General features: G+C 61.0%; 52 protein-coding genes (1 of these 52 running past the window's edge). 38 read left to right on the top strand and 14 right to left on the bottom strand.

The genetic code is table 11. From position 1 onward, the window contains the following. From JO015_03215 to JO015_03145, 15 genes are all read left to right on the top strand, one after another. Nucleotides 1-580: the 3' portion of a sugar ABC transporter permease gene (locus JO015_03215; protein MBV9998103.1), read on the top strand. 380 nt of this gene lie to the left of the window's left edge; 580 of the gene's 960 nt are visible here — the last part of the coding sequence; its start codon lies beyond the left edge, outside the window; the stop codon is at nt 578-580. Nucleotide 581: 1 nt separating this feature from the next. Then, nucleotides 582-1,424 (top strand): carbohydrate ABC transporter permease, encoded by an 843-nt coding sequence (locus tag JO015_03210; GenBank protein MBV9998102.1) that lies wholly within the window; start codon nt 582-584, stop codon nt 1,422-1,424. A gap of 30 nt (nt 1,425-1,454) precedes the next feature. Next, entirely contained in the window at nt 1,455-2,606 is a 1,152-nt protein-coding gene (locus JO015_03205) for an ABC transporter ATP-binding protein (protein MBV9998101.1), read from the top strand. Further along, nucleotides 2,599-3,684, top strand: a complete 1,086-nt coding sequence (locus JO015_03200) for an ABC transporter ATP-binding protein (protein ID MBV9998100.1) — start codon at nt 2,599-2,601, stop codon at nt 3,682-3,684. The genes JO015_03205 and JO015_03200 overlap by 8 nt, the downstream gene beginning before the upstream one ends. 78 nt (nt 3,685-3,762) lie before the next feature. Continuing rightward, complete coding sequence (locus JO015_03195; protein MBV9998099.1) at nt 3,763-4,899, top strand: alcohol dehydrogenase catalytic domain-containing protein; 1,137 nt, start codon at nt 3,763-3,765, stop codon at nt 4,897-4,899. 82 nt (nt 4,900-4,981) lie between these two features. Further along, nucleotides 4,982-5,476 (top strand): ribose 5-phosphate isomerase B, encoded by a 495-nt coding sequence (gene rpiB / locus JO015_03190; protein ID MBV9998098.1) that lies wholly within the window; start codon nt 4,982-4,984, stop codon nt 5,474-5,476. Beyond that, a complete protein-coding gene (locus JO015_03185) occupies nt 5,473-6,498 on the top strand; it encodes a dihydroxyacetone kinase subunit DhaK (protein MBV9998097.1) in 1,026 nt (341 codons plus the stop codon). Before rpiB ends, JO015_03185 begins: the two co-directional genes overlap by 4 nt. A gap of 21 nt (nt 6,499-6,519) precedes the next feature. Next, the gene (gene dhaL, locus JO015_03180) at nt 6,520-7,161 is read left to right on the top strand and encodes a dihydroxyacetone kinase subunit L (GenBank protein ID MBV9998096.1); all 642 of its coding nucleotides are present in this window, start codon (nt 6,520-6,522) and stop codon (nt 7,159-7,161) included. A 96-nt stretch (nt 7,162-7,257) separates the two neighbouring features. Continuing rightward, complete coding sequence (locus tag JO015_03175; protein ID MBV9998095.1) at nt 7,258-7,911, top strand: CBS domain-containing protein; 654 nt, start codon at nt 7,258-7,260, stop codon at nt 7,909-7,911. 55 nt (nt 7,912-7,966) lie between these two features. After that, complete coding sequence (locus JO015_03170) at nt 7,967-8,506, top strand: DUF4142 domain-containing protein (protein MBV9998094.1); 540 nt, start codon at nt 7,967-7,969, stop codon at nt 8,504-8,506. A 288-nt stretch (nt 8,507-8,794) separates the two neighbouring features. Beyond that, complete coding sequence (locus tag JO015_03165; protein MBV9998093.1) at nt 8,795-9,493, top strand: GntR family transcriptional regulator; 699 nt, start codon at nt 8,795-8,797, stop codon at nt 9,491-9,493. A gap of 353 nt (nt 9,494-9,846) precedes the next feature. Next, on the top strand, nt 9,847-11,811 hold the full coding sequence (locus JO015_03160) for a fructose-bisphosphatase class III (GenBank protein MBV9998092.1): 1,965 nt from the start codon (nt 9,847-9,849) through the stop codon (nt 11,809-11,811). Between the two features lie 445 nt (nt 11,812-12,256). Further along, nucleotides 12,257-13,432 carry an aminopeptidase P family protein gene (locus JO015_03155; protein ID MBV9998091.1) on the top strand — a complete coding sequence of 392 codons (1,176 nt, stop codon included), beginning with the start codon at nt 12,257-12,259 and terminating at the stop codon, nt 13,430-13,432. Nucleotides 13,433-13,580: 148 nt separating this feature from the next. Beyond that, nucleotides 13,581-13,946: a hypothetical protein gene (locus tag JO015_03150; protein MBV9998090.1), complete on the top strand. Its 366-nt coding sequence runs from the start codon at nt 13,581-13,583 to the stop codon at nt 13,944-13,946. A 221-nt stretch (nt 13,947-14,167) separates the two neighbouring features. Next, a complete protein-coding gene (locus JO015_03145; GenBank protein ID MBV9998089.1) occupies nt 14,168-15,052 on the top strand; it encodes a glycoside hydrolase family 16 protein in 885 nt (294 codons plus the stop codon). Between the two features lie 739 nt (nt 15,053-15,791). Here JO015_03145 and JO015_03140 read toward each other — a convergent pair. Beyond that, nucleotides 15,792-15,935 (bottom strand): lmo0937 family membrane protein, encoded by a 144-nt coding sequence (locus tag JO015_03140; GenBank protein ID MBV9998088.1) that lies wholly within the window; start codon nt 15,933-15,935, stop codon nt 15,792-15,794. 1,022 nt (nt 15,936-16,957) lie between these two features. After that, on the bottom strand, nt 16,958-17,224 hold the full coding sequence (locus JO015_03135) for a GlsB/YeaQ/YmgE family stress response membrane protein (protein MBV9998087.1): 267 nt from the start codon (nt 17,222-17,224) through the stop codon (nt 16,958-16,960). A 667-nt stretch (nt 17,225-17,891) separates the two neighbouring features. Here JO015_03135 and JO015_03130 point away from each other — a divergent pair. Both JO015_03130 and JO015_03125 read left to right on the top strand, forming a co-directional pair. Next, nucleotides 17,892-18,902 carry a LacI family DNA-binding transcriptional regulator gene (locus JO015_03130; protein MBV9998086.1) on the top strand — a complete coding sequence of 337 codons (1,011 nt, stop codon included), beginning with the start codon at nt 17,892-17,894 and terminating at the stop codon, nt 18,900-18,902. A gap of 317 nt (nt 18,903-19,219) precedes the next feature. Next, nucleotides 19,220-19,546 (top strand): hypothetical protein, encoded by a 327-nt coding sequence (locus tag JO015_03125; protein ID MBV9998085.1) that lies wholly within the window; start codon nt 19,220-19,222, stop codon nt 19,544-19,546. Nucleotides 19,547-19,982: 436 nt separating this feature from the next. Here JO015_03125 and JO015_03120 read toward each other — a convergent pair whose 3' ends face one another. Next, nucleotides 19,983-20,888: a cation transporter gene (locus tag JO015_03120; GenBank protein ID MBV9998084.1), complete on the bottom strand. Its 906-nt coding sequence runs from the start codon at nt 20,886-20,888 to the stop codon at nt 19,983-19,985. A 251-nt stretch (nt 20,889-21,139) separates the two neighbouring features. Between JO015_03120 and chrA the strand changes: the two genes are divergently transcribed. Together chrA and JO015_03110 are read left to right on the top strand one after the other, a co-directional pair. Beyond that, nucleotides 21,140-22,501 carry a chromate efflux transporter gene (gene chrA / locus JO015_03115; GenBank protein ID MBV9998083.1) on the top strand — a complete coding sequence of 454 codons (1,362 nt, stop codon included), beginning with the start codon at nt 21,140-21,142 and terminating at the stop codon, nt 22,499-22,501. A 235-nt stretch (nt 22,502-22,736) separates the two neighbouring features. Then, complete coding sequence (locus tag JO015_03110; GenBank protein ID MBV9998082.1) at nt 22,737-23,354, top strand: FkbM family methyltransferase; 618 nt, start codon at nt 22,737-22,739, stop codon at nt 23,352-23,354. A gap of 48 nt (nt 23,355-23,402) precedes the next feature. On the opposite strand, the gene JO015_03105 is transcribed toward JO015_03110, so the two are convergent. Beyond that, nucleotides 23,403-24,677 (bottom strand): sigma-70 family RNA polymerase sigma factor, encoded by a 1,275-nt coding sequence (locus JO015_03105; GenBank protein MBV9998081.1) that lies wholly within the window; start codon nt 24,675-24,677, stop codon nt 23,403-23,405. A gap of 52 nt (nt 24,678-24,729) precedes the next feature. Continuing rightward, nucleotides 24,730-25,134: a hypothetical protein gene (locus JO015_03100; GenBank protein MBV9998080.1), complete on the bottom strand. Its 405-nt coding sequence runs from the start codon at nt 25,132-25,134 to the stop codon at nt 24,730-24,732. A 174-nt stretch (nt 25,135-25,308) separates the two neighbouring features. Between JO015_03100 and JO015_03095 the strand changes: the two genes are divergently transcribed. Both JO015_03095 and JO015_03090 read left to right on the top strand, forming a co-directional pair. Next, nucleotides 25,309-25,830 (top strand): DUF1697 domain-containing protein, encoded by a 522-nt coding sequence (locus JO015_03095; GenBank protein ID MBV9998079.1) that lies wholly within the window; start codon nt 25,309-25,311, stop codon nt 25,828-25,830. Nucleotides 25,831-26,047: 217 nt separating this feature from the next. Further along, complete coding sequence (locus JO015_03090; GenBank protein ID MBV9998078.1) at nt 26,048-27,058, top strand: LacI family DNA-binding transcriptional regulator; 1,011 nt, start codon at nt 26,048-26,050, stop codon at nt 27,056-27,058. A 338-nt stretch (nt 27,059-27,396) separates the two neighbouring features. Here the strand turns inward: JO015_03090 and pta are convergent, their stop codons facing one another. Next, entirely contained in the window at nt 27,397-29,460 is a 2,064-nt protein-coding gene (gene pta, locus JO015_03085) for a phosphate acetyltransferase (GenBank protein MBV9998077.1), read from the bottom strand. Nucleotides 29,461-29,503: 43 nt separating this feature from the next. Further along, complete coding sequence (locus tag JO015_03080) at nt 29,504-30,700, bottom strand: acetate kinase (protein ID MBV9998076.1); 1,197 nt, start codon at nt 30,698-30,700, stop codon at nt 29,504-29,506. Between the two features lie 544 nt (nt 30,701-31,244). Here JO015_03080 and JO015_03075 point away from each other — a divergent pair. The 5 genes from JO015_03075 (at nt 31,245) to JO015_03055 (ending at nt 36,511) form a co-directional block, all read left to right on the top strand. Continuing rightward, nucleotides 31,245-31,748 (top strand): DUF420 domain-containing protein, encoded by a 504-nt coding sequence (locus tag JO015_03075; protein ID MBV9998075.1) that lies wholly within the window; start codon nt 31,245-31,247, stop codon nt 31,746-31,748. 30 nt (nt 31,749-31,778) lie between these two features. Next, nucleotides 31,779-32,474: a hypothetical protein gene (locus JO015_03070; GenBank protein ID MBV9998074.1), complete on the top strand. Its 696-nt coding sequence runs from the start codon at nt 31,779-31,781 to the stop codon at nt 32,472-32,474. Then, entirely contained in the window at nt 32,471-33,634 is a 1,164-nt protein-coding gene (locus tag JO015_03065) for a cytochrome c biogenesis protein ResB (protein ID MBV9998073.1), read from the top strand. The genes JO015_03070 and JO015_03065 overlap by 4 nt, the downstream gene beginning before the upstream one ends. Then, on the top strand, nt 33,631-35,523 hold the full coding sequence (gene ccsA, locus JO015_03060; protein ID MBV9998072.1) for a cytochrome c biogenesis protein CcsA: 1,893 nt from the start codon (nt 33,631-33,633) through the stop codon (nt 35,521-35,523). Before JO015_03065 ends, ccsA begins: the two co-directional genes overlap by 4 nt. An 88-nt stretch (nt 35,524-35,611) precedes the next feature. After that, a complete protein-coding gene (locus JO015_03055) occupies nt 35,612-36,511 on the top strand; it encodes a ribokinase (protein ID MBV9998071.1) in 900 nt (299 codons plus the stop codon). A gap of 187 nt (nt 36,512-36,698) precedes the next feature. Here JO015_03055 and JO015_03050 read toward each other — a convergent pair whose 3' ends face one another. Continuing rightward, the gene (locus tag JO015_03050; protein ID MBV9998070.1) at nt 36,699-37,310 is read right to left on the bottom strand and encodes a hypothetical protein; all 612 of its coding nucleotides are present in this window, start codon (nt 37,308-37,310) and stop codon (nt 36,699-36,701) included. 175 nt (nt 37,311-37,485) lie between these two features. Between JO015_03050 and JO015_03045 the strand changes: the two genes are divergently transcribed. Further along, nucleotides 37,486-38,562: a low specificity L-threonine aldolase gene (locus JO015_03045; GenBank protein ID MBV9998069.1), complete on the top strand. Its 1,077-nt coding sequence runs from the start codon at nt 37,486-37,488 to the stop codon at nt 38,560-38,562. 426 nt (nt 38,563-38,988) lie between these two features. Here JO015_03045 and JO015_03040 read toward each other — a convergent pair whose 3' ends face one another. The 4 genes from JO015_03040 to trpC form a co-directional block, all read right to left on the bottom strand. Further along, nucleotides 38,989-39,546: a hypothetical protein gene (locus JO015_03040; GenBank protein ID MBV9998068.1), complete on the bottom strand. Its 558-nt coding sequence runs from the start codon at nt 39,544-39,546 to the stop codon at nt 38,989-38,991. A 159-nt stretch (nt 39,547-39,705) separates the two neighbouring features. After that, complete coding sequence (locus JO015_03035) at nt 39,706-40,101, bottom strand: response regulator (GenBank protein ID MBV9998067.1); 396 nt, start codon at nt 40,099-40,101, stop codon at nt 39,706-39,708. A 756-nt stretch (nt 40,102-40,857) separates the two neighbouring features. Further along, nucleotides 40,858-41,895, bottom strand: coding sequence for an RluA family pseudouridine synthase (locus JO015_03030; GenBank protein ID MBV9998066.1), 1,038 nt, complete (start codon nt 41,893-41,895; stop codon nt 40,858-40,860). Next, nucleotides 41,892-42,680 (bottom strand): indole-3-glycerol phosphate synthase TrpC, encoded by a 789-nt coding sequence (trpC, locus tag JO015_03025; protein ID MBV9998065.1) that lies wholly within the window; start codon nt 42,678-42,680, stop codon nt 41,892-41,894. Before trpC ends, JO015_03030 begins: the two co-directional genes overlap by 4 nt. Nucleotides 42,681-43,032: 352 nt before the next feature. Here trpC and JO015_03020 point away from each other — a divergent pair, with 352 nt between their 5' ends. Beyond that, nucleotides 43,033-43,983, top strand: coding sequence for a cyclase family protein (locus JO015_03020; GenBank protein MBV9998064.1), 951 nt, complete (start codon nt 43,033-43,035; stop codon nt 43,981-43,983). Between the two features lie 125 nt (nt 43,984-44,108). Here JO015_03020 and JO015_03015 read toward each other — a convergent pair whose 3' ends face one another. Beyond that, entirely contained in the window at nt 44,109-45,158 is a 1,050-nt protein-coding gene (locus tag JO015_03015; protein MBV9998063.1) for a LacI family DNA-binding transcriptional regulator, read from the bottom strand. A gap of 297 nt (nt 45,159-45,455) precedes the next feature. Here JO015_03015 and JO015_03010 point away from each other — a divergent pair, with 297 nt between their 5' ends. The 10 genes from JO015_03010 (at nt 45,456) to JO015_02965 (ending at nt 56,193) form a co-directional block, all read left to right on the top strand. Continuing rightward, complete coding sequence (locus tag JO015_03010) at nt 45,456-46,391, top strand: helix-turn-helix transcriptional regulator (GenBank protein ID MBV9998062.1); 936 nt, start codon at nt 45,456-45,458, stop codon at nt 46,389-46,391. A gap of 124 nt (nt 46,392-46,515) precedes the next feature. Continuing rightward, entirely contained in the window at nt 46,516-48,060 is a 1,545-nt protein-coding gene (locus JO015_03005; GenBank protein ID MBV9998061.1) for a sugar ABC transporter ATP-binding protein, read from the top strand. Continuing rightward, entirely contained in the window at nt 48,057-49,019 is a 963-nt protein-coding gene (locus JO015_03000) for an ABC transporter permease (protein ID MBV9998060.1), read from the top strand. The genes JO015_03005 and JO015_03000 overlap by 4 nt, the downstream gene beginning before the upstream one ends. Continuing rightward, a complete protein-coding gene (locus JO015_02995) occupies nt 49,016-50,149 on the top strand; it encodes an ABC transporter permease (GenBank protein MBV9998059.1) in 1,134 nt (377 codons plus the stop codon). The genes JO015_03000 and JO015_02995 overlap by 4 nt, the downstream gene beginning before the upstream one ends. Nucleotides 50,150-50,304: 155 nt before the next feature. Then, nucleotides 50,305-51,486 carry an ABC transporter substrate-binding protein gene (locus tag JO015_02990; protein MBV9998058.1) on the top strand — a complete coding sequence of 394 codons (1,182 nt, stop codon included), beginning with the start codon at nt 50,305-50,307 and terminating at the stop codon, nt 51,484-51,486. Between the two features lie 58 nt (nt 51,487-51,544). Next, nucleotides 51,545-52,828, top strand: coding sequence for a histidinol dehydrogenase (gene hisD / locus JO015_02985; protein MBV9998057.1), 1,284 nt, complete (start codon nt 51,545-51,547; stop codon nt 52,826-52,828). Between the two features lie 71 nt (nt 52,829-52,899). After that, nucleotides 52,900-53,502 carry a hypothetical protein gene (locus JO015_02980; protein MBV9998056.1) on the top strand — a complete coding sequence of 201 codons (603 nt, stop codon included), beginning with the start codon at nt 52,900-52,902 and terminating at the stop codon, nt 53,500-53,502. 24 nt (nt 53,503-53,526) lie between these two features. Next, a complete protein-coding gene (locus JO015_02975) occupies nt 53,527-54,414 on the top strand; it encodes an N-acyl homoserine lactonase family protein (GenBank protein ID MBV9998055.1) in 888 nt (295 codons plus the stop codon). A gap of 13 nt (nt 54,415-54,427) precedes the next feature. Continuing rightward, nucleotides 54,428-55,390, top strand: a complete 963-nt coding sequence (locus JO015_02970) for a 3-hydroxyacyl-CoA dehydrogenase (protein MBV9998054.1) — start codon at nt 54,428-54,430, stop codon at nt 55,388-55,390. A gap of 20 nt (nt 55,391-55,410) precedes the next feature. After that, on the top strand, nt 55,411-56,193 hold the full coding sequence (locus JO015_02965) for an SDR family oxidoreductase (GenBank protein MBV9998053.1): 783 nt from the start codon (nt 55,411-55,413) through the stop codon (nt 56,191-56,193). A 370-nt stretch (nt 56,194-56,563) separates the two neighbouring features. Here JO015_02965 and JO015_02960 read toward each other — a convergent pair whose 3' ends face one another. Further along, nucleotides 56,564-57,124 carry a methylated-DNA--[protein]-cysteine S-methyltransferase gene (locus tag JO015_02960; GenBank protein ID MBV9998052.1) on the bottom strand — a complete coding sequence of 187 codons (561 nt, stop codon included), beginning with the start codon at nt 57,122-57,124 and terminating at the stop codon, nt 56,564-56,566. Nucleotides 57,125-57,671 lie beyond the last annotated feature (547 nt).

Raw genomic sequence — 57,671 nt, 5'->3', positions numbered from 1 at the left:
ACGCCTCGTGCTCATCTTTCCGTTGATGATCGCACCGGTCATCGGGGCATTGGTCTGGCAACTGATGACCAACCCGTCCGTCGGCATTTTGCGTTTCCCGTTGGGCTGGATCGGGTTGCGAGATTTCAGGTGGAGCGCTGACCCGAATTTCGCCCTGTTTTCGGTGATTTTAATCGATGTCTGGATTTACACGCCCTTTGTGGTGATCCTGGTGCTGGCGGGCTTACGCTCGTTGCCCAAGTCACCGTACGAAGCGGCCCTGATCGATGGAGGCTCGGCCTGGTTTGTGTTCCGCAACCTGACCTTGCCGATGCTCTCGCCGGTGATGCTGATTGCGCTGGTGTTCCGCCTGATGACCTCGCTGCAGGAGTTCGCCATCATCTTCGCTTCAACCAAAGGAGGGCCGGGCGACCGGACGCTGAGTGTGTCGATCGGAGCCTACAACCAAGCCTTTCCCTTTTATAACTTGTCGGGCAGCATCCCGATGCTGCTGTTTTTATGGGCGCTGATTTACGCGGTCTGCTTCGTGCTGATCGGCTTTTGGCGTAAAGCGCAGAAAATCTCTTCAGGGGCCGTGTAATATGAACGAGAAAGGAGGCAACAACGCCGTGCTCGCTTCAATAGGCACCGCGCTCAAATACCTGTTGCTGATCCTCTACGCACTGTTCGCACTTTTTCCGCTCATCTGGATGGTGATCCTGGCCTTTAAGCCGGACAACGAGATGTTTACCACCACCTTCTTTTTCCATCCGACGTTGAGCAACTTCCACGCGGTGCTTAGCCAAGCGGATTTTTTAGCTACCTTGTGGAACAACCTGGTGATCAGCTGCCTGGCGGTGGCGTTGTCACTGCTGGTGGGGGTGCCGGCGGCTTACGCGCTGGGGCGCTTCGACTTTAAAGGCAAGGAGGACATCGCCTTCACGTTCCTGTCGTTCAAATTTGCGCCCGAGATCCTGGTCATCATACCGCTGTACTTGATCTACCAGCGCTTACACCTCATCGACAGTTACCTGGGCATGATCTGGGTCTACCAGTTGATCAGCCTGCCATTGTTGATCTGGATCTTGCGCGGGTTCTTCGAGGACCTCTCGCACGACATGGAATCCGCAGCGCAACTGGACGGCTACAGCTGGTGGCAGGTGTTCTTAAAAATGCTGCTGCCGTTGATCAAACCCGGCTTGGTAGCCGCCGCGCTGTTGTGTTTTATCTTCTGTTGGAACGCCTTCACTTTTGCGCTCCTGCTCGGCGGCGGGAAGACCCAGACCTCGACGGTATCGATGACCCGATTTCTGGCCTCCGATACGGTCCATTACGGCTGGGTGGCGACTGCGGCCCTCATCTGCGCATTGCCGGAAGTGATCCTGGCGTTGCTGATCCAAAAGCACTTGGTGCGTGGGTTGTCGTTCGGCGCAGTCAAAGGTTAGAAGCCAAGGGGGAGCACAGGTAGAAAGCTTATGGCGGATGTGGAACTGCAGGCGTTGACGAAGTGGTACGGCAAACGACGCGGGGTTGAAGACTTGTCATTGCGCATCGCCGACAAGGAATTTGTGGCGATGTTCGGGCCGGCCGGCGCCGGCAAGACGACGACGTTGAACCTGATCGCGGGTATCGTGACGCCGCAGCGGGGCAGCGTCAAAATCGCCGGGCGCGACATCGGGGGCCTGGAGCCTGCGGATCGGAACGTGGCCATGGTGTTTGAAAGTTACGCGCTCTACCCGCAGTTGAACGTCTTTGACAACATGGCATTCCCGTTGCGCAGCCCGAAGTTCAAGCTGCCCGAGGAGGAAGTCAAAGCGCGGGTGACGCAGTACGCGAAGATGATGAAGATCGACCACCTGCTGCAGCGGCAGATCACGGCGTTGAGCAACGGGCAGCGGCAGCGCACCGCTCTGGGCCGGGCGCTGGTGCGCAAGCCGCACATTTTTCTGCTGGACGAACCGCTGAGCCATCTGGATGCGAAGTTGCGGCATTCGATGCGGGCCGAACTCAAGGAGATGCGCAGCCAGCTCGGGACCACGACGTTGTACGTGACGCACGACTACCTGGAAGCAATGAGCCTGGGCGACCGCATCGTGGTAATCGACCAGGGGCGCATCCAGCAGGTAGGACCGCCGGATGAGGTCTATTTCCGGCCGGCCAGCACCCTGGTGGCGAGATTGTTCGGCGACCCGGAAGTCAACCTGCTGGATGGTACCTTGCGTGCCGGCGGCGGCGGCACGCAGCTGGAAGCCGAGATTCTGGGGGGTGCGGCGGCACTGCTGCTGCCGGCCAGCACGGCACGGGTCCTGCAACAACGCAGCAGCGGCAACCGGAAGGTACGGCTGGGCTTCCGGCCGGCCGATGTACGGGTCGTGACCGACGGCGAAGCGCGCGCCCTGGGTGGCACGGTCTACAGCTTCGAACCGCTCGGCGCCAAATCGGTGCTGACGGTGGAGACGTTTGAAGGCAGCCGGATTCGCGCCTTGATCGACGGGCATTTGAAGTTTGAGCTGGACCAGCCGATTCGCGTGGCCATCGACCCTCGAGCCTTGATGGTTTTCGACGGCGACAGCCAGGCGTTTGTCGCGCGTTCGGAAGAGCCCCAAGGGGAGGTAGCCCGTGGCTAAATTAACTTTAAAGAATGTGGTCAAGCAGTACAACCCGAACACGCCGCGGGCCGTGGACGACTTGAACCTGGCGTGCGGTGACGGCGAATTCATTGCCCTGCTGGGGCCCTCGGGATGCGGCAAGTCGACCACCTTGCGAATGCTGGCGGGCCTGGAAACAGTTACCGAGGGGCAAATGATGATCGGGGACCGGGTGATCAACGCGGTTCACCCGAAGGATCGCGGCATCGGCCTGGCTTTTGAGAACTATGCGCTTTACCCGCCGTTGACGGTACGGGAGAACCTGGCGTTCAACTTGAAGGCGCACGGAGTCACTCCGGAGGAGATCGACCGGCGCGTGACCGAGATTGCCCGCTACCTGCAGATCGAAGAGCTGCTGGCGCTTAAACCGGCGGCGTTGAGCAGCGGCCAGAAGCAACGAGTCAACATCGCCCGGGCACTGGTGCGCCGGCCGGCTTTGCTGCTGTTGGACGAACCGTTGAGCCACCTGGACGCAGCCTTGCGGGTGCAGATGCGCACCGAGATCAAGCGCCTGCACAAAGAACAAGGGTTTACGACCATCATTGTGACCCACGACCAGTTGGAAGCGATGGCGCTGGCCGATCGTATTGCGGTGTTGAATGACGGCAAGCTGCAACAGTTCGACACGCCGTTGACGGTGTTTAATCACCCGGCCAACGAATTTGTGGCGGGATTTCTGGGTGAACCGCCGATGAACATTTTTGCGGTCCAGGTTGAGGACGGTCGCCTGGTGGTGCCCGGGACCGAGTTTGCCTTGCCGGTTGCCGGCGTGGTGAGCCGCACGCTGGGCACGCGGACGAAGGTGAAACTCGGGGTGCGGCCGTGGGGTATTCGCCTCAGCGACACCGCGCTGCCCGCCAGCGTGGCGGGCACGGTAACGGTCGTCGAAAACCTGGGGGACGAAACGCGGGTAGGGGTACGCTACGGTGAGTTGCTCCTGATGGCCAGCATGCCGGTCACGAATCGTTACCGGCCCGGCAGCAAAGTGCATCTGGCGTTCCGCGATGAAGATCTCAACCTTTTTGATGCCGAGTCGGGCGAGCGTTTGATTGCCTGACTCCTGACAACGTTTATCGCCCCTTGCTGCCTCACGAGAGACCAGACTAACTTTTTACCAACCGAGGATCGATCACCCATGAGTGCGTCCACTGATACCCTTCCCCAAACGGCACCCCGTTCCACCACCCCACCCGCGCAATTGCCGGAAACCATGCGGGCCGTCGTCGCCTATGCCCCCGGCGACTACCGGCTCGAGACGGTGCCGGTGCCGCGGGCCGGCGCCGATGACATCATCGTCAAGGTCGAAGCCTGCGGCATCTGCGCGGGAGACATCAAGAGCTACGTGGGGGCCGAATCCTTCTGGGGCGGCGGCGGCCAGCCCGCTTACATCAAAGCCCCCATGATCCCGGGTCACGAATTCGTGGGCTGGGTGGTTGAGGTTGGTGAGAACGTGGCCCGAAAGGGCGAGGTCAAAGTTGGGGACCGGCTCATTTCCGAGCAGATCGTGCCGTGTTGGGATTGTCGTTTTTGCAAGCGGGGCGAGTACTGGATGTGCGAGCGCCACGACGTCTACGGTTTTCAGAACAACGTTAACGGCGGGTTTGCCGAGTACATGCGCTACCCCAAGGAGGGCATCAATCATCAGGTGCCGCAGGATTTGCCGTTGGAGAAAGCCATTTTGATCGAGCCTTACGCCTGCTCGGCCTGGTGCGTCAAACGGGCCGACATCGGCTGGGACGATACCGTCGTGCTGGCCGGGGCGGGAACGCTCGGCCTGGGAATGGTAGGGGCCGCCAGGCTGCGGAACCCGAAGAAGTTGGTGGTCATGGACACCAAACCCGAGCGGCTGGAGTTAGCCAAAAAATTCGGGGCCGACGTCGTGCTCAATCCGTTGAAAGACGACGTCGTCCAGATCGTCAAAGACATGACCGGCGGCTACGGCTGCGACATCTACATCGAAGCCACGGGTCACCCTAACGCGGTGGTGCAGGGATTGCAGATGATCCGCAAACTGGGCCGCTTCGTGGAGTTCAGCGTCTTTTCGCACGACGTGACGGTCGACTGGAGCATCATTTCAGATCGCAAACAGTTGGACATCCTGGGGGTGCACCTCGGACCGTACTGCTACCCGTTCGTCATCGACGGCATCGCCAACGGCAAACTGCCGACCGAAGGCGTTGTTACCCACCAGTTGCCGCTCGAGGAATACGAGAAAGGCTTGGAGATGATGAAGAAGGGCGAAAAATCGCTCAAGATTCTGCTGATTCCCTAACCGGGTTAAACGGGATCGGCGCCAAATGCACCCGATCCGGCCAAGCGCATGCTGCCGGCGGCGTCGGTCCCTTACATCATATATGAGCACTCCTGAAAAATCGATCGCGGTCGGCGCGGACGACGCCGCGTTGGAACTTAAGGCGAAGATCACCGAACACCTCAGATCAAAGGGTATCGCGGTGACGGACTACGGCGAAAAGAGTTTTGCCTCTTACCCGGACGTGGCTTTGGAGGTGGCGCAAGCGGTGGCAGCCGGCAAACATGAACGTGGCATCCTCATGTGCGGCACCGGCATCGGCATGGCCATCACCGCCAACAAGGTGCCTGGTGTGCGTGCGGCCGTCTGCCACGACGTCTACTCGGCCGAGCGCTCGCGAAAAAGCAATGATTGCCAAGTCATGGCCCTTGGCGCCCGTGTGGTCGGCGAGGAGCTGGCCAAATCGCTCGTCGACGCCTGGCTCGCCTCCGAATTCCAGGGCGGCCGGTCGACCCCCAAAGTCGAGCGCATGAAACAAATCGACGAGCAGTTCCACACGCAGCCGGCGGCGGCCTCATCCTCCTCCCCCTCCAAATGAGCTCTTATTCGACCCAGCGCATCATCAACGACCCCAACCGGGTGGTTGAAGACATGCTCCAGGGCTTTTTCAAAGCGCATCAGGGCTTGGTAGTCCCGATCCCGGACAACCCGCGGGTGGTCAAGTACGCCCGGGCGCCCATTCAGGGCAAGGTGGGCGTGGTGACCGGCGGCGGTTCGGGCCACAAACCGGCCTTCATCGGCTACGTGGGCAAGAACCTGTGCGACGCGGTGGCCGTCGGCGAGATTTTCAGTTCGCCCTCGGCCCAGGTGTTTTACGACGCTTTCAAGGCCGCGGATGGCGGGGCGGGCATCGCCTGCCTATACGGCAACTACGCCGGCGACAACATGAACGTCAAAATGGCCAAGCAACTGGCGGCCATGGACGGCATTGAGATAAAGACGGTGGTGGCTAACGACGACGTGGCAAGCGCGCCCAAGGATGAGCCGCAGAAGCGGCGCGGGGTGGCCGGCGAGGTGCTCATGTGGAAGGTGGGAGGCGCCAAAGCCGCCCAGGGTGGGTCCCTGGACGAGGTGATCGCAGCGGCCCAGAAAGCCATCAATCAGACCCGCAGCATCGGGGTGGGCTTAAGCCCCTGTACAATCCCGGCGGTCGGCAAGCCGAACTTTTCGATCAAGCCGGGCACGATGGAGGTCGGCATCGGCCACCACGGCGAGCCGGGGGTGAAGGTTTCGGAACTTAGGACCGCCAACGAGATCGCCGAGATGTGCCTCAATGACTTCATCCTGCCTGACCTGCCGTTCGGCTCGGGTGACGAGGTGGTGGTGCTGATCTCGGGCCTGGGGGCCACGCCGGTGATGGAACTCTACATTGCCTACAGCCGCGCCCACGATCTTTTGGAGCAAGCCGGGATCAAGGTGCACCGCGCTTACGTGGGTAACTATTTCACCTCGCTGGAGATGATGGGCATCACCTTCACGGTGCTCAAGCTCGACGACGAACTTAAAGGCCTCATCGACCTGGAGGCCGAAAGCGCCGGGTTAACCCAACTGGCCCGCTGAGCCGTTTCCGTGCCTCCGATTATGGCGAACACCTACCCCAATACTGAAGGGCGCCCGCTGGTGCTGGCGTTAATTGAAACGATCGAGACGAACAAGGCGCACTTAAGTGAGATCGACGGCAAGATCGGCGATGGCGATCACGGCATCAACATGGCCAAAGGCTTCGGCCTGGTCCGGGAGCGACTCGGGGACAAAGCCGTGACGGTCAGCGAAGGGCTGGGGCTGATCGGCCGGACGTTGATGACCGAGATCGGGGGCTCGATGGGGCCCATCTACGGGACGCTTTTCGTGCAGATGAGCCTTAAATCCAAAGGCAAACCCGAGATCGACGCCCGGACCTTCGGCGAGATGCTTCAGGCGGCCCGGGCGGGGCTGGAAGAGTTGGGGGGCGCCAAGGTAGGGGACAAGACCATCATGGACACGCTGATCCCGGCGCAGGAAGCGTGCCAGCAGGCGGTGGATAAAGGCGCTTCGCTGCCGGAAGCCTTGAACCGGATGGCTGAGGCCGCCGAACAAGGCAAGGAATCGACGCGGGATCTGGTGGCCCGGATCGGGCGTTCGGCCCGCTTGGGCGAGCGTTCGCGCGGGGTGCTCGACGCGGGCGCCACCTCCGGCGCGCTGATCCTGCAGACGTTCAGCCGGGTTCTCTCGGGCGCCTCCTGATTTCTCACAGGGGGAAACGGCCGGTCCGCTTGGACGGCGCGGGCCGGCTCGTTCCCGAAACGGAATGAAATGGAATGCAGTGGAAAGCTTTAAGCTATGAAACTTAATCAGATCATGACCGCAGATGTGCAGGTGGTCTCCCCGGACGCCTCTATCATTGACGCCGCCGAGAAAATGCGTTCGCTCGACGTCGGCGTTCTGCCCGTGACGGAACGCGAGCGTCTCGTCGGCATCATAACCGACCGCGACATCACGATTCGCGCCGTCGCCGAAGGCCGTGACCCGAAACGTACGCGGGTTCGGGACTGTATGACCTCGGGAGCGGTGTTCTGTTTTGAGGATCAGGACAGCGACGACGCCGTGCTCCTGATGGAGCAACAACAGGTCCGGCGTATTCCTGTACTGAACCGTGACCGTCAAGTGGTGGGTGTGGTTGCGCTCGCAGACATCGCCACCCGGCTCGGACAAGAAATGGCCGGAAGCGCCGCCGTGGCCATCTCGTCCTCCGGCGCGCCGGCATCCGGAACCCAAACTTTCTCCGGCGCCGAACCGTCTCGAACCGAACCCCCGATCGCGCGGAACGCAAATCCGGCCGGGGTGTCGACGGCGCGCCAGGTACCCAATGTCCCGGTGCACGCGGAGGGAGAAAGGGGGGAGAACGCAACGGGCGAACTGGGCACCGCCGGCGCCGGCACGGTTCGAAGCGACATCCCCATCGCACGCAACTCGAACCCGAAGGGCGTCGACTGATTGCCATCCGTGTCAACGGCCCGCGACCCTGCGCAGGTTTTTTGCCGGACTGTTTATGGACCGCTGTTTAAAGTTAATCACGGTGTGCTGCTTTGCCGTCGCGGTTCCTGCCCTCTGGGCGCAGAAGGTGGTCACCGAAGATTCTCCCACACCGGAGGGCGCCTTCATCCTTGGCGCTGCCAAAGGAGGATTGGCCGAGATTAAACTGGGGAAGCTGGCCGCCGAACGCGCGGCGGATCCCAAGGTAAAAGAGTTCGGGAACCGGATGGTCGAAGATCATCAGAAAGCGAACGACGACCTCAGGCAGGTTGCCAACGACAAAAAGGTCAAGTGGCCGGACGACCTGACGGAGGAACAGGTTGCGACCTTTAATAAGCTTTCGCAACTTTCCGGCCCGGACTTCGATCGCGAATACGTTCAGGCGATGGTCGAGGATCATCAGCAGGACGTCAGTGAATTCCAGCAGGAGGAAGGACGCGTGCGGGATCCCGAGTTGAAAGGGTTCGTGAGCCGGACCCTGCCCATCCTTCAGCATCACCTGCAGATGGCTCAAGAGCTCCAGCGCCAGGAGCATCAAGGGTCCGGAGGATCCTGATCCCGGCCATAGTTTTTCAAGGCCTTTAAGGCCGAAGGCAATGCCCTGAACCCCGGCCATCTAACCGGATGGCTGTGGGGTTTACCCCCTTCGTTCCCTCCCGCCGGGAGGCCTTTCCCCGGGCTTCACCCGGCCTCTAAATAACTGGCTTTGAACAAGTAAAGGCGCTAATTGCACCTTTACGGGATCTCACAATGCTGGAATCTTATCCGCTGGCCAAACATCACGATGACAGCGCACACGGCAGAGGCATTCTTCGTTCCGGCTAAGCTCGACCGAACGAACGGAGTGCCCCTGCATGTTCAGATTGAGCGCCTCATTGAGGATCTGATTCGCCAGCCCCCTTATTCGGCCGGGGCGTTATTGCCCGATGAATTGACCCTTGCAAGCCGTCTCGGGGTCAGCCGCGGGACCGTCCGTAACAGCATTTTGAATCTGGTCCATTTAGGCCTGCTGGAACGCCGCAAAGGGGTAGGGACCAGGGTCGTTCAATCCGGGCTCGTCGCCTGGGCCAGCCTGACGGGGGAAATGAGGCGAAAAGGGATTTCCGTCCAGTCATTTTTACTGGAGGTCTCCGATAAAGTTGCCAAGGGAAAGGTTGCGGATGCCTTGCAAGTGCTTCCGGGAACAACCGTTAAATGCCTGGACCAGGTCCGTGGCTGGGATGACCGGCCGACCCTGCAATCCCGGTCGTGGTTCCACCCCCGGCTTAGCCTTTCCGGCAACGAGGATTTCCGGCGGCCGCTTTACGGTTTATTGAAAGAGGAGGCCGGCGTGGCCGTCGACCACGCCCGTGAAGAATTTCTGGCGGTGGCTGCCGACGCGCGGACGGCGCGCCGCCTCAAGATTAAGAAGGGTACGCCCCTGTTGCTCCGGCTCCGGACCTCATTCGATTCCGACGGCCGTCCCGTTGATTACGCCGAAATCCATTATCATACCGGAGATATCTCCCTGACGTTAACCTCACGCTGGGAACCGGTCGGGTAACCGGGCACGGCGGGACGCCGCCGAATCTCGAACCTTACTCGCCACCCGGCACCCGCCGAGCAAATACGTCTAGACAATCAGGACCCGAGATTCTACCGTTTAAGGGTCAGTTCCCCTCCTTGATTGCGGCGCAGAGATATTCAGGAAGTAACGGCTCCGCGGCCCTCCTCGCCTGACTCAAAACGATCAACTTCTCTTCCGTGATGAATAACCGGTATGTCTGCTATCTTTTCATCGGTTCCCCGGGAGCAGGTAAAGGAGCCCGGGGCAAAATCCTCGGCACGATCCCGCGGTTTATTTCCATCGTGCGTGCGGCAACGTGTTCCGCGCACTGACCAAGGAAAGGGGACGGCATGGAACTGACCGACGGTGAGGATGTGATTCGCGAGCGCGAATTGGTGAGCCTGCACCCATTGTCTCGCGAGGTGCCCAACGTGGACGCGGCCGTGGCTGAGATCGCGCGTTACTCGGCCGAATTGACCTTGCCTCAGGGCACCATTCACGTCATCAGCGACGTTCACGGCGAGGATCAGAAGCTGCGCCACGTCATCAACAATGCTTCGGGCACGCTGCGGCCCCTGGTCGAGCGGCTTTTCGAGGAACACATGACCCCGGAACGTTTCCGTGAATTTCTGGCGCTGATCTTTTACCCGGCTGAAGTCGTGGGCCGGCTCGAGCGCACCCTGCAGAGCGTCGAGGAACGCAAAGCGTACGCGCAACGCACGCTGTACGAGTTGTTTACCGTAGTACGGGTACTGGCGGCCCGGCGCAGCCTCCGGCACGCCACGCGCGTCTTTCCGGCTGAGTACCGGGAACTCTTTACCGAAATCCTGCATGCGCCTTCGACCGACCGCCATCGCGATTACGTCGACGCCATCGTCGACGCGCTGGCGAGTCACGACCGTCTGTTGCACCTGATTCACCTTACCGGCCGGGTGATCCGTAACCTGGCCATCGACGAGTTAGTCATCGCCGGGGATTGCTGGGACCGCGGGCCCCGGGGCGATCGGGTCGTCGATTACCTCATGCAGCAGCCTAAAGTTGCCCTGGTGTGGGGCAACCACGACGCGTCCTGGATCGGCGCGTGTCTGGGGCATGAAGCGCTTATCTGTCAGGTGTTGCGTATCTCCCTGCGTTACCGGCGATTGTTGCAGCTGGAGGAAGGTTACGGCATCCCGTTGGCGGCACTGGATCGCCTCGCCCGTACGATCTACGGGGATGACCCGGCGACGAGTTTCGCCGTCAAGGGTATCGGGTTGCGCGAAGCCATCACTGTGGCGCGAATGCAGAAGGCGGCCGCGGTGATGCAGTTCAAGCTTGAGGGCCAGATGATCGCGCGGCACCCCGAGTGGGGAATGGAGCACCGGCGGTTGTTGCACCGGATCGATCACGCCGCCGGCACCGTCGAGCTGGACGGGACCGCTTACCCGCTCAAGGACGCGTACCTGCCGACGGTCGACCCGGCAGACCCTTACGCGTTAAGCCCCGAGGAACAGGAATGCATGAACCGGCTGCGCGGGTCGTTTCTGGCGAGCGATAAGCTCTGGGAGCAGATCCGCTGGATGGCGGCGCACGGTCACATGCACCTGGTGCGCGAAGGTCACCTGATCTTCCACGGCTGCGTGCCGGTCGATGAACAGGGCGAATTTTTGCCGATGACGGTTGCCGGATGCCCCTACCGTGGGAAAGCGCTTTTCGAATCCATCGAGCGCGAGATTTACCGCGTGATGGAGCACGGGCCGGATACCCCGGAAAGTTTGGACCTGTTCTGGTACCTGTGGAGCGGGCCGCAGTCGCCGCTGTTCGGCAAGGATCGCATCACGACGTTCGAACGCGATTTCGTGGCCGATGCAAACACCTATCACGAAACCAAGAACCCGTATTTCCGCCTGATTCACGAAGTCTGGTTTTGCGAGAAAGTGCTGGCCGAGTTCGGCGTTGATCCCGAGGCGGGCATGATCGTCAACGGCCACGTGCCGGTGAGGCTCGAAAAGGGCGAGTCGCCCCTGAAAAAGAGCGGCAAGGCGGTGACCATCGACGGGGCGTTTTCCGAGGCCTACGGTGATCACGGGTTTACCCTGGTGCTGGAGCCGTTGCGGACCTTCATCGCCACGCACCACCATTTCGAATCGGTGCAGGCTGCTCTCGAGCAGGGGGCGGATATCGTTCCGAGCCGTACGGTGGTGCGGGAATGGGACTGGCCGCGGCGCGTGGCCCACGGCCAGCGCGGCCGGCAGCTTCGTCTGGCCATCAATCAACTTGAACGCCTCGTCGAAGCCTACCGTAACCACGAACTGCCCCAGCGGTTCCCCGGGTAAGTGGAACTCAGTCACACGGCGGGCACGGTGGCCACAGCGGGTCTGGCGGGCACAACGTAAGAGTTCACACGGCGACCACGGCGAGCCACGGCGACCACGGCGGATCCACAGATTAAAAGAATCATCCGCAGAGCACGCAGAAGGACGCAGAAAAGAGAAAACATCCACAAATTACACAGATTACACAGACTAAGGGTCACACGGCGGGAAGGCTGGGTTCCAAGCTTGGCACTCGCACCTACCCCCAAGATGCCGCGCCGAGCCCCGAACGCTAAACCCTTTCCTCTTCCCGCCGTGGTCGCCGTGTTCCGCCGCGGCGCCGTGTGATTCTTCTCCGCTGCGGCCGCCGCGTGACCGTGTGACCTTCATCTGTGTAATCTGTGGATGCTTTCTCTTTTCTGCGTGGTCTGCGTGTTCTGCGGACGATTCTGTTTTATCTGTGGACATGAACAAAGCTCAACATGATGCGGTAAAGGCTGCGCCCTTTGACACGGCGCGACTCGACGCCTTGCTCGACGACGAGGGTGTCGACGTTCTCGTGGTGACCTCCAAGCACAACGTGCAATACCTGCTGGGTGGCTATCGCTTCTTTTTCTTCGAGCACATGGATGCCATGGGGGTAAGCCGCTATCTGCCGGTCGTGGTCTATCAGAAGGGCCGCCCTGACAACACGGCCTATATCGGCTCCGAGCTCGAGGATTACGAGAAGGAGCTCGGCAAATTCTGGCCTCGGGTGATCGAGACAGCCGTCAGCACCAGTACCGGCGCGGCTCAAAGCGCGATCGAGTACATCAAGGGTTTGCCCGGACCGGTTCGCAAGGTTGGCGTCGAGGCGCCATTCCTCCCCTGGGATGCGGCCCAGGCGCTCCGGGACGGGCTCAGCCAGTGCCGGATCGTCGACGCCGGGTTCCCGTTGGAACGGCTGCGCGCGTGCAAGACACAAGCCGAGCTCACGCAATTGCGCGAGGCGTCCGAACGCGTCGTGGCCTCGATGCTCGCGGCGTTTGACGGGTGCGCGCCTGGCCAGACGAAAACTGAGGTCGTCGACCGGTTACGGCGAGAGGAAGTCGGGCGGGGGCTGACCTTCGATTACTGCCTGATCACGGCCGGCACCAACCTCAACCGCGCGCCCTCCGGCCAGCGTCTCGAGGCCGGCGACATCATTTCACTTGATTCCGGGGGGAGCTATCAGGGTTACCTGGGGGATTTGTGCCGGATGGGCATTCTGGGCGAGCCTGACGCCGAACTGGCGGACCTTCTTGGTGCGGTTGACGAGATTCAACAGCGGGCACGCCGCCCGATTCGCCGGGGTGCGACGGGATCCGAGATCTTCGCGGCCGTCCACGAGTTGGTTGACGCCTCGCCTCACCGAGCCTACCTGGATTTCATGGCGCACGGCATTGGCCTGATCAGTCATGAAGCGCCGCGCTTGATCGACAATGAGTCTTACAACGGCTACGACGGGGCCCGGCCGTTGGAGACCGGCATGGTCATCTCCATCGAGACCACGATGAAGCATCCCGGACGCGGGTTCATCAAGCTCGAGGATACCGTCGCGGTTACCGACACGGGTTGTGAGGGGTTCGGCGATCAGGGGCGGGGCTGGAACCGGGCGGGGTAAAACGTCTGCGGACGGCGAGGCCGAGGCGGGGTCGTTTGACCTCCTTTCGGATTTCGCCCGCCGATGACGAAAAAAACTCGCACCAAACCTTGAGGACCGACCGCTGCGAATGGTCCATGACTGGTGCACCCCGAAACCGGAGGCTCTGATGGCTGTTTCCTGTTTTTACAAACCAACCCGGCCCGAGCGCGAAGGCGAACGCTGCGGCAGCGAACCGACGCCCCTGGTACCGCTGGTGCTTTGCATTCTTGCCGTGGCTGTGGCGACGGCGTTGGTGCAGGTGAGTTGGGCGAGCCCCCTTCTCGGGGGAACGGTTCTGTTGGTGGCGGTGGCCGCTTTTCGGAACGGGATCGAAGACGCCCGACAAGAGGTGGCCGCCACGGAGGCCCAAAGCGCGCAGGCAACGCCCCCGGAACCATCGCGGCCGGCGAAGGAATCGCTCGAACCGCCGTTTCAAAAACCGGCCCGCGCCGCCCACCGGTTCAGAGGTGATAACGTGTGGGGCCTGAACTGAATCAAGGAAGGCCCGCCGGCCACCCGACCGGCGGGCACCGCTGGTTGGAGAGGCCATTCTCGAAGGGCACCCATTGTGCCGCGCCGGCGTCAGGGCATCAACGAGGCGGTTTCCGCAGCGTACGCCTGGGAAAATCCTGGTGTCGCCTCGGTTGCGTTCCACCTGCCCGGCTCGTGACCCGTGCATCGAGCAGGTGACGAAAGCACGCTAAAGATGCCCGAATGAAGTCGCTAAGATCCATGCTCCTGACTCTCCTCCTGGCCGGTCCGGTTGCGTTGGCCGTCCTGGCTGACCCGGTTCCTTCCTCCGGCGCCGGCGCTACACCGGCCGGCCCGCGTCCGGTGGTCGCGGGGCTGGACGACTACCGGCTTACTTTCAACGAAGAGTTTGACAAACCTTTGAGCATCGCGGGCGGAACCGGCTGGGACGGACGCGGCATCACCCGCTGGATCTGTCATACCCCCTACTCGGGCGATTTCGGCGATGCGTGGTTCAGCGGGCCGGCGGACGGCAAGGGACCGGACGGCAAGTTGCTGAGCCCTTTCTCGGTCGCGGGCGGAATCCTGACGATTACCGCCTGGCAGGATCCCTCCCGGCAAAACCACTGGCGCAGCGGCCTCCTTTCCAGCGTCGACACCGAAGGCCGGGGATTCTCACAGGCCATGGGTTACTGGGAATGCCGGATGAAATGCCCCAGCGGTCCGGGCGTGTGGCCGGCGTTTTGGTTGAGCAGCGTGGGCGGGATCAAAAAAGGTCCCTCCGCCGAGATCGACATCCTGGAAGCCTACGGGGTGGACATGACCGTCGCCCACCAGAACGTCCATCTTTGGAACACCGCCCACGGATTGGGCGAGGGCCATTCAACCAAAACGGCTGATTTAAGCGCCGACTGGCACGTCTTTTCCTGCCTGATCGACGATGCCCGTATTCATTTCTACATCGACGCGAACGAGGTCTGGAACACGCCGGTCTTCCCGGAGGCGAAGCTCCCCTTGTACGTCATGGTCGATTTGGCCTTGGGCGGTGGCTGGCCGATCGATAAAACGCCCAGCCCTTCCAGGCTCCTGGTCGATTACGTCCGCGTTTACGCCCCGCGCACCCCGTAACCCGGAATTTTCACCGACGGTGGGGTTGTGACCGGTAGTGCCATTTACACCGGTTTTGAAGTTGGTGGAGCTGCTCGTTGCACGAGTGAGACGGCCGGGCGTGGCCTTCGTCCCGCAGGGACGGCTGATCCTATACCATTCAGGCAGCTATCTCGGTAGAATGCCGGCTGGAGGGGGGTGTCGCCGCCGGAGGATGCTCCGCACTTGGTTGAATCGGTTTTAGGCCCAACGGGCCGGCAGAACATAGCCCAGGGTTTACCCCTGAGCTTTACCCGCATTTTTTGAGGGCAGCGCGGGGACAGCCATGATCGTCTTACGGCCCGAAGGGCCAAGAGAACATAGCCCAGGGTTTACCCTGGGTAACCGTAAAATCATGATCCAGCCCTGAAGGGGCGGCAGAAGGCGTGGCTCGCGGGTTCTTCCGCCCCTTCAGGGCTCGATCGGGGAGGGGTGCGTTCCCAGGGTAAACCCTGGGCTATGTTCTGCCGGCCCGTTGGGCCTAGACCGTTTATACGGTCTGATAGGTGTAAATCTGGCAGGCACCTCAACCCCTGGGGAACGCCCGCACAGGCACAGGGCCTTCAGTCCCTGTGAGGCCATTTAAGAGCGATCGCGTCCCGTCGGGACGCCTGAAACGCTGCCCCGGAGGGTGCCGACTCCCAAACGGCCGGCCAAACGCGGCACGACCCTCGGCGACGAACACCCGAACGGCTCTCCCCACCGTTGACGCCCGCTTGCGTCAAGGCGCGCGGCCTTGAACCAGCCGCACCACCAGCACGATCACCGCGATGACTAACAAGAGGTGAATCAGGGCGCCGCCCACGTGACCGATCAACCCCAGCGCCCACAGCACTACCAACACAACAATGATTGTCCAAAGCATTGCCCATCATCCTACCGCAAGCGCCTGGCCCTGGGGAAGGCAAGACTTGAGCGTCATTCCGACCCGGGGAGCACGTTCAGGGGTGCGCCCGATGTTCGAAAGTGGAAGAGTGCGCCCTGAGCAGGGCTGCCGGCAGAAGCCCCGGGCGGGTAAACCCACTGGCGGGGAAGGCGCTCACCAATTGCTGAACCGAACCTCTTGCCGGGTTCGTCGGCTTCGAACGGCCCCTTCTTGAGAAGTATTCATCCCCTCATACCATTTAGACGATTATCCCGGTAACATCTCGACCGGATTTCAGCCCCGAAGGGGCGCTGGAACATAGCCCAGGGTTTACCCCGCATCCATTTAGTTAAGGGCCGCTGGATGGGGGCGCTTTGGTCCCGAAGGGACGGCTGAGGTTAGCCAGGGACTTCAGTCCCTGGACGGGGCATTTAAGAGCGATCGCGTCCTGTAGGGACGCCTGAAACGCTGCCCCGCAGGGTGCCGGCTCCCAAGCGGCCGGCCAAACCCGGCCCGACCCTCGGCGACGAACACCCGAACGGCGCCCAACCTTTGGCGCCCGCCTGTGGCCCGGCGCCCGCCTTCAGGCGTCCCGAGGGGACGCAACCCCGGGGGGAACGCCTTCACAGGGACCGAAGTCCTTGGCTAACCTCAGCCGTCCCTTCGGGACCAAAGCGCCCCCATCCAGCGGCCCTTAACTAAATGGATGCGGGGTAAACCCTGGGCTATGTTCCTTTGGCCCTTCAGGCCATCAAACCGTCTACCGGCCCGTTTGGCTTAGCCGGTGTATACGGTCCAATAGGTGTAACGCTGGCAGGGTACCCGGGAAGGAAGGCAAAATTTTACCTCCATGGCCGTCGAAATGGTATCAGTCCGCCACAAACACGGCCGCCGCGCCCAGATGGGGTTAGCCAGACGCTCCGGCCGAACGCATGCCCCGGGCTTGAGCAGCTCGCAAGGAACCGCACCCCCAGGGCCGCTGTCGACCCTGTGGTTAGTCACGCGTTTACGTTTGATCCGCATCAACTCCTGCGTCCGCGGATGGCATGATAAATCACCAGAAGAATGATCGCCCCGATCAGCGATGGAATGAATCCGACCGGCCGCAAGCTGTTGGGGTCTCCGTAGGTCCAACCCAGAGCCCTGCCGATGTAGAAGGCGATAAAAGAACCGGCTATACCAATCAGGGCGGTGACCAGGCAACCGCCTGGTTCCCGGCCCGGGACAATGAGTTTGGCCAACGCCCCGACAATCAAGCCGATAATGAGGGTTCCTAAAAGGCTGATCATCCCAAGCACCATAAAAAACTCACGGAAAATGCAAGGCTGAATCTTACCCGGAGGGCACGGACGGGACCGCTTTCAGCTCCGAGGAGATGCCGGTTGATGGCGGCCTGCCCCAGGAAGAGGCGGGAAACGCTCAGGTCAAAAACGGGCGGGCTCCTGGGGGGCGCGTCCAGAAGCCCGCGATCGCCTTAACCCTTCCGGGCGGATGACCCGCTCGAATAACCGCGTGCGGTTAAGCGCCGGACACCTGCCGCCCGAGACCTGACACCCGCCAGGCCCGGGACTGTCGGAAGGCCGCTCTCTATGTTATGAGGCCAACCGCAGGGTACCAGCCGGAACTGAAAACATATTTTTGGCGGGCTAACCGTTTCGAGTCGGTATAACGGGAAGAAAAGCGAAACCGGGTTGGAGAAATTCCGAAACTTGGCTCGGCTGACGGCTTTGTAAGCCGTTATGGTCGCCGCTTCTTCTGCCTCCTACGCCTGTCCCTCGCTGCCCGCGCGTTCGCGCAGGCGCTGTTCTTCGGCCCAGGCGGATCCCTGGGAATCCGGTCATCGGGAAGACCGATCCGGCAACGCCTGCCGGTCCGGTGCGGTAACAAGACGAAACGCAACCCCGAGCTTGAGCGAACGCACCGGTGAGTACAAGGCGGCGCGGTTAGAAACGACCCATGCCTACCATTAAAGACGTCGCCAGGGTAGCCGGGGTTTCTTACACTACCGTATCTCACGTCTTGAACAACAGCCGGCCCGTCAGCGCCAAAACCCGCCAATCCGTCCGCGACGCCGCCAAAGCCCTCAACTACGTGCCCAGTGGCGTGGCTCGAGCGCTCCGGCGCCGCATGACGGGAACCATCGGCATGGTTGTCGTCGATACGGCTTGCCCCTTTTTTGCTGAGCTGGTCCGCACGACCGAGGAGGTCTGTTTCCAAAACCAGATCGCACTCGTCTTGTGCCATTCCTATGAGGATTCGGGCCGGCAGGCAGCCCACATCCGCAACCTGTTGGAAAAACGTGTGGACGGCGTGCTGATCTCCGCAGTCGGGGACTTGGACGCCCTCGAGCAGCAGCTGCGCAACGCTTTGATGCCCGTGGTGTTTGTCGACCGGTTTGTGTCGAACCTTGGGGCCGACGTCGTGGCGGTAGACCAGGAGCGGGCGGGATACGAGGCCGCTCAACACCTCCTGGAGCTCGGTCACCGGCAGATCGGCTGCATCACCCGCACTCCCGGCGCCGGCGCATTTGTCGCGCCTTTGGCCGGCTATCGTCGGGCGTTACGGGAGGCGCGGATCGAACCGCGTCTGCACTGGGTCGCTGAGGCCGCGGGTCTAAGCTTGGAAGGGGGATGCGCGGCAACCGAACGGCTGTTGCATCGAGACTCTGAGCTGACGGCGATCATTGCCCTGGCCGACATTCTGGCAATCGGGGTGTTGCACTACGCTTACCAGCGGGAAATTTCGGTCCCGGGCGCCCTGTCGATCATCGGCTTTGATGGGGCGAACCTGGGCCGCTACGTGCAACCGGCGCTGACCTCGGTCGGCCAGCCGATTGGAAAGCTTGGCGCGGTGGCAGCCACCTACCTTTTGGAGCGCATCCGCGGTGGCCCCCAGGGACCCGCCCGCCGCATTCTGCTGGAGACAAAAGTGATGGCACGCGAGTCCACAGGGCCCGCGCCTTCGTAAGGCGCCGCGGGCAAAGCCCGCCCCTCCGGGAGGATGAGTTTGCCCGCTGGCCAGGTAAGGAGCTCTTGCACGCATAGTTGGGAGCAAGGGAATCAAAGAGCTGTTTCCGGAGCACCGGCATCTACCTTCACGGTACCGGTAAACGGAGGACGGGTCATCACCGCGCCGGCTTCAACCCGAGCCAGGTAGCGAATAACAGGAAGGTTGGAACCCGGTTAACAAAGCTAACCGGCCTTCGCGCAAAGCGCTTGTCGCCCAACGCCAAAGTATGCCTCAGCCCCGGCAAAATCCGGCGTCTTGGATAATTGCCACACTTCATGCGCAGTGCGATAGAAGACGAGGTTAACCATAGATTCGCCGTCCGGAATGGAATTGCCGCGCTGGATGATCTACGAGTCAATGGAGGCCGAGGGGAGCTCTTAACTATGGGAATTGAGAAAAGGAAGAAGGATTGTTTGGCCGAATGCGGCTTGTGCAAAGCATTCAGTGATTCGCAAAAGGGGGTAGAGAAACCGAAGCTGGCGCTGGTTGACACTCCTTTTTACGACACGGATATGGAAATCGGCTTATGCACGCCGTGCGCTGAACACGCCCAGGAGGCGGATAAGGGTATGCGGGATAGCATGAATCCAGGCCTGGGTTGACCGCGGACCCGGGAAACGCGCTGCCAACACAACCGGCGCTGTGGGAAGGCATCAGCCGTCGGGACAAAAGCACCCCCCATCCACCGGCCCTTAATAAATGGCAGTGCAGTTTGCCCTGGGCTAAGTTCTCCCGCTCCGGGGCCGGAACCCGGTCGGAATTCTACCGATATAACTATCTAACCGGGATAAGGTGCGTGCCGGGGTGGCCAGTTCGAACCTCCGGCAATCAAAATAAACGAACGGGCCCCCGGGGTTCTCGACCAGGAGCCCGCCGTACATGAGCGTCAACGACAAGGACGATCAAAGTCGCGCATTCTACGGGCCAGACCAGGGTGCGCCACCCAGGACCACATACACGTTTCTAGTCAGGCCAAGCGTTTTAGAACTGTTATGGCGTGCATCAGGACTCCAGTGCCGGCACAAACCAGGGTTTTTGCTAAACGGTGCCCTCCTCGGCCAAGGGGCAGCGCTCTTCGCCGCGCTCGACTTGCAAGGTGACGTGCCGGATCTCAAACGCTGCATGCAGCCCTTGGGCTGCCGCCCGCAGGAGGTCTTCCTGGCCCTGGTAATCGGGCACGACCAGGTGCGCGGTCAGGGCCGTTTCGGTCGTGCTCATCGGCCAGACGTGCAGGTCATGGACTTCTTGCACCCCGGGTAGCCGGCTTAGGAGGGCTTGCACCTTGGCCGGGTCAATCCCGGGAGGCACGGCGTCCATCGACAGGTGGACCGCATCGCGCAGCAGGCCCCAGGTACCGATGAGGATGAGGGCGGTAATGACCAGGCTCACCGCCGGATCGAGCCAGGTCCATCCGGTCCAGGCGATGACAACGCCGGTCACGACCACGCCGGCCGAAACCGCCGCGTCGCCCGCCATGTGCAGGAAAGCGCCTCGCACGTTAAGGTCGTGTTCCCGGCCGGCGCGGAAGAGCCAGGCCGTTACGCCGTTGACGACGATCCCCGCCGCCGCAACTGCAATGACGGTGGGACCGTTTACCGCACGCGGCGCCCAAAGTCGGTGCACGGCTTCCCAGGCCACCGCGCCCAGGGCCACCAGGAGAAAGAGGGCGTTGAACAGCGCAGCCAGGATCGAGGACCGCCGGTAACCGTAGGTGTGCCGGGCGGTGGGCTTCTGGGCTGAAAGCGCCGCCGCGCCCCAGGCCACCAGGAGCCCGAGCGCATCGCTCAGGTTGTGGCCTGCATCAGCCACGAGCGAGAGCGAATGGGCAGCCAGCCCGAGAATGACCTCCACCAGGATGTAGACGAGATTCAGCCCGGCACCGATCGCGAAAGCGTAACCGAAATCCTTGGGCGGGTGGGCGTGAGCGTGGTTATGGGTGTGCATCAGGGTGAGGTCATTGGCTTTCAGATCCTTGCAGGGTCGTGGCAGCCGGAATGCGCCTAATCAAGCGAGCAGGGTGCCTCCCTTACTCCTGTTGTGCAAGTGCGGACGCATCACGGCCAGGCCGGCCGGCATCATCCGCATGCCCATCCGAATTGCAAATGGCCGGGGGCGAAGCAGGGTTTGACGGAGGCCGGCATCCTCTCCAAAGGCTTCGAATGCTTTGACGGTTTGTACGCAGAATTCCAACGCCCATGAAACCCTTACGTACCCCCGCCGGAAACGCCGGTGGTGTTCCTCTCCAGGAGTTACGGCACCCCACGTTCGGTGAGGCCTTCCGCTTCTGGCTGAAGCTTGGCTTTATCAGTTTCGGCGGGCCGACGGGTCAGATCGCGATCATGCACGCCGAACTGGTGGAGAAAAGGAAGTGGATCAGCGAGGCGCGTTTCCTGCACGCCCTCAATTACTGCATGCTCCTGCCCGGTCCGGAGGCGCAGCAGCTGGCGACCTACATCGGCTGGCTTCTGCACAAGACGTGGGGTGGGATCGCGGCCGGGGCTTTTTTCATCCTTCCCTCCATCTTCATCCTCTGGACCCTCAGCTACGTCTATGTCGCCTTTGGCAACCTGAGCTGGATCGCCGCGATCTTTTACGGGTTAAAGCCCGCGGTACTCGCCATCGTGACGGCCGCGGTGCTCCGTATCGGCACCCGGGCGCTCAACAACGAGGTCATGTGGACGCTGGCCGCCGCGGCGTTCGCGGCCATCTTTTTCTTTCACGTTCCCTTCCCGTTGATCATCGTGAGCGCGGCCGTGGCCGGCTTCGTGGGCGGCCGGCGGCGGCGCGACAAGTTTCTGGTCATCCGCGGCCATGGGAATGCCGGGGCCGGATCGGTATTGGACGACCTCTCGGCGGTTCCGGATCACGCCAGACCCTCCCTGGGGCGGGCGCTTCGGATCTGCGTCATCGGGGTTGTTCTCTGGCCGGCGCCGGTTGTCCTGCTGGCTTTTTGGCTGGGCAGGGATCATACCCTGGTCGAGGAAGGGATGTTCTTCAGCAAAGCCGCCCTGGTCACATTCGGCGGAGCTTACGCCGTGTTGCCCTATGTGGCGCAACAGGCGGTCCAAACGCACCGCTGGCTCTCCGCCGGTCAGATGCTGGATGGGCTGGGGCTCGCGGAAACGACCCCGGGACCCTTGATCATGGTCACGCAATTCGTGGGTTTTCTCGGCGGCTGGAATCATCCGGGCCGGCTGGCACCCCTGCTGGCAGCCACCCTGGGCGCTTTAGTCACGACCTGGACCACGTTTACCCCGTGCTTTCTGTGGATCTTCCTGGGCGGCCCTTACATTGAAAAGTGGCGCGGCAACGAAGCATTGACGACGACCTTATCCGCCGTCACCGCCGCGGTGGTCGGCGTGGTCCTCAATCTGGCCGTCTGGTTCGGCCTGCACGTCATCTTTCCGGATGGCGGCGCGGCGGACTGGCGCGCCATCCTCATCAGTGCCGTGGCGTTCACCGGAATGGTCCGCTGGAAGTGGGATATCGTGCCTGTGATCCTCGGGGCGGGTGTTGCAGGCTTGATCTTCAGGATGCTCCTCATACCATTTCGATGAGCATCGAGGTGAAAATTTTTGTCTTAGGCCCAACGGTCCGCTGGACCTTAGTCCCGGCAGGGGGGCAACGGTTGAATCAACCGGTTCCCCGCTTATCGGTAACGTCGAGCTCCACGTCATGCGGCTAAGAAGAATCCTGAGGTCCATTCCCTTCCTGCGTACGGCGGTTCGCGCATCGCGCCGAGGATACTACAAATGGAGAATCGAACGTCGCCTCAAGCGGGCTTTCTCCGGCATGAAAAGCGCCTACGTCGTTCAGATCGGTTCGAACGACGGGAAGACGGGCGACCCCGTCCGGCCGCTGCTCCTTCAAAATCCGTCCTGGACGGCGCTTTTGGTCGAACCCGTTCCGTTTCTGTTTGAACGATTACGCCGCAACTATGCCGGCGCTTCGCGTTTTCGCTTTGAGAATCTGGCGATCGCAGAACAAGCCGGAGTCAGCCCATTTTACTACATCGATAAAGCCGCGCGGGGATCGATGTCACGACGACCCTGGTGGTTCGATCAGATCGGATCGTTTGATCGCCGTCATCTTGTCGGACACCTCGGAACTGTCGGGTACGTTGGCGGTGCCGCGGACCGGTTAATCGTGTCCCTGGACGTCCCGACGCTCCCGTTACCGGTGCTCCTGGAGCGAAACAACGTCGACCGGATCAGCCTTTTCCACATCGATGCAGAGGGTTACGACTGGAAAATTCTCTCGCAACTCGACCTGACAAAATACCGTCCTGAAGTAATTCTGTTCGAACACCTGCACCTTTCCGCCAAGGATAAAGCCGCCGCGCGCGCCTTCCTGCAAGATAGATACACGATCCTGGATCTAGGCGGCGACTACCTCTGCCGAAGGGTGTGATGCGTCCGGTAGAAGGGGCGTAACGGGTTTTTCCATCCGCTTCAACGTTCAGCGAGCAACCGGGTTCCGGCTTCGGCCTTGCCTTTCACATTCCCGGAGTCTTTGTGCCAGGAATGCCTGCTCAGATTTGATGCCGGTAAGCTGAACCGCCTTTCGAAAGTGTCCGGCAGCATCGTCGAGTTCACCCAGTTGCGCCTTGAACGTGCCAAGGACCGCATAAAACAGGTAATAGGATTCCAGGTGTGTCCGGTTTCGAATGGCCTCGACCGCTTCAATCCCGGCTCCCGGACCTTTCACGTTCGCGACGGCAACGGCGCGGTTCAGCGCGACGACGGGAGAATCGGTTATCTGCATCCATTGATCGTAAAGGAAGGCGATGCGTGCCCAGTCGGTGGATTGGTAATCGGTTGCCGTACAGTGGCAGGCAGCGATACCGGCCTGCAGATGGTACTCGCTGAGTTCTTCGCCGGCGGCTGACTGGCCCAGGTGCCGGATCCCGAGGCCGATCATCTCCCGGTTCCAACTCGACCGGTCCTGGTCCTTGAGGCGAAGGACGTTTCCCGCGGCGTCCACGCGCGCCGGCAGACGTGCGGCGTTGAGCAGCATCAGCGCGAGCAAGGCGTGAACCCGGGGTTGATTACCACTCGGGTGTTCGGCCAGCAAAGTCGTGAGGCGGAGCGCTTCGTGGCAAAGTTCGTTTTTGGTAAGATTCGCGCCGGATGACGCCTTGTAACCTTCGTTGAACAACAGGTAAAGGGTTTGCAGCACGCCGTCCAGGCGGCGGGACAGTTCGCCGCCGGCCGGGATCTCAAAGGGAACTTGCAGCTCGCGAATCCTTTGCCGGGCTCGCGTCAGCCGCTTGGCGATCGCCGCCTCGCTCGTCAGGAAAGCGGTCGCGATTTCGCCGGTGCCGAGCCCGCAAAGCGTTTTCAGCGCCAGCGCCGCCTGGGCGTCTTGCGGCACCAGGGGATGGCAGCACGCAAACATCAACCGCAGGCGGTCATCTTTGATTTCGTCGTCCAACAAAGGGGTATCGGCCGCTCCGGAGCCGGCCGACCATTGCTCAATCGAAGCGGTGATTTCCGGCTGCTTGTGATAAAAGAGCTTTTCTCTCCGAATCAAGTCGAGCGCGAGGTGCTTCGCGGTTTGCGTGAGCCAGGCAGCCGGATTGTTCGGGATCCCATAGAAAGGCCACGTCTGCAAGGCGCGGATCAAAGCTTCCTGGACCACGTCCTCCGCCAGTTGCAGGCGTTCAAGCCCGAAGATCCTCGTAAGGACCGACACGAGCTTTCCGGCTTCCTGCCGAAAAAGGTGTTCCGCCAGCCGGGAAACATCCCCGGCCGGCGGCGTAGCTCTCTCGAAATCGTTCACACCCTTAAACGGTCACCTGGGCGAGTTGTTCTTCGTGCATACGATGCAGCAGACAGATCTCTGCGACCGGCCGGACTTCGATGCTCACACCGTAGTCCAGGCCCGGGCACTGTTGGGCGATCCGGACCGCCTCATCGGGGTCATCGACCTGCAGTAGAAAGAAGCCGCCGATGGCTTCCTTGGACTCGGCGAAAGGCCCGTCGGCGACGCTGCGCCCGTTCTTTCCGGTGATAATCTTGCCCTCGTGCTGCAACGGCAAACCCGATTTAAGCTTCCCTTCGCGGCTTAAACGTTCGAACCACGCCGTCCATCGCCCCATTACCTCCTGAATTTCTTCCGGCGAAAGTTGTTGGTACCACCCGGTTCCGCGGAACAGCAGCAGGTATTCGTTTGGGGATTGTGTGCTCATATTCGGTTTCGTAGCGCTGTGGTTGGTTTCCATTTCAATGCCACGACGAACGACCAACGCCGTCGAGGACACCGATTTTGCGCAGGCGCGCGTAAAAAGGCAACCGCGCCGGCAAGGAACACGCTCGCTTGTGGCATGTGTGGCATTTTCATCGTTTCGGTCCAGGTTTGCGGGATGCCGGTCTTCATAGCCCTTTTGCGGGCGGTAAACGTCGGCGGCACCGGCAAGTTGCCGATGCGGCAGCTTAAAGCCGTGTGCGAAGCCGCAGGCTTCGAAGCGGTTCGAACCTACATCGCCAGCGGCAACGTCGTCTTCCGGAGCGCAAAATCGGAGCCGCAGGTCAAGGCGGCGCTCGAGATGGGGTTGGAAGCCTGTATCGGGAAACGGGTCGGGGTGCTCGTGCGCACCGCAGCGGAGATTGCTGCCGTTCTAAATGAAAACCCGTTTCCGCACGCGGTGCCCGGTCGAACGGTGGCCATTTTTCTGGACGGACCGCCGCCTGCCGACGCCCTGAAAGGCGTGACCGGGCGGAAGGATGAAGAGATCCGGCTCGGGCGGCGAGAAATCTACGTCCATTATGGTGGGGGCATGGCCGGTTCCAGACTGAAGATCCCGGCCGCCCAGGCCGGAACTGCACGCAATCTGAACACGGTGGCGAAGCTCGCCGAAATATCTGCGGGCCTTCCTTATGGGTAATGGATGGAGTGAAGACGATCTGGTCAGGACCAGTAAGTTTTTGAGTTATGCGCTGCGACATCGACCCGAGGCGATCGGGATCACGGCATCCATCCTGACCCGGCAAGCTTTTTGCCGCCTGCGGGCTTGTCGCTACCGTGGCCGGGCATGTACGATCTGCTCGACTGGAAGGACGCGGCCTATATCGCGGCCGCGGCCCGCTGACGAACGATGACCCATGCCTACCATTAAAGACATCGCCAGGGCGGCCGGGGTTTCCTACACCACGGTGTCCCATGTATTAAACGACAGCCGGCCCGTCAGTCCCAAGATCAAACAGTCTGTCCAGGACGCTGCCAAGGCGCTCAATTACGTCCCCAGCGGCGTGGCCCGGGCGCTCCGGCGCCGGACGACGGGGACCATCGGCATGCTTCTGGCCAATACTGCTGACCCGTTCTTCGCTCAGTTGGTTTCGGAGATCGAGGAGGTCTGTTTCCAAAATCAGGTCTCGCTTCTCTTATGCAATTCCTACGAGGATTCGGTACGGCAGGAAGCCCACATCCGCAGCCTGTTACAAAAGCGCGTTGACGGGCTCCTGATCTCCGCCGTGGGCGACTTCACGGCGCTCGTGGAGCTACTGCGAAAGGTTTTGGTGCCGGTGGTGTTCGTCGATCGAATTCCCCCTGGCTTCGATGCTGACGCGGTTACGGTTGATCAGGAGCGCGCCGGTTACGAAGCTACCCGGCACCTCCTCGAGCTTGGCCACCGCCGGATCGGCTGCATCACCGGACGATCCAACATCAGCGTCTTGCCTCCGCGTGTGGGCGGCTACCGTCGAGCATTGCAGGAGGCGGGGATCAAGCCGCACGCGCACTGGATCGCTGAGGCCGTGGATCTGACTTTGGAGAGCGGGTATGCCGCAACTGAGTACCTGTTCAATCGAAGCCCCGGGTTAACCGCGCTTTTTGCCGTGACCGATGTCCTGGCGATCGGGACGATGCGCTACGCGTATCAACGCAATCTTTCGGTTCCGGGCGCCTTATCGATTATCGGCTTCGACGGGGTGGAGCTGGGGCGCTACGTTCTACCGGCATTGACCTCGATCGCCCAACCGATTCGAGAGCTCGGCGCATCGGCCGCCACCTACCTTTTGGAGCGCATCCGCGGCAGCCGGGTTGGACCGGGCTGCCGCATCGTGCTGCCGGCAAAGCTGATCGTGCGCGATTCTACCGGGCCGGCGCCCTTGTAAGTTCGGCGCTCGGTCACACGGCGGGCACGGCGGGTTGGGCGGGCACGACGTAAGAGTTCACACGGCGAACACGGCGGGCCACGGCGACCACGGCGAGAAGATAAATCATCCGCAGAACACGCAGAGGAAGGCATCCATACCTCACGTGGGTAAGGTTTGGATGCCTTGAATCTGTGTAATCTGCGTAATCTGTGGACGTTTTGTCCTTTTCTGCGTCTTCTGCGGATGATTTATCTTCTCGCCGTGGTCGCCGTGGCCCGCCGTGTTCGCCGTGTGAACTCTTACGTCGTGCCCGCCCAACCCGCCGTGCCCGCCGTGTGACCGAGCGCCGAACTTTTTCAGTCCTGGGTTGCCTGGATGGCGGTCAGGGCGATGGTGTAGACGATGTCGTCGACCAGGGCGCCGCGAGACAAATCGTTTACCGGCCGGCGCAACCCCTGCAGCATCGGCCCGATGCTGACAACGTTGGCGCTGCGCTGGACGGCCTTGTAGGTGGTGTTGCCGGTGTTCAGGTCGGGGAAAATAAAGACCGTGGCGCGTCCGGCCACCGGGCTGTCAGGCGCTTTGGCGCGGGCCACTTCCGGGATAAACGCCGCATCGTACTGGAGGGGCCCATCGAGCAAAAGATCGGGACGCAACTTTTTTGCCAGTTCGGTTGCCGCGCGCACCTTTTCGACGTCAACTCCGGAGCCGGAGGTGCCGGTCGAATAACTGATCATGGCCACGCGCGGTTCGATGCCGAAGGCTGCGGCGGAATCGGCGCTCTGGATGGCGATGTCGGCCAGCGTCTCCACATCCGGGTCGGGTACCACGGCGCAATCACCATAGACGAGCACCTGTTCCGGCAGGCACATGAAGAAAATCGACGACACCGTTTTGGCGCCCGGCTTGGTTTTGATGACCTGCAAAGCCGGCCGGATGGTGTTGGCCGTCGAGTGCACCGCCCCGGAGACGAGGCCATCGACTTCTCCTAGGTAGAGCATCATCGTTCCGAGCACCACGTTATCTTCCAGCTGGCTTTCAGCCATCTCGCGCGAAAGGCCCTTGTTCCGGCGCGCCTCGAACAAAGGCGTCGCGTAGTTGGCCCGGAGCTTGCCGGGTTCGATGATCTCCAGGTCAGGCGGCAGCGTGACGTCCTGGCTCTTGGCAACGGTCTGAACGTCCGCAGGGTTGGCCAGGAGAACGCAACGGGCGATCCCGCGCCGGGTGCAGATCGCGGCCGCCTTGATCGTCCGCGGCTCATTCCCCTCAGGCAGAACGATTCGTTTCCGGGCGGCGCGAGCCTTTTCGGTCAGCCGGTGGAGAAACGCCGCCGGCGACAACCGGATCTCCAGCGGTTTCTGGCTTTGAGAAATAAACCAATCGACGTCTACGAATTGCGCCACGAACTCCATGGCTTGCCGGATCCGTTCGAGGTCGTCGGCCGGTACCTCGGGGCTGAGTTCGTAGAGGGCGGTAGCGGTCGTGTAGCTGTTGGTCGTGACCCGCAGCAGCGGCAGCCCGGTATCGAAAGCCGGCTGGCAGAAATCGATGATCCGTTTATCGATCTCGGTGTCGCCCGTCAGGATCAAGCCTGCCAGGGGCACCCGGTTCAGCGCACCCATGGCGACGGCCAGGATGATGTCGGTGCGGTCCGCCGGGGTCACGAGCATGGAACCGGGCGTCAACGTGTGCAGGAGGTTAGGAACGGTGCGGGCCAGCAGCGACATCGACTTAACCCGGCGGGACGCCATTTCGCCGCCGTGCAGCACCTCCGCCTGCAGGTGGCGCTGGAGGTCGATTGCGCGCGGCAGCAGCAAGGCATCGTTCCGAGGAATGGCGGCGAGCAATTCGGCCCGGCGACCGACCACACGGCTGGCCTGACGGTAGGTTTTGGCAAAGTCCGCTGAGGGACAGCGGTTGACGACCACGCCGGCCAGCCGGTCCAGGCCCCCGTAGATCTTGGCGCCGTACTCGATGGCTTCGTCGATCTGTCCAGGGTCTTTGCCCTGGGCCGACGTCACGATCAGGAGCCGGGCGCCGAGCGCGGTCAGCAGGGCTTGATTCAGGGCGGAAACCTCACCTTCACTTTCCGTCGGCGCCAACCCTTCGACGATGACGAGTTCGCTTTCGGCGGTAGATTCTTCAAAGCGGGCGATCACGTCCCCGAGCAGTTCGTCCAGCCGGCCCTCCGAAATCAGCCGCATCGCCTGTCCGAAGGGGATCGGTTCCGCCGGCCGCAAATGGGTGATCGCCCGGATGAAATGGACCGACCGTTCTTCCTGGTCCGTCGCACGTTGATTGAACGGTTTGAAAAAACCAACCTTCACACCGCGGCGATCCAGCGCCTGCAGCGTCCCCAAGGCGACGGTGGTCAGGCCAAGGGAACGCCCGACCGGCGCCAGGAAAAATGTCTGTTTCATTTCGCTTTCTCCGAAAATCCATGAAGGCCGCCGGGCGGCCGGGTCAGGCAACGGCCTCCTGATTCCGTCCGAGCACCCTGGCGACCTCGCGGGTGATCATCAGTTCTTCGTTGGTCGGGACCACATAGGCCGGTACGCCCGCCCGGGTAATCCGGCCGCCGGACGATTTGCCGTGTTCGGCGTTGAGCGCCGGGTCCACTTCGCAACCGAGAACCTTGAGGCGGCCGAGCACGTCGGCACGTACCGGGACGCTGTTTTCACCAATGCCGCCCATAAAGACGAGGGCGTCGACCCGGTCGAGTGACGCCGTGAGCGCGAGGAGCGCCCGGGCCAGGCGAAAGCAGAACACGTCAAACGCCAGTTTGGCCTGCAGGTTATTCCGTCCGATCGCTTCAAGGATGCCCCGCATGTCGTGGGTCACGCCGGAGAGTCCGAGCAGGCCGCTCTTTTTGGTCAACCAATCCGTGATTTCCGCGAGGCGCGCACCGGTCAGCCGCTGCAGGGTCTGATGCAGGGTAGGGTCGACGTCACCGCTGCGCGTTCCCATGACCAGGCCTTCCAGGGGTGTGAGCCCCATCGTGGTATCCACGCTTTCACCGTTCCGGATTGCCGTCGCGCTGCAACCGTTGCCGAGGTGCGCGGCGATAAACTGCAGTGCCTTTGCCGGCCGGTTCAAGCGCCGCGCAAGTTCCTCGGTAATGAACTGGTAGCTGGTGCCGTGAAAACCGTACCGCCGGATCCGGTACTTTTCGTAGAACTCGTATGGGACCGCGTAAAAAAACATTTCGGGCGGGAGCGTGTGATGAAAAGCGGTGTCGAACACGGCCACCTGCGGGCGCCCGGGGTAGAACTCCAGCGTCAATCTGATGCCTTCGGCGCTGTGGGGATTGTGCAGCGGCGCCAGAGAAGCGAGGGCTTCGATCTTGTCGAGGACATCCTGATCAATCCGGACCGCGGAGCGGAACCATTCGCCGCCATGCACGACGCGATGGCCGATGGCATCCACCTCGAGCTTGATTTCCCGGGTCAGAATCCCGACGGCCATCTGAACCGCCCTGCGGTGATCTCCGCGGGGTATGCGCTCTTCCTGCCGGTTGGCCTCCGGCGCCGTCACCTTAAACGAGGCCTCGTCCGTGTTGAGGCGTTCGGCAATCCCGGCCGCCAGCAAAGTGCCCGCGCCGGCTTCCAGAAACGAGAATTTCAGCGATGAACTGCCGCTGTTGATGATCAGAACTTTCAGGCTCTCAGATCCCACGTTGAGATCCTAATTGAGTTTGGTGAAAAGCCAATCCTTCACACAGTCACACCGCGGTCGCAGCGGGTGTGGCGGGCACAACGTAAGAGTTCACACGGCGAACACGGCGGACCACGGCGACCACGGCGGGAAGAGGAAAGAGTTCGGAGTTTGGAGTTCGGGGTTCGGAGCTCGGAGACGTCCTATGACTGGATCCAATCTTTCGGCGGAACGCGGCGGGAAGACGGAATCATCCGCACAACACGCAGACGAACGCAGAAAAAGAATCCACGAAACCGGAGCTTGACATGGGCATCTCGCACCCATGATGCCACTCCGAACTCCGAACTCCGAACTCCGAACTCCGAACTCCGAGCGACACCCGACACCCGTTACCCGTTACCCGTTACCCGCCACTCTTCATTTGTGGCATTTTTCCGCTTGTGGCATTCTCTGCCGCTCCGAACTCCAAACTCCGAACTCCGAACTCCGAACTCCGAGCGACACCCGACACTCTTCATTTGTGGCATTCTCTATCGCCTCCTTCGTGATGAACATTTTTGATTTGCCGCCGCTGAACGCCACCCTTAACGCCCTGAGCACCGGCTTTATCGCGCTCGGCTGGTGGGCAATCCTCCGGGACCGCAAGCGGCTCCACATCACCAGCATGGTCACCGCCCTGGTTTGTTCGACGGCGTTTCTGACGTGCTACCTCTGTTACCATTTCGGGATGATGGCGGCGGTGGGCGAAGGCTCGGTCCGATTTACCTATCCCGGGTGGATCCGGCTATTTTATTACCTGTTGCTGGCGACGCACCTGTTGCTGGCATTCACGATCCCTCCGCTGGTCATCCTGACCGTGGTTCCCGCCTTGCGGGCCCGTTTCGACCGGCACCGCAGGATGGGCAAGTTCACCCTGCCGATCTGGCTTTACGTTTCAATCACGGGCGTGCTCGTGTATTTTATGCTATACCAGTGGTTCCCTTCGACCCATTTTGAGGAGTTAAAAAGACGTTTTGAGCTGAGGTCACGGGCAGGCCAGAGCGCCGCCTGAGCCTGAGAGGTGCCCGGCTGAGCAGTTCGCATGTACAATCGTTTGTCTTTGTCTGTAGTAACCGTTTGGAAGTTGACCCGAGACATGCGGGCGCCGCTGCGGCGGGCCGGGCTTGTCCTCAGCCTGATGTCGGTGGCGGGTTGCGAGCGGCGCACGGTCCAGGTTTACGATGTCCCCAAGCCCCCGAGCAGCCAGACTGAACTCATGGCGGCAGGCTTGGTTGCGCCGGGGCCGGCACCCGCTGCGGCGGTGAAATGGACCACGCCGGCAAACTGGCAGGAGCAGCCGTTGAGCGAAATGCGGCAAGGAAGTTTCCGGGCGTCGGGACCGGATGGTGCAAACGCCGATATTTCCGTGGTTTCCTTTCCCGGGACGGCCGGCGGCCTGGCGTCCAATTTGAACCGGTGGCGCGGGCAGGTGGAGTTGCCGCCCGCCTCCGATGAAGAACTCCGGCAGGCGACCCAGCCGGTTCAGGCCGGCCCGGTCGAAGGTATTCTCGTCGACTACGCCTCGCCGCCGCAAAGCGCCAAGCCTTCCCGGATCCTCGGCGCGGTTCTGGAGACCCCGGACCGGACCTGGTTTGTGAAGATGACGGGTCCGCCCGCCTTCGTCGAAACGCAGAAGGAGACTTTTGCGCAGTTTGTGCAATCGTTCCAGTTCTCCCAGGTTTCATCCGAAGGTGAACCGGGTGCGCCTGGGCGACCCAAGTCGAGCAACGATCAATGATCAGGATAAAAACGCTTTTCCGTCCCCTTGCGTCGCTGAAGCTCACGATCATCTGCCTCGCGTGCGCGATGGTCCTGGTCTTCGTCGGCACGCTCGACCAGGTGCACATCGGCATCTACGAAGCGCAGAACCGTTACTTCAAAAGTTTTGCCCTGTTTCTGCCGATCCCGGGCACCCGGTTCGCCGTGCCCTGGTTTCCGGGCGGATACGTGGTGGGCGGCGTGCTGCTCCTGAACCTGATCGCCGCGCATCTGGCCCGGTTTAAGTTCAGTTGGAAGAAGCTCGGCATCGTCGTGCTCCACGCCGGTCTCATCCTGATGCTGGTCGGGCAACTCATCACCAGCATCTTCCAGGTCGAAAGCCAGATGCGTTTGGATGAAGGCGAACGCAAAAATTTCTCCGAAAGCCCGTACTTCGACGAACTTGCCATCACCGACAAATCGCAGCCGGACCGTGACCGTATCATTTCCATCCCTGACTCCGACCTCCGCAAAGGCCGGACCATTCAGGTGCCCGGCACGGATTTCAAAGTGGTGGTGAACGATTTCTACCCCAATTCGGCTCTGGTTAACCCCGGCCGGTTGCCGTCACCGGCTTACCCGCACCTGAAGCTGGGCCCGATGGCTGTCGCCGTGCAAATCCCCAAAACCTATAAGCAGGACGAACGAAACGTCGCCACCGCGGCCGTGACGCTTCTCGACAAGGATCAGCCGGCCGGCTCCTGGAGCGTTTCCAGCGGGTTCCCGCAACCGGTCAACTTCCAGGTTGGAGGCAAGCCGTTCCAAATCGCTCTGCAGCCGCAACGTTATTACCAGCCGTTTTCGCTGCAGCTGCTCAAGTTCCGTCACGACCGCTATGCCGGGACCGATATCGCGAAAAATTTTTCCAGCCAGGTCCGGCTGGTTGACCCGGCCCGTAAGGAAGACCGCGAATTATCGATCTACATGAATCATCCGTTGCGTTACGCCGGACTGACCTTTTACCAGGCGGGTTACGATAACAACGACCGCACCACCATCCTGCAGGTGGTGCAGAACCCGGGCCGGCTGGTGCCCTACATTTCCTGCGGTCTCCTGGTCGCCGGCCTGCTGCTGCAGTTCGGTATGCACCTGTTCCGGTTTGCACGTAAAATGCAGGGAGCATCAGCATCCGCGTCATGATCAAAAAGGCTGCACCCTGGATCTTCGTGCTGCTCGTCGCGGGCTGGCTTGCAAGTAAGATGATGCCCGAAAAGCCGGCTCCGCAGGGTTTCAATTTTGTCGAGTTCGGCAAACTCCCGGTGCTGGTCGGCGGCCGGGTGATGCCGATGGACAGCGTGGCGCGCATCTCATTGTCGCTGATGAATCATCACGGCGCTTACGAACCGGTTCCGCACAAACCCGTGCCGCCGGTGGCGTGGCTGGTAAACGTGATGATGCGCCCGGAAGAAGCTGATCAGGCCAGGGTATTCGAGATTGTGAATCCCGAGTTGCTCGACCTGCTCGGCGGCAGCGACCGGCAGGACAAACTGTTTGCCTTCAACCTTTTTTCCTTTAACGAGTTCAAGCCGTTCCTGAGCGAGATTGAAAAGCAGGCCCAAGCGGCCGAACAAACCGACGCGCAGACGCGCAACGCTTTTCAGCGCGAGATCATCAAGCTGCGTAACGCGCTGCTGCTTTACCTCCGGCTCAAGAACAGCCTTCAGCCGGAAGGATCACCCGATTTCAAGGAAGAGATCGATGCGTTCGCGCAGGCCGTTCCCACCGGCATGCAAGCCATCCAGGATCGCGACGCGGGCAAGCCGTTTGACCAGGCTGCTTTCGAACGGATTCTGCAGTTTACGCAGCGGTACCAAAACCTGGCGCAGGCGAGGTACGTCTACGCATTTCCTGATCCCGCCGCGCCGGATGCGACCGGCCGCTGGCAACACGTTGGTGAAGCGTTGCTGGGCACGATCCGTACTCGCCGCGTCGAGCCTGCGGTTGGGTTTTACGCAACGTTAATCTCCGCTTACCGGCAAGGCGATGCCGCGGGTTTTAACGCCGCGGTGAGCAACTATCAGAACTACCTGCGCCGCACCGTTCCCGGAGAGTTGAACCGTCCTGACCTGGAAGCCTGGTTCAATCACGCCGCTCCCTTCCTGCAGGCGATGGTTTTATACGTGCTCGTGTTCATCTGCGCGGTGCTTTCGTGGCTGTTCTGGCCGCGAACGCTGGCGCGGGTGGCCGGGTGGTTGCTCCTGCTGGCGTTTGTGCTGCACACGGGCGGGCTGATCACCCGCATGTACCTTCAGGGCCGCCCGCCGGTGACGAACCTTTACAGTTCGGCGATTTTCGTGGGGTGGGGAGCGGTGTTGCTCTGCCTGTTTCTCGAACGTATTTACCGTAACGGCATCGGCAACGTGTGCGCCGCCACTGCCGGTTTCGTGACGCTCCTGATCGCTTACAACCTGCAGTTGGACGGCGACACCCTCGAAATGCTCCGGGCCGTTCTCGATACCAACGTCTGGCTCGCCACGCACGTCGTGGTCGTGGCGCTCGGCTATTCGTCCACCTTCCTGGCCGGTCTGCTCGGGGTGATTTACGTCATCCGGCGGCTGTTCGTGAGGTCTTTTACCCCGGAATTGAGCCGGTCACTGGGCCGGATGATCTACGGGATCGTCTGCTTTGCCACCTTGTTCAGCCTCGTCGGCACGATCCTCGGCGGGATCTGGGCGGACCAATCCTGGGGACGTTTCTGGGGCTGGGACCCCAAGGAGAACGGGGCCCTGCTCATCGTCCTCTGGAACGCGATCATCCTCCATGCCCGCTGGGGCGGTTACGTCAAGGAACGCGGGATTGCGTTGATGGCCGTGTTCGGCAACATCATCACGAGCCTCTCGTGGTTCGGCACGAATATGCTCGGCGTCGGACTGCATTCGTACGGGTTCATGGACCAGGCGTTCAACGTCCTGATCGGCTTCATCGCCGGCCAGCTCGTCCTGATCGGGATCGGCCTGCTTCCCGTGGCTTCGCGGGGCCCGAAACGGCCCGTTGCGCCGCTCGAGCAGGCCGGGCAGCTGACGAAGTAGCCCTGATGCGGCGACCCGCGCGCGATCGACTGTTTCAAAAGCCCGTTAGCCGGTTGACGGCATCGTGATCAGCTGGTCTTCTGCAGTTATGCCCTCCCGGATTCTCGTCATCGGAAGTTCAAACACCGATCTGGTCGTTTACTGCGACCGGCTGCCCGGTCCCGGAGAAACGGTGCTGGGCGGCGAATTTCAAACGTTCGGAGGCGGCAAAGGCGCCAACCAGGCGGTGGCGGCCGCGCGCGCCGGGGGTAATGTCACCTTTGTCGCGGCCCGGGGCGCCGATGATTTCGGCAAGGCTGCCCGGGACCGGCTCGCCGCCGAGGGGATCGATCTCGACCATTTCCAGGTCGCTCCCGGCGTACCCAGCGGAGTCGCCCTTATCCTTGTGGACGGCAAAACCCGGGACAACCTGATCGCCGTCGCGAAATCGGCCAATGATGCGCTTGATTCCACGATGGTGTCGGCGGCACGGCCGGCTTTCGAGCGCGCGGACGTGGTCATTTCCCAACTCGAGATCCGGGATGAGGCCATTGGGGCGGTAGCCCGGCTCTGCGACGAACTGGGTAAACGCTGGATCTTGAATCCGGCGCCGTCACGGCCCTTGCCGCAGCCGGTCCTTGCCGCGGTCCACACGATCGTCGTCAACGAGCACGAAGCGAAGGATTACAGCGGCGTTTCGGATTTGGATCAAGCCGTGAGCTGGTTTCTGAATCAGGGCTGCAGGCAGGTGGTGATCACGCTCGGTTCTGAAGGCGTGATCTATGCCGATGCCGAAGGCAAAGGGCGGCTTCCGGCCCCAAAAGTTCGACCTGTCGATACCACGGGGGCAGGGGATTGCTTCGTCGGCTGGCTCGGAGTCGGAATTGCCGACGGCCTCAGTTTACCGGAGGCGGCCGGGCAGGCTACCCGGGCTGCGTCCCTCAAGGTCACCCGGGCCGGTGCGCAGGCCGGCATGCCGTACCGCGCGGAGGTCGCGGGTAACGGGTAACGGGTAGCGGGTGGAGGAAACCCGGCAAGGCGCTGGACCCTTCACAGGCAAGCGGTCGTCTTGCATTTCCGGCCGGGCGTGGTGTATTGCCCACGAAAGGGCGCCCCGGCCCATAACACGCGGACATCGTCCGCGGCGTGACGTTCCCTTCGTCTGCCCGCACCAGTTACCAGTTACCAGTTACTCGCTATCCGTTGAGGATTCGCTCCAGGTTGTCCAGGCAGATCTGTGACCAGGTTTCGAGGGTGCCGCGTTCGGCGCGAAGTTGTTCCGCGGTCAGGAATTCTATCCCGAGGATCATGCTTTCGCGTTTGACGGCTTCGGGGCTGGGCAGTTCCACCCGGTGCACCACGCCGAGGTGGACCCGGCCGACTTCATTCGAATCGTCATTAATCAGGGCCACGACCCGGTTCGAAACCGGCTCCGGGATCGAAATCTCCTCCTCGATCTCGCGTTTCACTCCCGCCAGGTAGGCCGCTTCGTCCAGCGTAAACAGGCCTTCGTCCGAATCATTCATGTGGCCGCCGATGCCGATCGACCCTTTGGCCACGAGGCGTTGTTCACCCGACTTTTTGCCGCGCCGGTACCGCAGGACTTTGCCACCGTGGGTCACGATTGCGTAAGGAATGATTTGTTTAAGACTCGGATCCTGCTCCGCGGCGGAACGCAGCGCGAAGAAGTTGTGTTCCCGCGCCAGGAAGCTCGGCAGGTAACGGTTTGCCTCAAAGCTCAGGCCCTGGAAGGCCCCGAGTTGATCGAACAAGGCCCTGCGCACCACCAGCACCATTTCCTCTTCCATGACCGAGTTTTTCGTTCAGGCGACCCGTCAAGGTCGAGCGTAATGTGGATCGGCCCGTTATTCGTTTGCGTCGTTCCCCAGCGGTCCGGCGAGGTTGCGCGGCGCCGGTTGTTTCCGGCGGTGCAACTGCAATTGTTCCCGTTGCTCCTCGCTTCGAACGCGTTCATGCTGGCGGATGGCGCCTTCCCGCCGGCAGTTTGCGAGCGACAATAACGCGGGGGTGTTTCCCGAGGTTATCGAGGCCATGGCCCTTTATGGTTCCGGCCACGCCAGCGGCTACGGAGGTGATGAGGTCACCGCGCGGGCGCGGGACGCGGTTGCCGGGGTTTTCGGCTGCGAGTGCGCGGTTCACTTCGCGGCAAACGGGACGGCGGCGAATTGCCTCGGGCTGGCTGCGGCGGTGCAACCCTATGAAGCGGTGCTCGTGCACGAGTTTTCACACCTTGAAACCGACGAATGTAATGCCCTGGGACACTTTGTTCCGGGTGCCAGGCTCTTGCCCGTGCCGGGTGAACAGGCCAGAATCCGGCCGGAGGCGATCGGCCGCGTTCTGCAGGGACTGCGTCCGATTCATGCATCGCGGGCACGAGCGGTTTCGATCACTAACGCAACGGAACTGGGCACCGTCTATTCACCGGCTGAAACCGCCGAACTGGCCGCGACTGCTCACGAAGCCGGTTTAGTCGTGCATTTGGATGGTGCCCGTATCGCCAACGCGGTCGCCTGTCACGGTTGTTCACCGGCTGACCTGACGTGGAAGGCCGGCGTGGATCTCCTCAGCTTCGGAGGCACCAAGGCCGGCCTTGCCTATGGTGAGGCGATCGTATTTTTCCGGCGCGAACTGGCTCGAGATTTTGAGTACCGGCTTAAACAGAGCGGCCATCTCTTTTCCAAGATGCGTTTCATCTCCGCCCAATGGCTGGCATTTTTGGAGAAAGACCGGTGGCTGGAACGCTCGGCTCACGCCAACACGATGGCCCTGCGGCTACGGCAAGGGTTGGAGCGGCTGCCGGAGGTCAAACTCTTGTTTCCGACCCAGGCTAACGCGGTCTTTACGAAGTTGCCGGCGCGGGTGGTCGAAGGGCTTTACCAACGCGGGTGGCGCTTTTACACCGATGTGGGGCCCGGGGGCGGCGCACGGTTGATGTGCGCGTGGGATACGACTCCGGAGGACGTCGATGCCTTCCTCCAGGACGCGGCCGGACTGGCGGCTCCGCAGAAAAGAGATCTATCCACAGATTACACAGATTGACACAGATTAAGGTCACACGGCGGGCACAGCGGGAAGGCGGGCGCAACGTAAGAGTTCACACGGTCACACGGCGGGCACAGCGGGTTGGGCGGGCACAACGTAAGAGTTCACACGGCGAACCACGGCGACCACGGCGGGAAGACTAAATCATCCGCAGAACACGCAGAAAAGAGAGAAAACGTCCACAGATTACACAGATTGACACAGATCAGCGTGCTTCATTCGCAGCATGCCGCCCGGCCTCTCCGAGTTTGTACCCGCAACTCGTTACTCGTTACTGCTTACCCGACACCCGTTACTCGTTACTCGTTACTCGTTACCCGTTACCCGTTACCCGTTACCCGTTACCCGCCACCTCTCCTCATCTGTGGCATTCTCTGCCGCTCCGAACTCCAAACTCCGAACTCCGAACCCCGAACTCAACTCTCACCGGGTCACCCGGAAGCTTTCCATGAAATACCTTATGTCCGGATCTTTGAGCGGTTTCTGCTCGTATTGGGTCAGGCCGGCAAGTTCATAGATCATGTTATTGGCTTGCAGCAGGTCCACCACGATGTTGTAAGTGGTGCCGTTATACTTGTGGGTGCCGGTCAGCCGGTAGCCCGGAATGCCGTCCTTGCGCCGCAGCGGTTCGAGCGAATGCAGGAAGCCCATTCCGGGGCCGAAGTACCGTTTCTCGAGCTCGGGAACGGTTTTGTCGTTCAATTGAAATTTGGGTTGCTGATCCAGCCGGATGACCCCGAGGAAGACGTACGCACTGAAATCGACCCGGTGCGCGCCCGTTATTCCCACCAGGCCGGATTCATCCTCGCCACGGGTCGAACTCAGGGGGGCCCAGGGATTAAATTGGGGCGAGGTATCAGGCAGGTTCACCACGCATTTATAAAACGAGGATCTCCATTCGATCGCGCGGCAAGCGGAGGCCGTCAGGAAGAGCGACAGACCAGCCGCACCCGCCAGGAACAAAGCTTTCGGGCAACTCATCGGTCGTGATCAAAGGAAAACGCCGCGAATGCCACAAGTGAAAAGTGAAAAATGCCGCAAGTGAGGAAGGGCCGGCTTTTTTTAACCTTTGTATAGGAGCCTGCAGCCGCAAAGAAGCTCCGTCATTTGTGGCGTTTTCCTTGCCTGCTTCCCTGCAGGTCACGCCAACGCTTCGTCGGCCGCCTCGACCAGGACTTCCAATCCGTAGGGTTTAGAGAGCACCCGCCGGATGTTGAGTTCCTGGATCTCGTGGGGTTCCAGCCGGATGCTGTAACCGGTAGAGACGATGATACGGGTCCGGGGATGTTGGGAGCGGATCCTGTGGGCCAGTTCCATCCCACCCATGCGAGGCAGTCCGAGATCCAGGACGAGAAGATCGGGTGCACCCGTTTGCCGGATCTTTTCCAGCGCATCGAGTCCGTCGACGGCGATGGTTACCCGCCAATGGTGGTCGCTGAGCGCCTGGGCGAGGTAACCGGCGATTTCCGGTTCATCATCGACCACCATCACCGAGCGGGTAGACGCACCAACCTCGGGTGGGGGATTGGTTGCCATGGAAATGATGAGTTGCTTTACTTGGCCATGAAATAGTTGCGTTGTCGCTCGCTGATCGGACGGTTTAAACGCTCGAGCACCAGGAGCATGTCCTCCCACACTTTACGCTTCTCGGTCAGCGCTTGGTTACGCAACAGGTACGACGGATGGAACGTGGCCATGACGGGGATTCCGTCAAATTCGTGCCACTGGCCGCGAAGGCCGCGCATGGGCTCGGACGTGCCGAACAGCCCGCGCATGGCAGTGGCACCGAGCGCGACCATCACCTGCGGACGGATCAGTTCGATCTGCCGGCGCAGGTACGGGAGGCAGGTCTCCATTTCAGCCGGGGTCGGCGGCCGGTTGCCGGGTGTTCCCGGCGGCATGTCCGGACGGCACTTGAGCACGTTCGCGATGTAGACGTCCTGCCGCGAAAATCCCATCGTGCCGATGATACGGGTAAGCAGTTCCCCGGCCCGCCCGACGAAAGGTTCTCCGCGCAGGTCCTCATCGGCGCCCGGCGCTTCCCCGACAAACATCAGTTCCGCCTCCGGGTTCCCGATGCCGAAAACCACCTGGTGGCGGGACGCCGCCAGGTGCGGGCATTTTCGACATTGCATCGCCCGCTCACGCAACGATTCCAGCGTTTCGGCCGGTTCGCCGGATACCGCTTCTTCGCCGGAAGGCACCTCGACGGCGGCGGGCGTAAGCGGCCAGAGGTCGGCGCCGTTGGCCGTCAAGGCCACTACCTCCTCGGCGGTTTCGATTTCCTCCGGTTCACTCGTCGCGATCGCTTGGATCCGGTCCAGGAGGGCGCGAGAATAGCGTTCCTGGTGAAGGCGCTGATTCGCCTCTAATTGCCGGATCAGGTATTCGAGGCCACTTTCGAATAAGCTCATCGGTATCGACTCCCAGCCTAACAAAATCATCCGGCACTTGGGCGATGAAATTCATCCAGCGCCGGTCGGCCGGATGAAAAAATCCGAGCTGCCACGCGTGCAGCAGGGGACGGGGAAACCGCGGGTCCGCGCCGCCGTAGACCGGGTCCCCGCACAATGGGTTGTGCAGTTCCTGGAGATGAACCCGAATCTGGTGCGTCCGCCCCGTCCACAAGCGGCAATGCAGCAGGCTGCCGGCCGCGAGCCGTTGCGCCAGCGTGAAGGTCGTCCGTGCCGGCCGGCCGCGCGGCGTCACCGCCATCTTGTGGCGTTGGACCGGGTGACGGCCGATTGGCGCCTTGATGTCCACCGGTGATTGTTTGAGGACGCCGCGGCAGATCGCCAGGTACCACTTGATCACTTCGCGCCCGGCGAACTGGCGGCTTAACCGGAGGTGAACCTGATCGGTTTTCGCGACAACCAGGCACCCGGTGGTATCCTTGTCCAGACGGTGGACGATGCCTGGTCGCGCTTCGCCGCCGATCGAACTCAACGAGCCCGGTCTCGCCAGCAGCGCATTGACCAGCGTGCCGGAATGCAGCCCGGCACCCGGATGCACGGCCATGCCCGCAGGTTTATCCAGGACCAGGAGGTACTCGTCCTCGAAGAGGACGTTCAGCGAGATGTCTTCCGGCGTCACCGCCGCCGGTTGCGGCGGCGGTTCCCGGACCGAGACCACGTCGCCCGTGCGGACCATTTCACGGGCCCGCACCGGTTTCTGGTTAAGCAGGATGTTGCCTTGCTCGATCAGGGCCTGGACCCGGGAACGAGACAGGTGCGGCAGCGCCTGCGCCACAAACACGTCGAGCCGCCGCTTCGCGTATTCCGGAGACACGACAACCGGTCTCCAGGGCACAGGCAATGCGCCGGGGTTCATTTCGCGGCCGTTGCCGCCGACCGCAACTCCTCGAGCAAGCGGCCCGGCTCAGACGACCGCATCAGGGCCTCGCCGATGAGTACGCCGTCAACGCCGGCCGCGGCCACGCGCTCGACGTCTTCTTTGGTCCTGATTCCGCTCTCGCTGATGACGGTGCATTGTTCCGGGATCAGGGACGCCAGGTCTTCAGTGGTTTGCAGATCGATTTTAAAGGTCGTCAGATCGCGGTTGTTAATCCCTAAAAGCGTCGCCCCGGCCTTCAACGCGCGCTCCAGTTCGTACGGCTGATGCACTTCCACCAGGCAATCAATGCCGATCTCACGGGAGACGTTCATCAAATGGGCGAGGGTTTGGTCATCCAGCGCGGCCACAATCAGCAGAACCGCGTCCGCCCCGGCCAACGCGGCCTGGTAAACCTGGACTTCGTGCAAGGTAAAGTCTTTCCGGAGCAACGGCCGCCCGGCGTGCTTCCGCACCAAGGCCAGGTAATCCAGGTGGCCCTGGAAAAAGCGTTCGTCGGTCAAAACGGAGATGCAATCGGCATTGGCGGCGTCGTATTGCCTGGCGACGGTTACCGGGTCGAAATTATCCGCAATCAGGCCGGCGGAGGGGGACGCGCGTTTGATCTCAGCCACGACCCCGAAACCGCGCGCCAGCAATCGCTGCTCGAAGCCGCGGTAGTTTGGGCGATGGCTTAAAACCCGGTCACGCCAAGCCTCGGTATGGGCGAGCCATGGTTCGATTTCTGTTTTCTTGTGGGCAACGATTTCGTCGAGGCGGCTCATGCTTCAATCTTTAACCAACGGCGCGGGTTCGTCGAGGCGGCGGTTGCCCGAGTATCCAAAACCTGAGCAGCGGCTAAGGCAAGGGCTGATATCATTTCGACGGCCATTGAGGTAAAATTTTTGTCTTCCGTCCCACGACTCAGCCCTGAAAGGGGCGGCAGAAAGCGTGACCGATTCAACCAAGTCCGGAGCATCCTCCGGCGCCGGCATCCCCCTGGGCCGGCATTCTACCAGGACAATTATCTGAATGGTATAAGGGGGCCGGGGACAGGGTCCGATGAACGAGTGTTTGCCTTCGAGGGGAGCTGTGGGAGGTTTACCGCGACCCGTAGGACCAGGTGGAGGAAAACAGATGAAGGTTGATAAGGCTGCAATCTACGAGGCTGCCAAGCAGCTTTCTAACTGGGGACGCTGGGGACCCGAAGACCAGATAGGAACCCTGAACAACGTCACGGCTGACGACATCGTCACCGCAGCCCGCCTGATCCGGAAAGGTAAAGTATTCGCGCTTGGCCTCTCGCTGAAGGAGCCGATTCAGTCCGGCCTTTTCGGTGGCCGTTGGAATCCCATTCACACGATGCTGGCGACGGGCACTGACGCAGCAGCCGGCAACCAGGACGAGCCCGCGCCGTATTTGCGCTACGCGGATGACGCGATCAATATGCCCTGCCAGGCATCCACGCAGTGGGACGCACTCTGTCACATTTTCCTCGATGACAGGATGTACAATGGCCACGATGCGCGGCTGGTCGATGCCCGCGGCGCAAAGAAGCTTGGGATCGAGCACGTGCGGAGTAAGATGGTCGGGCGCGGGGTGTTGCTTGATGTGGCGCGGTTCAAAGGCCTCGATTCGCTTGAGGACGGTTACGCCGTCACCAACGCCGATCTGGATGCCTGTGCTACGCATCAGGCCGTCGAGGTCCGAAAAGGCGACTTCGTGATCGTTCGTACCGGCCATCAGGAGCGCTGCCTCGCGCAGCGTGACTGGGCTGGGTATGGCGGAGGCCCTGCCCCGGGTCTCGCCTTTGAGACCTGTTACTGGATCCGCGAGAAGGACATCGCGGCAATCTGCGCCGACACGTGGGGCTGCGAAGTTCGTCCCAACGAAACCAACGAAGCGAAACAGCCTTGGCATTGGGTCGTCATCCCCTCAATCGGGATCTCGATGGGTGAAATCTTTTACGTGAAAGAGTTGGCGGAGGATTGCGCCGCAGACGGCGTCTACGAATTCTTCTTCGTCGCTCCGCCGCTCCATCTACCGGGCGGTGCGGGCTCTCCGGTCAACCCTCAGGCAATTAAGTAATACCATTCAGATAATTGTCTTGGTAGAATATCGGCTTAGGGGGCCGTTGGCTTAACGCCCGGCACGTATTGCCGTATTCGTAGTAGGCGGCGTTGTGCGCGCCACGATCTTTCGCACGGCCGGCGTCATCGTTGCGGCGGTGCCGTCGTTCCCCGCAAGACAAGGCTGGTGGGCAAGACGTCATGTCGCGGCGGCAGGTCATCGGCCGCCTGAACCCGTTCCAGCATGCGGCGGGCGGCCAGCGTGGCCATGGCTTCAATGCCCTGGCGGACCGTGGTGAGCTGCACCATCGCCCAGCCCGCCATCGGGATGTCGTCAAAGCCGACGATCGACATGGCCTCCGGCACGGCGATCCCCTGCTTCCTGGCGGCGTCCAGTGCTCCCAGCGCGACCACGTCGTTGCCGCAAATCAAGGCCGTCGGGGGCGGTTGCGCTTTTGCGAGGCGAAGGAGGCCCGAATAACCCGCTTCATGTGAATAGTCGCTCCAGATCAACAGCTCCGGCGAGACGGTTTGGCCGTGGCCGGCCAGTTCTTGAGCCGCTCCTTCGAACCGCTGCAGGCTCGTCGACGTGTCGCGCGGTCCGAGCACAAATCCGATTCGCCGGTGTCCCAGACTGGTGAGGTGCCGGATCGCGTCGCGTCCGGCCATGACGTTGTCGCTCTCGATCGTGTCGACCGGCAAGCCCGAAACGGAACGCACCGCCAGCACCAATGGTATGCCGCGGTCATACAAGAGCTGGACCGCAGCCGAGTGGATCGTCGCGGTCGTGAACAGCACCCCGGCCAGCGTTCCGTCAAGTAAGCCCTGCAGTTTGCTGAGGTCCGCCGAGTGCTCGAACTGGTCGATCATCAACACCATTGAATAGCCCGCCGCCGCGAGTTCATCGTGGAGGTGGCCGACGAAATACGTGTAGAACGAGTTGTGCAGCGCGGCCACGACCACCCCGATCACCCGTTTTCGCCGGGCCAGGAGAGACGGCGCACGCTGGAGGCGTGAGGTTGGGTAGTTGAGCCGTTTAGCCACGGCCAGCACTCGGTTCCTGGTCGCATCGCTGATCGCGTCATCGCCGGCCAAGGCCCGGGAGACGGTCGGTTGCGAGACTCCCGCGGCGCGGGCAATATCACGGGTGGTCACGCGCCGTTTGCCATTGAGGTGATTGTTGGTGGATCCCATGGGTTGTGCCGCGCCGTTGAGACGCGTTGCTCTGCCCCCGTATTCATCATCCCTGAATGGATGCGTGGCTGTCAACCGCGCCCGCACAGGCTGCCGCCCCGGCGGGGGCGCCCTCCAAAAAATCACGGGTTGGCCCTTGACGAATCGATGCACAATGATTAGGAATCGATGCACCGTGATTCCCCGGCGGTGGAGACCCGGCCGGTCGTTGTTGGCGGCGTGACGGAAGGTTTGGCGTGCCGTAAAGCCGGACAAACCGCCCCCGGGCCGAAACGTTGCACCACAGCCTCCCAGCTTATGCTCCCGAAAATCGACCCTGAGGGTTTGATCACCCATCGCAGCGACCGGTCGGGGTTCACCGGCCTTTTAGTGCTGCTCCGCGAACTGCCGCCGTGCGGGTATTTCAAGGTCAATGCTGGCCCGGACGGGTATTGGTTCAAGTACCGCTCCCGGCCCGAGAAAGGCGAGCTGCGGCTGACGATCCCGCGACTCGGCCTGGCCCGGCGCCGCGTTACTCGTGAGGACTTCGTGATGGTGCCGCCCCGGGTTCCACTGCAGTTCGAATGGAAAGGCGCGCCCGGGCGGGTGGCGCAATTCGTGTTCTCACGACCTTGCCTCGAAACCGCGGCTGCCAAGCTGGCCATCCCTTGGCCGCTTTTCGAGCAGCTGCCGCGCGTGTCGTTTTGGATCGACCATCGGCTCGAAGCCCTTTGCTCGCTTTTGATGGAGGAGACTCAAAACGGCTGCTGGCTGGACCCGCTTTACTTTGAGTCATTGGCAGGCGCGCTCGCCGTGAGCCTGCTTAGCCGCGTGCGGGATCAGCACGGCTTTGGGCGGCGCACCTCAGCTGTCCATCCGGGCATTCGCCGCGCCATCCAGCGCCTGGAGAATGACTTTTCTGATGGCGCCTCTCTACCTGAGCTTGCGGATCAGGCGCGCCTGAGCGTTGACTATTTTGCCCGCAGCTTCCAAATGGCCACCGGCTGCACGCCGCACCAGTACCGATTGCGGATGCGCCTGAGCCGCGCGCGGGAGTTAATGACGCAAAGTGATGAAGGTTTTTCCCTGACGGAGATTGCGAGGCGGTGCGGTTTTTTCGATCAGGCGCACCTCTGCCGGCATTTCCGGCGCTTTTTCGGCATAACGCCGGCCGCCTTCCGACGGGCGCACGCAAACGCGGCGGAAGGCGCTGAGCCAAGTCGTCGAACGATGACGGGGTGGTTTGCCGGTTGAATTACCGGTGCCGTTGCGGCGCTTTGCAACCGGGCCGAGGACTCCTTTTTTTTATGCGGAAACGTACAAGGCGGGGCGGAATCGTCCTTTACCGCCCTTGAACCCGGCGCAATCCTGACAGGACATGGGCATGCCCTCCCCCTTGTTATCGGCCCAGGCGATCAGGAAAACCTACGGCGCTACGGTCGCGCTGGATGAGGTTAACCTCCTGGTGCAAGCAGGTGAGATCCATGCCCTGTTAGGAGAGAATGGGGCAGGCAAATCCACCTTGGTCAAGATCCTAAGTGGGGTTGTAGGGTTAGACCGGGGATCGTTATTCCTGAATGGGCAGCAGTATTCTCCAAAGAACATCACGGAGGCTCGTGAGCAGGGCATCTCGACCGCATTCCAAGAATTAAGCCTCCTTCCAAACCTCACCGTCGCGCAAAACCTTTTCCTTCCCACACTGAAGAAGAACCGGGTTGGGCTTGCAACGCACCGGGCCAATGAGGCGCGGGCACTCGAGGTGCTTGAGCGTTTTCGGCTGAGCAGCATCCGGCCAGACGTTCCCGTTGGAAATCTCTCCCTGGCCGAAAAGCAGCGACTCGAAATTGTGAGGGCGCTCAGCCATGATCCTCGACTCCTTGTGCTGGACGAGCCGACGGCGGCGTTGCCCGATCCGAGTTGGTTGTTTGAGCTGCTCTTTGAACCCGTCAAAAAGGGCCTGGCCGTTCTCTACATATCCCATCGACTTCACGAAATCCGGGCGATTTGCAAACGGGGTACAATCCTGCGAAACGGGCGCAGCGTGGACACGGTAGATCTCTCAGGCGTTTCAAACGCAGACATCTTTCAGATGATGGTCGGCCGGGCGATTTCCCAGCACCAGGCGAGAAGGATGCAGGCCCCGAAAGATTCCCCGGTTGTCTGCTCTGTCGACGGCTTAACCTCGAGCCGGCTTAAAGGCGTCAGCTTTTCGATCCACAAAGGAGAGGTTGTCGGCGTCGCCGGCCTGGAGGGGCAAGGTCAACGCCACCTTTTCCGCACGCTCGTCGGCCTGGAACGCGCGGTATCGGGAACGATCAAACTGGATGGTCAACCGGTTACGTTCCATTCTCCCCGCGAGGCCCTGCGGGCAGGCGCCGGCATGGTGCTCGTTCCCGAAGAGCGAAAAGTAGACGGGTTGTTTGCCGGCTTAAGCACCTTGTCTAACGTTACCGTATCGTCGGTCGAATCCTTACAGCGCTGGGGTTGGATTGACGCGAAGCGAGAAAAGGCCCTCGCGCTGCGGTACTCAAGTTCGGTCGAACTTAATCCGGAATACTTTCCTTTTTCCGTACGGAACCTCTCCGGAGGAAATCAACAAAAAGCGATTCTGGCCCGCGCGTTCATGGCGAAGGCCGGGTTACTATTGCTTTTCGACCCGACGCGGGGAGTCGATGTGGGTACAAAAGAGGTGATTTATGAGGCCGTTGAGCGCTTCGCGGCCGAAGGAGGGAGCGTCCTTATGTATTCTTCGGAACTCCCCGAAATCCTTCGACTATGCGACCGCTGCCTTGTGCTCTACGGCGGAAGGGTTTGTTCCGAGCTTTTCGGGGAGGACGTCACAGAGGAAATGATGGTGGCTGCCATGACCGGTCACGGGCACGGGGTTAACATTAACACTTCGGAGGTAAAGACGTCTGAATGAAGCAAAAGGTGCTTGCATGGTTAGGCAACGGCGCACTGGTAGCGGGGCTCATTTATTGCGTCTTGTTTGCGGTTTACGCCGGGAGTGAAAAAGGGGCGGTTTCGCTATTCTCGATTGCTACGCTGTTTAATAACGCGGCGCCGCTGGCCCTCGCGGCAGCGGGTGAAACGATCGTGGTGTTAACAAAGAATTTTGACCTTTCTGTCGGGGGCGTCATTTCGCTGACCAATGTGATCCTTGCGGTATACCCCATTCCCGGCCCGTATGGAGCAGCGATCACCATCCTGGTCGTCTGCCTCCTTGGCGCGTTGGTGGGCGCGGTCAACGGCGCCTTGGTCGCTTACGGCAGGTTACAGTCAATCGGGGCTACGTTGGGCACGATGATCGTTTGCCAGGGGCTGGCGCTGGTTATTTTGGGCGCCCCCGGCGGTAATGTTTCTGACTTCATCGCCAACTTCTTTACCGACCAGATTTTTGGGTTTCCCGTCGCGGCGCTGGTCCTGCTGCTGGTAGCGTTCGTGTGGATCATTCTGAAAACGACAGACCTCGGCGTTGCGATTTATGCCATTGGCCAGGACGAGGCGGCTGCAAGGTTATCAGGAATTTCGGTGTCAAGGACAAGGTTCCTGGCGTATTGCCTCGCCGGTTGCGTCTATGCCCTGGCCGGTTTTATGTTGAGCGCGCAGACTGCGACGGGTAATCCCACCGCCGGTTCGTCGTTTTCCTTGCTGGTTTTTGCTTCAGTGGTCATCGGTGGAACCTCGCTGCTCGGAGGACGCGGCGGACTTATCGGCTCGATGATCGGGGCAGCTGCACTGACGCTGCTCCAGAAGGTGTTGTTTTCGACCGGGGTTGAGTCGTTCTACATCGGGGTGTTTCAGGGCGTGATCATGATCGCGGCGCTCGCTTTTTCTGAAACGGTCTTCCGAGTCTCTCGTCTGGGGGCAAGCTCGTCATGAGCCAGCAACCGCATGACCTGACCCGCAAGGCAACGCCCTCGCCGGAAACGGGAGCGCGGCTTGCGCCCGGTCCAAAGGACGGCGGCCGGCCGGCAGCGCCGGAACCAACGTCGGGCGTGCAACCTCGACGCCTTGGCCGGGGACAGGACAGCCAGGTGATTCAGATCGCCGCCATCTTCGTTATTTGTGCGATCTTGATCATCGCCTCCCGCGCGATCAGCGCTTCGTTCGGTTCCTGGAACGAGGTTGAAACGATTGTGGTTTTGTCCTCTTTCCTGATCGTGATCGGCTTTGGGCAAGGCCTCGTGATCCTGATGGGAGGCCTGGATCTCTCGGTTGGTTCGCTGATCACGCTCGGGGGGGTGCTCACAACGACTTGGGCGGGTGCTGGCGCAAACGCGTGGCTTCTTGTGCCGGTCCTCCTGGTTTGTGGGTTTTGCGGCCTGATAAACGGCTTCGGGGTGACCATCGCGAAGGTTCCGCCTTTCATCATGACGCTCGCATCAGGAATCGTCATTTATAGCCTGTGCCTCGGCTTTACGGCCGGCACCCCGCGGGGTTCTTCTCCCTCGCTACTGTCGGCTCTTATGCAGGCGAGGGCCTGGGGTGTACCGGTCGTCATTTATTTCGTCATCCTGTTTTCCATAGCCGCAGCATTGCTTCAAAGCAGGTCAAGTTACGGCCGGAGCCTTTACGCGGTAGGTACCAACCCGGCTGCTGCTCGAATTGCGGGCCTGCGGGTAAACAAAGTCATCGCGTCGGTTTACGCGATGAGCGGGTTATGTGGGGGCATCGTTGGCATGATGCTGGTTGGGTATTCGAACGGAGCCACCCTTCGAATGGGTGAGCCGTACGTATTGTCTTCCATCGCAGCCGTCGTGGTGGGCGGATCGTCAATTTTAGGTGGAACCGGACGGTTTGAGGGTACGGTGGGGGGAGCGATCCTGCTTACCACGATCAGCACGATCATCTCTGCGGTCGGGTTGGAGGAGGGCTGGAGGACGGTACTGGAAGGAGTCATCATCGTTATCGCGCTGTTGCTCCTTTCCTGGCCGATGCCAAGCGTTTTTAGACGGCGCAACCGGACGCAGACCTCGACTTCAAACCGAAGCGCCAGGCTGGGGAAATAGGCTGGGGTGAGAACGACCGCTGAAGCCGATTACGTCAGCCCGCCGGTTGGACCAACCCCTTCCGTTCGCCGGCTGCGGGAACGACCACTGAAAGAAATGATGAACCTATGAAGATCCAAACAAAATCCGGTAAGTACCGCCTCATAGTAAGCCTTATGGCTGCTGCCATTTGCTTTTTCTGCGGATCGCCCCAATCCGTGCAAGGCAAAGACAAGTACCTGATCTACCTGAGTCTGAGTTATAGCGGAAACGCATGGCAGAGCGAAGCGGCAAACATCGTCAAAGCCTTGGCGGCCACCCCGCCCTACGACAAGATAGTCGAACTGCGCGAGGTCATTTCCGGTACGGACGTGCAAGCCCAGATCTCGGCTTACGAAAGCATGATCGCGGCCCACGCGGATGGGGTGATCAGCTTTCCGATCTCAGCGACCGCGCTCAACCGGACGGTAAAACGGGGGAGCCAACAAGGCGTTCTCTTTTTCATGTATGATGCCACTGTGACTGAGCCTTCGGCCTATAACGTCAGCTACATTACGGCCGGGTTTGGCGAAAACACCGCCCAGTACCTGGTCAACTGCCTCAAGGGTAAAGGTAAAATTTTTCTCAGCAGAGGCGTTCCTGGTAACTCCGTCGACCAACGCCATACCGATGGAGCGATGTCGATTTTCAAAAAGTATCCTGGGATCCAGGTTGTGCAGGAGTATTACAGTTACTGGGATGATCGCACCACCCAGCAGGAAACGGCCAAGGCGCTCGCGGCGCACCCGGACGTTGACGGCATATGGGCTCAGGCCGGTGAATATGGGGCGATTCAGGCGCTTTTAGCGGCACGCCCCGATAAGCTGATCCCGGTCACGGGCGAAAACTCGAACGGCTTTAGGCTCGCTTTGGCCAACGAGGATTTGCGTAAGCGTGGCCTTCAGGGGGTCTCGTCCGGGTCTCCGCCGGCCACCTCCGGCTATGCGTTCAAGCTTATGATGGAGATGCTCACCGGTAAGCGCAAACTGCAAACGCACAACATCCAATACCCTTTGCCTTGGGTGACCGCAGACGAGGTCCGCACGATCAAAGGCGACCGCCTCGAAAACGGATCTAACGCCTTTGCAGAAGGGACCGTGCCCAGCTCTTTCGTTACGGAGTCGTTCAGCCAGGCATTTCTACCCGAAATATCGCTCGTGTCAGCACTTGAGGGAAAGCCGACGCCAGGGGCGACCATCCAGCCGCTGCCCGCGGATGTAACGCCGGCCCCGGATGAACCCAACATCAACTGCCAGAATTGTAAACCGCCCGCAGATCACTACAAGCTCACCAAGGTGACGGCGGAGGTTAAGCCATAAGTTTCGGAATTGTTAGAACGAGATCGCCCAATCACTGCCAGCAGTTCAATTCGGACCTATGATTACCTACCTCAAAACCGATGTTACCAAAGAAAGCTCCGGAGCGGCCGACGTCGACGTTCGAAAGACGGTCGAGCGCGTCCTGGGTGAAATTCAGCGGGGCGGGGATGCCGCGGTCAGGCGGTTCTCGGAGGAGTTTGACAAATGGTCACCTCCTTCCTTTCGCCTTTCCCCGTCAGAAATCGATGCTTGCATTTCAAGACTGCCGGAGCAGACCGTTGGAGACATCAAGTTTGCTCAGGAACAGATTCGCAATTTTGCAAAGGTGCAGCGTGACGCCATCAAGGACGTCGAGGTAGAGACCTTGCCGGGCGTCATTCTGGGCCACCGGAACATTCCCGTGGCCAGCGTCGGGTGCTACGTGCCCGGCGGCCGTTACCCGATGGTGGCTTCCGCCCACATGAGCATTGTTACGGCGCGCGTGGCCGGCGTGCAGCGCATCATCGCCTGCACGCCCCCGACCGGCGGCAAACCGCACGACGCGACCATTGCGGCCATGGCGTTAGGCGGTGCGGATGAAATCTATCTGCTCGGCGGTGTCCAGGCCATCGGGGCGATGGCGTACGGTACCGACACGATCGCCCCGGTCGATATGGTCGTAGGCCCGGGAAACGCCTACGTGGCCGAGGCGAAGCGCCAGGTCTTCGGGCACGTCGGGATCGATCTGCTGGCCGGCCCGACCGAGATCCTTGTCATTGCGGACGATACCGCCGACGGTGAGATGGCGGCGACGGACCTTCTGGGTCAGGCGGAACACGGGCCCACCACGCCCGCCATCCTGTTGACCACCTCCCGCCGGGTCGCGGATGAAACCTTGCGCGAGATTGACCGCCAGCTGAAGACCCTTAAGACGGCGCCGGTAGCGGGCAAAGCGTGGCAGGACAAGGGACAGGTGATCCTGGTCGACTCGTTCGATGAGCTGGTCTCGGAAGCAAATCGAATCGCGTCCGAACACGTCGAAGTCCTGACGGAAAACCCCCGGCGATTCCTGGATGCGCTTACGAATTACGGCGCACTTTTCGTGGGTAAGTACACCAACGTTGCGTACGGAGACAAGGTGATCGGGACCAACCACACGCTGCCGACCCGGGGAGGCGCACGATTTACCGGCGGCCTCTGGGTCGGTAAGTTCCTGAAGACCTGCACCTACCAGGAGTGCGACGAGGCGGCGAGCGTGAAAATCGGTGAGTACTGTTCGCGTTTGTGCGCCATTGAAAACTTCATCGCTCACAAGGAGCAGGCGGATTTGCGGGTTCGACGCTTTAAAACGTCTGCCGCGTGACGTGTCTCGCTGTGCCTACGAGAAACGGAAGCTGCCGCAGAACCGATGGAATCTGAACAATCGAATTCCTGATGGAAGAGACATTTCGCTGCAAGGGGCCTGAGAGAATTGCTGACCTGGTGGTTCAAGGGTTGGAAAAGGCGCCTTCGTTGTCTGCGCACCATCGTTTTTCTTTGCCGGAACGATGCCCCGCGGAGTCCTGGCCTGCGGAACCCGAGTCCGAGGATCTGCTCCGGTACGCTTTGGCAACGCTGCCGGCTTTTAATGCATTCAAGAGCGTTGTAGGCCAACTCGGAGGCGTTCTCCTTCTGTATGCGACCTGTGCACGCAACCGGATGGAGTTGGCGACCCTGGAGGCGGCTAAAATGCGCTTTGAGGAAGGGCTCTCCGCACTTAAGGCGAGAAAGGTGCCCCCTTGTGCAACGCGTCACGCCTTCTTGTTAAATGCAGTTGCCGCGGAGCTGCAAACCGTGCTGGCGCATTTGTCAAAGATCCCGGATCAGCCGTTGGCACGCGACGCGGCCACGGGGCTGACGCGTCGCCTCAAAGCGGCTCATTCCAATCTGCTAAAGGCGTCGGATGACCGGTTCGGCATGGTGACGGTCAATTTTCAACAGGGATGTTGCGCGTGCGGTAAGTCGCCCGGGCGATTCCCGAAAAGCCGAGAAGGCTAAGACCTTACAAAGGAGAAAGTTAACGTGGCTAACTATTCAATCTGGGTATTGGAGTACGCTTACGTGCCAAACTACCACGTGAGCGGGATCATTTACGGGGCGCACAATCAAGGGTATCGTAAACTGCCGTATTGCTATGTACTGATCAAAGGTCAGGACCACGTCGCGATGGTGGATGTGGGATACAATCACAAGGATTTCGGTGGGTACCTCGGCGACAAATTCGGGGTAATCAACTGGCACCCGCCGGAGGCGGTTTTGGGCGAGTGCGGGCTAAAGCCGCAAGACGTGGATACGGTTTTCGTCACCCACGCCCACTTCGATCATTTCGGCAACGTCGAAGACTTCCCGAATGCCAAGTTTTACATTCAGGAGCGTGAAATCGCAAAGTGGGTCTGGGCGATGTCTCTTCCGGAACGGATGCAATACATCACGGTGGCGATAGACCCGGGAGACGTCCTGAGAGGGGTGGAATTGGCCCAAAAGCGACGCTTGGTGACAGTCGACGGCGATATGGAGGAGGTCTTGCCGGGAATCGATCTTCATGCCGCCTTCGATACCCACACGTTCGGCTCCATGTGGGTTACCGTCCGAAACGACGGGAAGAAAACCTCGGATGATTGCTGGATCCTGGCCGGTGACCTCATTTACGTGTACGAGAACCTGGAAGGCGATGGCAGCGTTGTCGGCGTTGACAAGGTTTACAATCCGGTAGGCCTGGCCATTGGAAGCCAGACTAATCTTGTCCTGGTCACGGAGGAGATGATGAAGGCGGTGCATTACGACAAGCATCGTGTGGTGCCGGTTCACGAGGAGCGTTTAAGGGAAGCGTTCCCCTCACGCATCACCAAGGATGGACTTCGCATCAGCGAGATCTGCCTGGCCGACGGAGACCGTTCCCTGGTGAGTTGACGGGCGAGAGGCTATGGGACAGGACAGCGATGCTGGTTTAGCTGGAGAGAAACGGCCCATTGCCGTTGTGGGCACGGGGTTGGTCGGCGCCGGTTGGGCAATCGTATTTGCAAGGGCCGGCCACCCGGTCCGCTTGTTCGATTCTGTGCCCGGTGCGGCCGAACGCGCGATCGGGGTCATTAAAGACCGGCTTGCCGGGTTGGCCGAACACGGGCTGATCGACTCGCCGGAAGCCGTTTTACGGAATGTGCGAGTCGCGCAGAGTCTCGAGTCTGCCGTCGAGGATGTGGCTTATGTACAAGAGTCTGTGTTCGAGCAGATGGAAACAAAAGCCAGGGTACTGCAGGCACTCGAGCCCTGCCTGCCCGCAAAGGCGGTCATCGGCAGTTCGAGTTCGGGAATTCCCGCGTCGAAATTCAGTGAGCATGTATCGATTCGCTCCCGCGTGCTGATCGTGCATCCGGTTAATCCGCCCTACCTTATCCCGTTGGTCGAGTTGGTACCGGCGCCTTGGACGGAGACGCCGGCCGTGGAGTTTGCTGAAGCGCTTATGAAATCCGTCGGGCAATCTCCCGTGCGGCTGCGCAATGAGGTCGAAGGATTCGTTTTAAACCGGCTGCAAGGGGCGTTGCTCCGGGAGGCATGGGCGCTGTTTAATGACGGCGTCGCCTCGGCTGAGGATATCGATAAGACGGTTCGAGACGGCCTTGGCTACCGTTGGTCCTTCATGGGGCCGTTTGAGACGATCGATTTGAACGCCCCCGGCGGGATCGGGGACTATGCCCGTCGATTCGGACCGCTCTTCCAGGCGATTGATGCCTCGCGATCGCACGATGAGCCGTGGAACGAATCACTGATCGCGCGGCTCGAATCAGAACGGCGGTCGGTCCTGCCCCCGGAGCAACTCGCAGAACGGGCTGCCTGGCGCGATCGTAAACTGATGACGTTTGCTGCTCTAAAGCAGAAACCAGCCTGAAGGAGCAGCAGCGCCAGGGGATGCCCGAAACAGGCAGATCTTATGAAATCAGGAAGGAGCCGTTCCGTCTTGACGGATTGACGGCGGTTGTCACCGGCGCTTCCCGAGGCATCGGCGAGGGGTGCGCAAAACTGTTCGCGCGCCAGGGGGCGCACGTCGTCCTGGTCGCGCGCGACGCGTCCGTGCTGGCCGGTTTGCAGGCGGAAATCCAGGCCGACGGCGGATCCGCCGAGAGCTGGGCGTTGGATGTCACCGACCACGGGGCAATTGCCGGGCGCATGGCGCAGATCTCGAGGCTTGATGTTCTGCTGAACAACGCCGGCACAAATAAACCGCAAGCGTGTCTGGACGTCGACGCCTCGACCTTTGATGCCGTCTTCAACCTGAACGTGCGCGCTGCGTTCTTTGTCGCTCAAGCCGCTGCAAAGCGCATGGTCGAGCTAGGCCGGCCGGGGTCGATCATCATGACTTCGTCTCAGGCCGGGCACGTCGGGCTGCCGAAACGGGTCGTCTACTGCGGGACAAAATTTGCCCTGGAAGGGATTGTAAAGGTCATGGCCCTGGAGCTTGCCTCGGCGGGTATCCGCGTGAACAGCATCGCGCCGACTTTTGTCGAAACGCCGATGACGCGGCCGTACTTTGAAGATCCGGTGTTTCGCGAATATGTGCAGCAGAATATCCCGTTGGGCCGAATGGCGTCCGTTGCTGAAGTGGCCGCTGCAGCGTTGTACCTGGCCAGCGGCGAGTCAGCGATGGTGACCGGAACAAGCCTGCTGATTGATGGGGGTTGGACAGCCAAGTGATTGTGCTGTGCGTGGAGCGAAAGCTTGCACCGGTCCGCGAACGGGCGCAGCGCTGTCATGAAAGGCCTGTGCTCAACACTTCCGTAAGAAACCGGTGTGCCCGGGAAAAGTGATCTTCAGTTCCATCTGTTTTGGCGTCTCAAAGACAGCGCTTTCTGCGTCCGGCGGAACGGCAAAGACCTCACATTCCTCCGGACCCGAAACCGATGGAACGGGCTGCCCTTTGAGAATACACGGCAGGAGGCTGCATTCCAGCCATTCATTGCCTTTGTGCGGGTGTCGAACTATCGTTTTCCCGCTCTCGAGGTCGTACAATGATTCGACAAAGCGGTATGGTTTCGAGGGTTTGTCGTCATCCATAGTTGCTTATTCAAGCACGCTTTGCAGGTCGCGACGCGGCCGGTTTCTTCCTTTTCGATTCGTCGCCCGTCCTGCCTTCTAACATGAGCAGTCGTTTCTTGACTTCAAGCCCGCCTGCGAATCCGGTGAGTTCGCCTGACGCGCCGATGACTCGATGACAGGGCACCACGATGGCGATGGGGTTTCTCCCGTTGGCAGCGCCGACCGCTCGACGCGCGCTGGCGCTTCCAAGTTGCTCCGCAAGCTCGCCGTAACGGCGGGTTTCGCCGAAGGGAATGCCCAACAATGCCTGCCAAACCCGATTCTGGAAAGGGGTTCCTACCGGATCAAGCCTGAGCGAGAACGACTTTCGTTGCCCGCTAAAATACTCTTTCAACTGCTGTTCGGCCTCTGCAAGCAAGGGATGCGCTGTGTCTTCCTCAACCGGGCTCAAACGAACCCGACGAGGATCGTCATTTTCCCAGAGGACCGCCGCCAGGCCCTTCTGGCTCGCGACAAGTTTCAGTTTACCAACGGGCGAATCAATCACCTTGTAAACGTAGTTTGGTTTCAATGTCTTTTTTACTTCCATAAAAGCTTCGCGCGCCTTGGTAGATGATAAACCTCGAAGGTCCGATCTGTGAAATTGAGTGTTTTAATCGAGCCCATGACCGATCCTTATGGGCGACGCTCCCGCTGAGGGATGTTCATCCGTGGGTGCTCGACGTTCGGTGAACCGGTCGCGCTTCTGCTTCGGTCGTTGACCACGACTCTTGCAGACCACCGTGCTTGTTCGTTGGGGTTCTCGGCAACCGGACCCTAAAATGCCCACTTATACCATTTACACAATTATTTCGGTAGCATTCCGGCGGGAGGAGGTGCCGCCGGATGCTCCGCACGGCGTTAAGTCGGTCTCAGGCCCAACGGACCCGGGGAACTTAGCCCAGGGTAAACGCCACGGCCATTTAGTTAAGGATACAAGGCCGGGTATGGCTTTCGTCCTGCAGGGACGGCTGAGGTTAGCCAGGGACTTTAGTGCCTGTGAGGAGCATTTACGAGCGATCGCGTCCCCTCGGGACGCCTGAAGGCGTGCGCCAAGCCAAGCGGGCGTCAACGGTGGGGAGACGTTCGGGTGTTCG

It is taken from the genome of Verrucomicrobiota bacterium (genome assembly GCA_019247695.1).
GTDB lineage: Bacteria > Verrucomicrobiota > Verrucomicrobiia > Chthoniobacterales > JAFAMB01 > JAFBAP01.
This window is presented reverse-complemented; position numbering and strand designations above follow the sequence as displayed.

What these genes read in the sequence shown, in the direction of transcription:
- JO015_03210 (MBV9998102.1), top strand. Translation starts at nt 582, where the DNA reads ATGAACGAGAAAGGAGGCAACAACGCCGTGCTCGCTTCAATAGGCACC.
- JO015_03140 (MBV9998088.1), bottom strand. Translation starts at nt 15,935, where the DNA reads ATGCTTTGGACAATCATTGTTGTGTTGGTAGTGCTGTGGGCGCTGGGG.
- JO015_03175 (MBV9998095.1), top strand. Translation starts at nt 7,258, where the DNA reads ATGAAACTTAATCAGATCATGACCGCAGATGTGCAGGTGGTCTCCCCG.
- JO015_02960 (MBV9998052.1), bottom strand. Translation starts at nt 57,124, where the DNA reads ATGGAAGTAAAAAAGACATTGAAACCAAACTACGTTTACAAGGTGATT.
- chrA (MBV9998083.1), top strand. Translation starts at nt 21,140, where the DNA reads ATGAAACCCTTACGTACCCCCGCCGGAAACGCCGGTGGTGTTCCTCTC.
- pta (MBV9998077.1), bottom strand. Translation starts at nt 29,460, where the DNA reads ATGAAACAGACATTTTTCCTGGCGCCGGTCGGGCGTTCCCTTGGCCTG.
- JO015_03070 (MBV9998074.1), top strand. Translation starts at nt 31,779, where the DNA reads ATGTACAATCGTTTGTCTTTGTCTGTAGTAACCGTTTGGAAGTTGACC.
- JO015_03055 (MBV9998071.1), top strand. Translation starts at nt 35,612, where the DNA reads ATGCCCTCCCGGATTCTCGTCATCGGAAGTTCAAACACCGATCTGGTC.
- JO015_03000 (MBV9998060.1), top strand. Translation starts at nt 48,057, where the DNA reads ATGAAGCAAAAGGTGCTTGCATGGTTAGGCAACGGCGCACTGGTAGCG.
- JO015_03010 (MBV9998062.1), top strand. Translation starts at nt 45,456, where the DNA reads ATGCTCCCGAAAATCGACCCTGAGGGTTTGATCACCCATCGCAGCGAC.
- JO015_03110 (MBV9998082.1), top strand. Translation starts at nt 22,737, where the DNA reads ATGAAAAGCGCCTACGTCGTTCAGATCGGTTCGAACGACGGGAAGACG.
- JO015_03040 (MBV9998068.1), bottom strand. Translation starts at nt 39,546, where the DNA reads ATGAGTTGCCCGAAAGCTTTGTTCCTGGCGGGTGCGGCTGGTCTGTCG.
- hisD (MBV9998057.1), top strand. Translation starts at nt 51,545, where the DNA reads ATGATTACCTACCTCAAAACCGATGTTACCAAAGAAAGCTCCGGAGCG.
- JO015_03075 (MBV9998075.1), top strand. Translation starts at nt 31,245, where the DNA reads ATGAACATTTTTGATTTGCCGCCGCTGAACGCCACCCTTAACGCCCTG.
- JO015_03205 (MBV9998101.1), top strand. Translation starts at nt 1,455, where the DNA reads ATGGCGGATGTGGAACTGCAGGCGTTGACGAAGTGGTACGGCAAACGA.
- JO015_03005 (MBV9998061.1), top strand. Translation starts at nt 46,516, where the DNA reads ATGGGCATGCCCTCCCCCTTGTTATCGGCCCAGGCGATCAGGAAAACC.
- JO015_02990 (MBV9998058.1), top strand. Translation starts at nt 50,305, where the DNA reads ATGGCTGCTGCCATTTGCTTTTTCTGCGGATCGCCCCAATCCGTGCAA.
- dhaL (MBV9998096.1), top strand. Translation starts at nt 6,520, where the DNA reads ATGGCGAACACCTACCCCAATACTGAAGGGCGCCCGCTGGTGCTGGCG.
- JO015_03145 (MBV9998089.1), top strand. Translation starts at nt 14,168, where the DNA reads ATGAAGTCGCTAAGATCCATGCTCCTGACTCTCCTCCTGGCCGGTCCG.
- JO015_02995 (MBV9998059.1), top strand. Translation starts at nt 49,016, where the DNA reads ATGAGCCAGCAACCGCATGACCTGACCCGCAAGGCAACGCCCTCGCCG.
- JO015_02965 (MBV9998053.1), top strand. Translation starts at nt 55,411, where the DNA reads ATGCCCGAAACAGGCAGATCTTATGAAATCAGGAAGGAGCCGTTCCGT.
- JO015_03050 (MBV9998070.1), bottom strand. Translation starts at nt 37,310, where the DNA reads ATGGAAGAGGAAATGGTGCTGGTGGTGCGCAGGGCCTTGTTCGATCAA.
- JO015_03090 (MBV9998078.1), top strand. Translation starts at nt 26,048, where the DNA reads ATGCCTACCATTAAAGACATCGCCAGGGCGGCCGGGGTTTCCTACACC.
- JO015_03045 (MBV9998069.1), top strand. Translation starts at nt 37,486, where the DNA reads ATGGCGCCTTCCCGCCGGCAGTTTGCGAGCGACAATAACGCGGGGGTG.
- rpiB (MBV9998098.1), top strand. Translation starts at nt 4,982, where the DNA reads ATGAGCACTCCTGAAAAATCGATCGCGGTCGGCGCGGACGACGCCGCG.
- JO015_02980 (MBV9998056.1), top strand. Translation starts at nt 52,900, where the DNA reads ATGGAAGAGACATTTCGCTGCAAGGGGCCTGAGAGAATTGCTGACCTG.
- JO015_03015 (MBV9998063.1), bottom strand. Translation starts at nt 45,158, where the DNA reads ATGGGATCCACCAACAATCACCTCAATGGCAAACGGCGCGTGACCACC.
- JO015_03100 (MBV9998080.1), bottom strand. Translation starts at nt 25,134, where the DNA reads ATGAGCACACAATCCCCAAACGAATACCTGCTGCTGTTCCGCGGAACC.
- JO015_03185 (MBV9998097.1), top strand. Translation starts at nt 5,473, where the DNA reads ATGAGCTCTTATTCGACCCAGCGCATCATCAACGACCCCAACCGGGTG.
- JO015_03120 (MBV9998084.1), bottom strand. Translation starts at nt 20,888, where the DNA reads ATGCACACCCATAACCACGCTCACGCCCACCCGCCCAAGGATTTCGGT.
- JO015_03035 (MBV9998067.1), bottom strand. Translation starts at nt 40,101, where the DNA reads ATGGCAACCAATCCCCCACCCGAGGTTGGTGCGTCTACCCGCTCGGTG.
- JO015_03160 (MBV9998092.1), top strand. Translation starts at nt 9,847, where the DNA reads ATGGAACTGACCGACGGTGAGGATGTGATTCGCGAGCGCGAATTGGTG.
- JO015_03130 (MBV9998086.1), top strand. Translation starts at nt 17,892, where the DNA reads ATGCCTACCATTAAAGACGTCGCCAGGGTAGCCGGGGTTTCTTACACT.
- JO015_03095 (MBV9998079.1), top strand. Translation starts at nt 25,309, where the DNA reads ATGCCGGTCTTCATAGCCCTTTTGCGGGCGGTAAACGTCGGCGGCACC.
- JO015_03030 (MBV9998066.1), bottom strand. Translation starts at nt 41,895, where the DNA reads ATGAACCCCGGCGCATTGCCTGTGCCCTGGAGACCGGTTGTCGTGTCT.
- trpC (MBV9998065.1), bottom strand. Translation starts at nt 42,680, where the DNA reads ATGAGCCGCCTCGACGAAATCGTTGCCCACAAGAAAACAGAAATCGAA.
- ccsA (MBV9998072.1), top strand. Translation starts at nt 33,631, where the DNA reads ATGATCAAAAAGGCTGCACCCTGGATCTTCGTGCTGCTCGTCGCGGGC.
- JO015_03125 (MBV9998085.1), top strand. Translation starts at nt 19,220, where the DNA reads ATGCGCAGTGCGATAGAAGACGAGGTTAACCATAGATTCGCCGTCCGG.
- JO015_03170 (MBV9998094.1), top strand. Translation starts at nt 7,967, where the DNA reads ATGGACCGCTGTTTAAAGTTAATCACGGTGTGCTGCTTTGCCGTCGCG.
- JO015_03135 (MBV9998087.1), bottom strand. Translation starts at nt 17,224, where the DNA reads ATGATCAGCCTTTTAGGAACCCTCATTATCGGCTTGATTGTCGGGGCG.
- JO015_03195 (MBV9998099.1), top strand. Translation starts at nt 3,763, where the DNA reads ATGAGTGCGTCCACTGATACCCTTCCCCAAACGGCACCCCGTTCCACC.
- JO015_03065 (MBV9998073.1), top strand. Translation starts at nt 32,471, where the DNA reads ATGATCAGGATAAAAACGCTTTTCCGTCCCCTTGCGTCGCTGAAGCTC.
- JO015_03150 (MBV9998090.1), top strand. Translation starts at nt 13,581, where the DNA reads ATGGCTGTTTCCTGTTTTTACAAACCAACCCGGCCCGAGCGCGAAGGC.
- JO015_02970 (MBV9998054.1), top strand. Translation starts at nt 54,428, where the DNA reads ATGGGACAGGACAGCGATGCTGGTTTAGCTGGAGAGAAACGGCCCATT.
- JO015_03155 (MBV9998091.1), top strand. Translation starts at nt 12,257, where the DNA reads ATGAACAAAGCTCAACATGATGCGGTAAAGGCTGCGCCCTTTGACACG.
- JO015_03020 (MBV9998064.1), top strand. Translation starts at nt 43,033, where the DNA reads ATGAAGGTTGATAAGGCTGCAATCTACGAGGCTGCCAAGCAGCTTTCT.